The organism is Kitasatospora sp. NPDC056531 (assembly GCF_042794375.1).
In the GTDB taxonomy this organism is placed as follows: Bacteria; Actinomycetota; Actinomycetes; order Streptomycetales; family Streptomycetaceae; genus Kitasatospora.
Genome location: NZ_JBHTTU010000012.1, coordinates 1 through 56,663, shown reverse-complemented (window position 1 = coordinate 56,663; position 56,663 = coordinate 1). Strand labels below are relative to the sequence as shown.

The 56,663-nt window shown below is 70.4% G+C and carries 54 protein-coding genes and 2 pseudogenes (1 of these 56 running past the window's edge); 32 read left to right on the top strand and 24 right to left on the bottom strand.

Annotated features, from left to right (window positions below; all coding sequences use genetic code 11):
- Together sufB and ACFQ87_RS14170 are read right to left on the bottom strand one after the other, a co-directional pair.
- Positions 1-941: the 5' portion of a Fe-S cluster assembly protein SufB gene (gene sufB, locus ACFQ87_RS14175; protein WP_380610987.1), read on the bottom strand. The gene continues 475 nt to the left of window position 1, outside the view; the window shows 941 of its 1,416 coding nt (coding positions 1-941); its start codon is at positions 939-941; its stop codon lies off the left edge, out of view.
- A 9-nt stretch (positions 942-950) separates the two neighbouring features.
- Positions 951-1,793 carry a helix-turn-helix transcriptional regulator gene (locus ACFQ87_RS14170; protein WP_380610986.1) on the bottom strand — a complete coding sequence of 281 codons (843 nt, stop codon included), beginning with the start codon at positions 1,791-1,793 and terminating at the stop codon, positions 951-953.
- Positions 1,794-1,957: 164 nt separating this feature from the next.
- Between ACFQ87_RS14170 and ACFQ87_RS14165 the strand changes: the two genes are divergently transcribed.
- Together ACFQ87_RS14165 and ACFQ87_RS14160 are read left to right on the top strand one after the other, a co-directional pair.
- Positions 1,958-2,884, top strand: coding sequence for an ABC transporter ATP-binding protein (locus ACFQ87_RS14165; RefSeq protein WP_380610985.1), 927 nt, complete (start codon positions 1,958-1,960; stop codon positions 2,882-2,884).
- A 44-nt stretch (positions 2,885-2,928) separates the two neighbouring features.
- On the top strand, positions 2,929-3,648 hold the full coding sequence (locus ACFQ87_RS14160; protein ID WP_380611132.1) for an ABC transporter permease: 720 nt from the start codon (positions 2,929-2,931) through the stop codon (positions 3,646-3,648).
- 75 nt (positions 3,649-3,723) lie between these two features.
- Here ACFQ87_RS14160 and ACFQ87_RS14155 read toward each other — a convergent pair whose 3' ends face one another.
- Positions 3,724-4,422 (bottom strand): LAETG motif-containing sortase-dependent surface protein, encoded by a 699-nt coding sequence (locus tag ACFQ87_RS14155; RefSeq protein WP_380610984.1) that lies wholly within the window; start codon positions 4,420-4,422, stop codon positions 3,724-3,726.
- A 419-nt stretch (positions 4,423-4,841) separates the two neighbouring features.
- Between ACFQ87_RS14155 and ACFQ87_RS14150 the strand changes: the two genes are divergently transcribed.
- Both ACFQ87_RS14150 and ACFQ87_RS14145 read left to right on the top strand, forming a co-directional pair.
- Entirely contained in the window at positions 4,842-5,822 is a 981-nt protein-coding gene (locus ACFQ87_RS14150; RefSeq protein ID WP_380611131.1) for a heme A synthase, read from the top strand.
- Between the two features lie 72 nt (positions 5,823-5,894).
- A pseudogene (locus ACFQ87_RS14145) lies at positions 5,895-6,662 on the top strand (transposase); the annotation flags it as partial.
- A 65-nt stretch (positions 6,663-6,727) separates the two neighbouring features.
- Here ACFQ87_RS14145 and ACFQ87_RS14140 read toward each other — a convergent pair.
- On the bottom strand, positions 6,728-7,450 hold the full coding sequence (locus tag ACFQ87_RS14140) for an HAD family hydrolase (protein ID WP_380610983.1): 723 nt from the start codon (positions 7,448-7,450) through the stop codon (positions 6,728-6,730).
- Positions 7,451-7,881: 431 nt separating this feature from the next.
- Here ACFQ87_RS14140 and ACFQ87_RS14135 point away from each other — a divergent pair, with 431 nt between their 5' ends.
- Together ACFQ87_RS14135 and ACFQ87_RS14130 are read left to right on the top strand one after the other, a co-directional pair.
- Complete coding sequence (locus ACFQ87_RS14135; RefSeq protein WP_380610982.1) at positions 7,882-9,177, top strand: helix-turn-helix domain-containing protein; 1,296 nt, start codon at positions 7,882-7,884, stop codon at positions 9,175-9,177.
- Between the two features lie 111 nt (positions 9,178-9,288).
- Entirely contained in the window at positions 9,289-10,515 is a 1,227-nt protein-coding gene (locus ACFQ87_RS14130) for an ATP-grasp domain-containing protein (protein ID WP_380610981.1), read from the top strand.
- 49 nt (positions 10,516-10,564) lie between these two features.
- Here the strand turns inward: ACFQ87_RS14130 and ACFQ87_RS14125 are convergent, their stop codons facing one another.
- Positions 10,565-11,836, bottom strand: coding sequence for an acetyl-CoA carboxylase biotin carboxylase subunit family protein (locus tag ACFQ87_RS14125; protein WP_380610980.1), 1,272 nt, complete (start codon positions 11,834-11,836; stop codon positions 10,565-10,567).
- Between the two features lie 189 nt (positions 11,837-12,025).
- Here ACFQ87_RS14125 and ACFQ87_RS14120 point away from each other — a divergent pair, with 189 nt between their 5' ends.
- The 5 genes from ACFQ87_RS14120 (at position 12,026) to ACFQ87_RS14100 (ending at position 17,519) form a co-directional block, all read left to right on the top strand.
- Positions 12,026-13,156: an MFS transporter gene (locus ACFQ87_RS14120; protein WP_380610979.1), complete on the top strand. Its 1,131-nt coding sequence runs from the start codon at positions 12,026-12,028 to the stop codon at positions 13,154-13,156.
- 253 nt (positions 13,157-13,409) lie between these two features.
- On the top strand, positions 13,410-14,636 hold the full coding sequence (locus tag ACFQ87_RS14115) for a fatty acid desaturase (protein ID WP_380610978.1): 1,227 nt from the start codon (positions 13,410-13,412) through the stop codon (positions 14,634-14,636).
- Positions 14,637-14,683: 47 nt separating this feature from the next.
- On the top strand, positions 14,684-15,127 hold the full coding sequence (locus tag ACFQ87_RS14110) for a cobalamin-dependent protein (protein WP_380610977.1): 444 nt from the start codon (positions 14,684-14,686) through the stop codon (positions 15,125-15,127).
- Positions 15,124-16,548, top strand: coding sequence for a methylaspartate mutase (locus ACFQ87_RS14105; protein WP_380610976.1), 1,425 nt, complete (start codon positions 15,124-15,126; stop codon positions 16,546-16,548). The genes ACFQ87_RS14110 and ACFQ87_RS14105 overlap by 4 nt, the downstream gene beginning before the upstream one ends.
- Entirely contained in the window at positions 16,545-17,519 is a 975-nt protein-coding gene (locus ACFQ87_RS14100) for a quinone oxidoreductase family protein (protein ID WP_380610975.1), read from the top strand. Before ACFQ87_RS14105 ends, ACFQ87_RS14100 begins: the two co-directional genes overlap by 4 nt.
- Before the next feature lie 183 nt (positions 17,520-17,702).
- Here ACFQ87_RS14100 and ACFQ87_RS14095 read toward each other — a convergent pair.
- From ACFQ87_RS14095 to ACFQ87_RS14085, 3 genes and pseudogenes are all read right to left on the bottom strand, one after another.
- A pseudogene (locus ACFQ87_RS14095) lies at positions 17,703-18,124 on the bottom strand (NUDIX hydrolase).
- A 38-nt stretch (positions 18,125-18,162) separates the two neighbouring features.
- The gene (locus tag ACFQ87_RS14090; protein WP_380610974.1) at positions 18,163-18,717 is read right to left on the bottom strand and encodes a flavoprotein; all 555 of its coding nucleotides are present in this window, start codon (positions 18,715-18,717) and stop codon (positions 18,163-18,165) included.
- On the bottom strand, positions 18,714-19,988 hold the full coding sequence (locus tag ACFQ87_RS14085; RefSeq protein ID WP_380610973.1) for a helix-turn-helix domain-containing protein: 1,275 nt from the start codon (positions 19,986-19,988) through the stop codon (positions 18,714-18,716). Before ACFQ87_RS14085 ends, ACFQ87_RS14090 begins: the two co-directional genes overlap by 4 nt.
- Before the next feature lie 178 nt (positions 19,989-20,166).
- On the opposite strand from ACFQ87_RS14085, the gene ACFQ87_RS14080 reads away from it, so the two are divergent.
- From ACFQ87_RS14080 to tgmC, 5 genes are all read left to right on the top strand, one after another.
- Complete coding sequence (locus tag ACFQ87_RS14080; protein WP_380610972.1) at positions 20,167-20,637, top strand: ATP-binding protein; 471 nt, start codon at positions 20,167-20,169, stop codon at positions 20,635-20,637.
- The gene (locus ACFQ87_RS14075; RefSeq protein ID WP_380610971.1) at positions 20,634-20,795 is read left to right on the top strand and encodes a hypothetical protein; all 162 of its coding nucleotides are present in this window, start codon (positions 20,634-20,636) and stop codon (positions 20,793-20,795) included. The genes ACFQ87_RS14080 and ACFQ87_RS14075 overlap by 4 nt, the downstream gene beginning before the upstream one ends.
- A gap of 116 nt (positions 20,796-20,911) precedes the next feature.
- On the top strand, positions 20,912-21,184 hold the full coding sequence (gene tgmA, locus ACFQ87_RS14070; protein WP_380610970.1) for a putative ATP-grasp-modified RiPP: 273 nt from the start codon (positions 20,912-20,914) through the stop codon (positions 21,182-21,184).
- Between the two features lies 1 nt (position 21,185).
- The gene (gene tgmB, locus ACFQ87_RS14065) at positions 21,186-22,160 is read left to right on the top strand and encodes an ATP-grasp ribosomal peptide maturase (RefSeq protein WP_380610969.1); all 975 of its coding nucleotides are present in this window, start codon (positions 21,186-21,188) and stop codon (positions 22,158-22,160) included.
- The gene (gene tgmC, locus ACFQ87_RS14060) at positions 22,157-23,299 is read left to right on the top strand and encodes an ATP-grasp peptide maturase system methyltransferase (RefSeq protein ID WP_380610968.1); all 1,143 of its coding nucleotides are present in this window, start codon (positions 22,157-22,159) and stop codon (positions 23,297-23,299) included. The genes tgmB and tgmC overlap by 4 nt, the downstream gene beginning before the upstream one ends.
- 62 nt (positions 23,300-23,361) lie before the next feature.
- Here the strand turns inward: tgmC and ACFQ87_RS14055 are convergent, their stop codons facing one another.
- A complete protein-coding gene (locus ACFQ87_RS14055; RefSeq protein ID WP_380610967.1) occupies positions 23,362-23,700 on the bottom strand; it encodes a hypothetical protein in 339 nt (112 codons plus the stop codon).
- Positions 23,701-23,772: 72 nt separating this feature from the next.
- On the opposite strand from ACFQ87_RS14055, the gene ACFQ87_RS14050 reads away from it, so the two are divergent.
- Entirely contained in the window at positions 23,773-24,414 is a 642-nt protein-coding gene (locus ACFQ87_RS14050; RefSeq protein WP_380610966.1) for a DUF2461 domain-containing protein, read from the top strand.
- An 80-nt stretch (positions 24,415-24,494) separates the two neighbouring features.
- Here the strand turns inward: ACFQ87_RS14050 and ACFQ87_RS14045 are convergent, their stop codons facing one another.
- Positions 24,495-25,445, bottom strand: coding sequence for a heme o synthase (locus tag ACFQ87_RS14045; protein WP_380610965.1), 951 nt, complete (start codon positions 25,443-25,445; stop codon positions 24,495-24,497).
- A 464-nt stretch (positions 25,446-25,909) separates the two neighbouring features.
- On the opposite strand from ACFQ87_RS14045, the gene tkt reads away from it, so the two are divergent.
- The 5 genes from tkt to pgl all read left to right on the top strand — a co-directional run bounded on the left by tkt (position 25,910) and on the right by pgl (position 32,722).
- Positions 25,910-28,009 (top strand): transketolase, encoded by a 2,100-nt coding sequence (gene tkt / locus ACFQ87_RS14040; protein ID WP_380610964.1) that lies wholly within the window; start codon positions 25,910-25,912, stop codon positions 28,007-28,009.
- A gap of 91 nt (positions 28,010-28,100) precedes the next feature.
- Positions 28,101-29,243 carry a transaldolase gene (tal, locus tag ACFQ87_RS14035; RefSeq protein ID WP_380610963.1) on the top strand — a complete coding sequence of 381 codons (1,143 nt, stop codon included), beginning with the start codon at positions 28,101-28,103 and terminating at the stop codon, positions 29,241-29,243.
- 64 nt (positions 29,244-29,307) lie between these two features.
- On the top strand, positions 29,308-30,864 hold the full coding sequence (zwf, locus tag ACFQ87_RS14030) for a glucose-6-phosphate dehydrogenase (RefSeq protein ID WP_380611130.1): 1,557 nt from the start codon (positions 29,308-29,310) through the stop codon (positions 30,862-30,864).
- Positions 30,861-31,937 (top strand): glucose-6-phosphate dehydrogenase assembly protein OpcA, encoded by a 1,077-nt coding sequence (gene opcA, locus ACFQ87_RS14025; RefSeq protein WP_380610962.1) that lies wholly within the window; start codon positions 30,861-30,863, stop codon positions 31,935-31,937. The genes zwf and opcA overlap by 4 nt, the downstream gene beginning before the upstream one ends.
- Entirely contained in the window at positions 31,934-32,722 is a 789-nt protein-coding gene (gene pgl / locus ACFQ87_RS14020; protein ID WP_380610961.1) for a 6-phosphogluconolactonase, read from the top strand. The genes opcA and pgl overlap by 4 nt, the downstream gene beginning before the upstream one ends.
- 113 nt (positions 32,723-32,835) lie before the next feature.
- Here pgl and ACFQ87_RS14015 read toward each other — a convergent pair whose 3' ends face one another.
- The 11 genes from ACFQ87_RS14015 to uvrA form a co-directional block, all read right to left on the bottom strand.
- The gene (locus ACFQ87_RS14015; protein WP_030308030.1) at positions 32,836-33,123 is read right to left on the bottom strand and encodes an RNA polymerase-binding protein RbpA; all 288 of its coding nucleotides are present in this window, start codon (positions 33,121-33,123) and stop codon (positions 32,836-32,838) included.
- A 205-nt stretch (positions 33,124-33,328) separates the two neighbouring features.
- A complete protein-coding gene (secG, locus tag ACFQ87_RS14010; RefSeq protein ID WP_380610960.1) occupies positions 33,329-33,571 on the bottom strand; it encodes a preprotein translocase subunit SecG in 243 nt (80 codons plus the stop codon).
- Between the two features lie 87 nt (positions 33,572-33,658).
- Positions 33,659-34,444: a triose-phosphate isomerase gene (gene tpiA, locus ACFQ87_RS14005; protein ID WP_380610959.1), complete on the bottom strand. Its 786-nt coding sequence runs from the start codon at positions 34,442-34,444 to the stop codon at positions 33,659-33,661.
- Positions 34,445-34,449: 5 nt separating this feature from the next.
- Entirely contained in the window at positions 34,450-35,652 is a 1,203-nt protein-coding gene (locus ACFQ87_RS14000; RefSeq protein WP_380610958.1) for a phosphoglycerate kinase, read from the bottom strand.
- A 152-nt stretch (positions 35,653-35,804) separates the two neighbouring features.
- Positions 35,805-36,809 carry a type I glyceraldehyde-3-phosphate dehydrogenase gene (gap, locus tag ACFQ87_RS13995; protein WP_380610957.1) on the bottom strand — a complete coding sequence of 335 codons (1,005 nt, stop codon included), beginning with the start codon at positions 36,807-36,809 and terminating at the stop codon, positions 35,805-35,807.
- A 338-nt stretch (positions 36,810-37,147) separates the two neighbouring features.
- Positions 37,148-38,128 (bottom strand): DNA-binding protein WhiA, encoded by a 981-nt coding sequence (gene whiA / locus ACFQ87_RS13990; RefSeq protein ID WP_188308910.1) that lies wholly within the window; start codon positions 38,126-38,128, stop codon positions 37,148-37,150.
- A complete protein-coding gene (gene yvcK / locus ACFQ87_RS13985; protein WP_380611129.1) occupies positions 38,119-39,204 on the bottom strand; it encodes a uridine diphosphate-N-acetylglucosamine-binding protein YvcK in 1,086 nt (361 codons plus the stop codon). Before yvcK ends, whiA begins: the two co-directional genes overlap by 10 nt.
- 64 nt (positions 39,205-39,268) lie before the next feature.
- On the bottom strand, positions 39,269-40,153 hold the full coding sequence (gene rapZ, locus ACFQ87_RS13980; RefSeq protein WP_270143324.1) for an RNase adapter RapZ: 885 nt from the start codon (positions 40,151-40,153) through the stop codon (positions 39,269-39,271).
- A gap of 118 nt (positions 40,154-40,271) precedes the next feature.
- Complete coding sequence (gene uvrC / locus ACFQ87_RS13975; protein ID WP_380610956.1) at positions 40,272-42,323, bottom strand: excinuclease ABC subunit UvrC; 2,052 nt, start codon at positions 42,321-42,323, stop codon at positions 40,272-40,274.
- Between the two features lie 66 nt (positions 42,324-42,389).
- Positions 42,390-42,833 carry a Rieske (2Fe-2S) protein gene (locus ACFQ87_RS13970; RefSeq protein ID WP_380610955.1) on the bottom strand — a complete coding sequence of 148 codons (444 nt, stop codon included), beginning with the start codon at positions 42,831-42,833 and terminating at the stop codon, positions 42,390-42,392.
- Between the two features lie 116 nt (positions 42,834-42,949).
- Complete coding sequence (gene uvrA / locus ACFQ87_RS13965; RefSeq protein ID WP_380610954.1) at positions 42,950-45,859, bottom strand: excinuclease ABC subunit UvrA; 2,910 nt, start codon at positions 45,857-45,859, stop codon at positions 42,950-42,952.
- A 268-nt stretch (positions 45,860-46,127) separates the two neighbouring features.
- Here uvrA and ACFQ87_RS13960 point away from each other — a divergent pair, with 268 nt between their 5' ends.
- The 3 genes from ACFQ87_RS13960 to cutA all read left to right on the top strand — a co-directional run bounded on the left by ACFQ87_RS13960 (position 46,128) and on the right by cutA (position 48,030).
- Positions 46,128-46,862, top strand: coding sequence for a maleylpyruvate isomerase family mycothiol-dependent enzyme (locus ACFQ87_RS13960; RefSeq protein WP_380610953.1), 735 nt, complete (start codon positions 46,128-46,130; stop codon positions 46,860-46,862).
- Positions 46,863-46,928: 66 nt separating this feature from the next.
- Positions 46,929-47,582 (top strand): MBL fold metallo-hydrolase, encoded by a 654-nt coding sequence (locus ACFQ87_RS13955; RefSeq protein WP_380610952.1) that lies wholly within the window; start codon positions 46,929-46,931, stop codon positions 47,580-47,582.
- Between the two features lie 121 nt (positions 47,583-47,703).
- Positions 47,704-48,030, top strand: a complete 327-nt coding sequence (gene cutA, locus ACFQ87_RS13950) for a divalent-cation tolerance protein CutA (protein ID WP_380610951.1) — start codon at positions 47,704-47,706, stop codon at positions 48,028-48,030.
- 4 nt (positions 48,031-48,034) lie between these two features.
- Here the strand turns inward: cutA and ACFQ87_RS13945 are convergent, their stop codons facing one another.
- Positions 48,035-49,276: a helix-turn-helix domain-containing protein gene (locus ACFQ87_RS13945; protein WP_380610950.1), complete on the bottom strand. Its 1,242-nt coding sequence runs from the start codon at positions 49,274-49,276 to the stop codon at positions 48,035-48,037.
- 261 nt (positions 49,277-49,537) lie between these two features.
- Here ACFQ87_RS13945 and ACFQ87_RS13940 point away from each other — a divergent pair, with 261 nt between their 5' ends.
- The 7 genes from ACFQ87_RS13940 (at position 49,538) to ACFQ87_RS13910 (ending at position 54,452) form a co-directional block, all read left to right on the top strand.
- A complete protein-coding gene (locus ACFQ87_RS13940; protein WP_380610949.1) occupies positions 49,538-49,777 on the top strand; it encodes a hypothetical protein in 240 nt (79 codons plus the stop codon).
- 97 nt (positions 49,778-49,874) lie between these two features.
- Entirely contained in the window at positions 49,875-50,069 is a 195-nt protein-coding gene (locus tag ACFQ87_RS13935) for a hypothetical protein (protein ID WP_380610948.1), read from the top strand.
- 166 nt (positions 50,070-50,235) lie between these two features.
- On the top strand, positions 50,236-50,790 hold the full coding sequence (locus ACFQ87_RS13930; RefSeq protein WP_380610947.1) for a dTDP-4-dehydrorhamnose 3,5-epimerase family protein: 555 nt from the start codon (positions 50,236-50,238) through the stop codon (positions 50,788-50,790).
- 35 nt (positions 50,791-50,825) lie between these two features.
- Complete coding sequence (rfbB, locus tag ACFQ87_RS13925) at positions 50,826-51,800, top strand: dTDP-glucose 4,6-dehydratase (protein ID WP_380610946.1); 975 nt, start codon at positions 50,826-50,828, stop codon at positions 51,798-51,800.
- A 50-nt stretch (positions 51,801-51,850) separates the two neighbouring features.
- Positions 51,851-52,810: an ATP-grasp domain-containing protein gene (locus ACFQ87_RS13920; protein WP_380610945.1), complete on the top strand. Its 960-nt coding sequence runs from the start codon at positions 51,851-51,853 to the stop codon at positions 52,808-52,810.
- A gap of 16 nt (positions 52,811-52,826) precedes the next feature.
- Complete coding sequence (locus ACFQ87_RS13915; protein WP_380610944.1) at positions 52,827-53,963, top strand: DegT/DnrJ/EryC1/StrS family aminotransferase; 1,137 nt, start codon at positions 52,827-52,829, stop codon at positions 53,961-53,963.
- A gap of 21 nt (positions 53,964-53,984) precedes the next feature.
- Positions 53,985-54,452 (top strand): low molecular weight phosphotyrosine protein phosphatase, encoded by a 468-nt coding sequence (locus ACFQ87_RS13910; protein ID WP_380610943.1) that lies wholly within the window; start codon positions 53,985-53,987, stop codon positions 54,450-54,452.
- Here ACFQ87_RS13910 and ACFQ87_RS13905 read toward each other — a convergent pair.
- Both ACFQ87_RS13905 and ACFQ87_RS13900 read right to left on the bottom strand, forming a co-directional pair.
- Positions 54,449-55,639, bottom strand: a complete 1,191-nt coding sequence (locus ACFQ87_RS13905; protein WP_380610942.1) for a glycosyltransferase — start codon at positions 55,637-55,639, stop codon at positions 54,449-54,451. The genes ACFQ87_RS13910 and ACFQ87_RS13905 overlap by 4 nt on opposite strands.
- A 413-nt stretch (positions 55,640-56,052) precedes the next feature.
- Positions 56,053-56,663: sigma-70 family RNA polymerase sigma factor (locus ACFQ87_RS13900; RefSeq protein ID WP_380610941.1), on the bottom strand; the 611-nt coding region annotated here is incomplete at its 5' end.

The window sequence follows — 56,663 nt, the reverse complement described above, 5'->3', positions numbered from 1 at the left end:
TGCTCGCCCATCAGGTAGACGGCCGGGTACTTCATGGTGACCTTGGAGCCGATGTTGCCGTCGACCCACTCCATGGTCGCGCCCTCGTACGCCACGGCGCGCTTGGTGACCAGGTTGTAGACGTTGTTCGACCAGTTCTGGATGGTCGTGTAGCGGCAGCGGCCGCCCTTCTTGACGATGATCTCCACAACCGCCGAGTGCAGCGAGTCGGAGGAGTAGATCGGCGCGGTGCAGCCCTCGACATAGTGGACGTAGGCGTCCTCGTCGACGATGATCAGCGTCCGCTCGAACTGGCCCATGTTCTCGGTGTTGATCCGGAAGTAGGCCTGCAGCGGGATGTCGACGTGCACGCCCTTCGGCACGTAGATGAACGAGCCGCCGGACCACACGGCCGTGTTCAGCGCGGCGAACTTGTTGTCGCCGGCCGGGATGACGGTGCCGAAGTACTCCTTGAACAGCTCCGGGTGCTCGCGCAGCGCGGTGTCGGTGTCCAGGAAGATGACGCCCTGCTCCTCCAGGTCCTCGCGGATCTGGTGGTAGACGACCTCCGACTCGTACTGGGCGGCGACACCGGCGACCAGGCGCTGCTTCTCCGCCTCCGGGATGCCGAGCTTGTCGTAGGTGGCCTTGATGTCCGCGGGCAGGTCCTCCCAGGACTCGGCCTGCTTCTCGGTGGAGCGGACGAAGTACTTGATGTTGTCGAAGTCGATGCCGGAGAGGTCGGAGCCCCAGGTCGGCATGGGCTTCTTGCCGAACAGCTTCAGGCCCTTGAGCCGCAGGTTCAGCATCCACTCGGACTCGTTCTTCTTCGCGGAGATGTCGCGGACGACCTCCTCGCTGAGCCCGCGCTTGGCCGCGGCACCGGCGGTGTCCGGGTCGGCCCAGCCGTACTCGTAATTGCCCAGGCCCTCGAGCTCGGGGTGCGAAACGGTGTCAGTCATGCGAGCTTCCTAACGCGCGGACGCTGAATCTTCGGTGGACGTACCGGCAGTCGGCACTGCATCGGAGCCGCGGCCCGCCGGGGGCTGGGCAGGCGACGATGCGGCACCGGGTGCCGGCACATAGGTGGTGCAGACCCCGTCGCCGTGGGCGATGGTGGCCAGCCGTTGCACATGGGTGCCCAGGAGCTGGGAGAAGACCTCGGTCTCCGCCTCGCAGAGCTGCGGGAACTGCTCGGCGATGTGCGCGACCGGGCAGTGGTGCTGGCAGAGCTGGGCGCCCGCCGGGGCCTTGGCCACGGCCGACGGGACACGCCGCACCGTGGCAGCGTACCCGTCCGCGCTCAGCGCCTGGGCGAGGGCCTCCGGGCGTTCCTGCGCCTCGGCCCGGGCCAGGGTCTCCTGGTACTTCTCGCCCTGCTTGCCGAACCGGGCGCGGGCGAAGGCGGCGACCGCCTCCTCGCCCGCCTTGCCGCCGCCGACCGCGTCCGAGATCCAGCGCAGCGCGTCGGCCGCGAGCTGGTCGTAGGCCTGGTAGAAGGCGTCCCGGCCGGCGTCGGTGAGGGCGAAGACCTTGGCCGGACGGCCGCGGCCCCGGCTGCCGTAGACCCGCTGTTCGCGGGACTCGACCAGGCCGGTGGCGGCCAGCCCGTCGAGGTGGCGGCGGACGGCCGCGGCGGTGAGGCCGAGCCGGTTCGCCAGGTCGGCGGCGGAGGAGGGGCCGTGGTCCAGGATCGAGCGGGCGACCCGGTCACGGGTGGCGCGGTGGCCCTCCAGCAGCACCTCGGCCGCCGTCACGGGCACGTCGCAGTCGGGGGCCGACTCGGCCTCCCGCTGCGTGTCGTGCTCGCGCATGTTTTTCACAACACCAGTGTTGCGTAATTACTCGCGCCGGGACAAGCCGTGATCCAGGCCTCACTGGTGTCATCTATCACGCAGGTAAGGCTTACCTGGCCTGCGTAAACGATCACTGAGGGCGATGTCCGGCCTGCGTGTTCGCCCCTCTTAGACTCGCCGGTATGCACTCCGAACCCGCGGTCCAGATCGCCGGGCTGGTCAAGCGCTACGGCGACAAGTCGGCCGTGGACGGTCTCGACCTCACCATCGCGACCGGCGCGATCACCGCCGTCCTCGGCCCCAACGGCGCCGGCAAGACCACCACCATCGAGACCTGCGAGGGCTACCGCCGCCCCGACGCCGGCACCGTCCGCGTCCTCGGCCTCGACCCGGTCGGCCAGAACGCCCAGCTGCGTCCCCGGATCGGCGTCATGCTGCAGTCCGGCGGCGTGTACGCGGGCGCCCGCGCCGTCGAGATGCTGCGGCACACCGCCAAGCTGCACGCCCACCCGCTGGACGTGGACGCCCTGGTCGAACGCCTCGGCCTCGGCTCCTGCGGCCGCACCACCTACCGCCGGCTCTCCGGCGGCCAGCAGCAGCGGCTCGCCCTGGCGATGGCCGTGGTCGGCCGCCCCGAGCTGGTCTTCCTGGACGAGCCCACGGCCGGCCTCGACCCGCAGGCCCGCCGCGCCACCTGGGAGCTGGTTCGCGACCTGCGCCGGGACGGCGTCACCGTGGTGGTCACCACCCACCACATGGACGAGGCCGAGCAGCTCGCCGACCGCGTCGCCATCGTCGACCGCGGCAAGGTGATCGCCGACGGCACGACCGAGGAGCTGTGCCGCGGCGGCGCCGAGAACGCCCTGCGCTTCGACGGCCCGCCCGGACTCGACCTCGGCCCGCTGCTCAAGGAGCTGCCCGCGGGCGCCACCGCCGTCGAGACCGCCCCCGGCAGCTACCGCGTCGAGGCGCCGGTGGACCCGAAGCTGGTCGCCACCGTCACCGGCTGGTGCGCGGCCTCCGGCGTCCTGCCCGAGCGGCTGTCCGTGCAGCGCCGCAGCCTCGAAGACGTCTTCCTCGACCTGACCGGACGGGAGCTCCGCTCGTGACGACCGACTACTCCCCGAAGCCGGGGGCGGCCCCGGTCGGCCGGATGCTGCTGGCCCAGACCGCCTTCGAGACCAGGATGCTGCTGCGCAACGGCGAGCAGCTGCTGCTCACCGTGGTCATCCCGACCGTGCTGCTGGTGCTGTTCTCCGCCGTGGACATCGTCGCGGTGGAGGGCCCCGGCAAGCGGGTCGACTTCCTGGCGCCCGGCCTGCTCGCGCTCGCCGTGATGTCCACCGCCTTCACCGGGCAGGCCATCGCGACCGGCTTCGAGCGCCGCTACGGCGTGCTCAAGCGGCTCGGCGCCAGCCCGCTGCCGCGCTGGACGCTGCTGACCGCCAAGACCGGCTGTGTGCTGGTCACCGAGGCGCTGCAGGTCGCCCTGCTGTCGGTGATCGCGCTGGCGCTCGGCTGGTCCCCGCAGGGCAACCCCTTGGCCGTCGCCGCTCTGCTGGTCCTCGGCACCGCCGCCTTCTCCGGGCTCGGCCTACTGATGGCCGGCACCTTGAAGGCCGAGGCCACGCTGGCCGGCGCCAACTTGGTGTTCATCCTGCTGCTGCTGGCCGGCGGGGTGATCGTGCCGCTCAGCAGGTTCCCCTCGGCCGTGCAGTCGGTGCTGGAACTGCTGCCGATCTCGGCACTCTCGGACGGCCTGCGGTCGGTGCTCCAGCACGGCGCCGGGGTGCCCTGGTCGGACCTCGGCATCCTGGCCGGCTGGGCCGTCCTCGGTCTGGCCGCGGCCGCCAGGTTCTTCCGCTGGGAATAGCCCGCGCCAGCCAACGCACAACGCCCCCCGGCCACGTGAGGTCGGGGGGCGTTGGCGCTTTCAGCCGACGGTGCGTCAGCCCTGGCTGCCGCCGCGGCGCTTGCGGGCGAGCAGCACGAGCGCGCCGCCGACCAGCAGCACGCCGCCGCCGACCGCCGCGATCAGCGGGGTGGCATCGCTGCTACCGGTCTGGGCGAGCGCGGGGGCACTGGTGGCGGGCGCCGGGGCGGCCGGGGTCTTGCTCGGGGTGGGGGTGACCGACGGGGTCGGGGTGGCCGAGGAGGTGCCCGACGGGGTGGTGCTCGGCGTCGGGGCCGGGGTCGGCGTCTGGGTGGGCGTCGGCGTGGGGGTGGGGGTCTGGGTGGGGGTCTGGGTGGGAGTGGGGGTCGGAGTCGGCGTGTGGCACGGCTCGATGGTCTTGGTCTCGTTGATGTTCCAGCCCTTCTCGTTCGGGTTCTCCGTGGTGGAGACCACCAGGTTCGCCTTGATCGGGGCCGTGTGGTCCTTCACCGGGAAGGTGCCGTGGTACTCCGCGGGGAAGGTCTTGGCGTCCAGGACCTTCTCGCCGTCGATGGTGAGGCTGACGGTGTTCTTCACGTCAGGCTTGGGGCTGTAGTTGATCAGATCGATCACGACCTTGTCGCAGGTCACCGACCAGGTCGGTACGTGCGCCGAGGCATTGGTGGCCAACGCCAGGGGCAGGAGAAAACCGGCCGCCGCCGTGCCGGCGAGTGCCGTCGCACCGATCCGAATGTGCCGCTGCTGTCGCGCCATTACGCTGTTCCCCTCCGAACGGTCTTGCGCAGCAGGCGTGTTGAAGTGGATCGCGGTGGCCCGCTACGGATGTCCGGCGGACTCTACCGGCACTCCCGCACCTCGCCACACCCCGCCGCACGACCGGATTTCGTCTGTCGGCCCGTTCCCGGATGTGCTTGACCAGCCCATCACACCCGCCACCTCGCAGAACGCGGATTCGGCAAACTTGAATGAACTTCGTCACCTTCCCGACAGAACGGCGCCCTCGGTGATCGGGTTCAATCACCGAGGGCGCCTCGGCAATCAGTCGACGAACATTCGGGCTTTTCGGGTCGATTCGGCCGCTCAGGCCTGACCGCCTTGCCCGAACAGTCCGCTTTTCGCCCCGGCCACCACACCCGCGCCCCGCGCCAAGATCGCCTGTAAGGGCACCTACGATTGACCGCGTGCGTACCCCCTTCTCCCTGCTCGCCGACCGCTGGCAGCCGTCCGCCGCCATGGTCCGGCGCGCCACGTTCGCCGCGCTGGTGATGAGCGTGGTGATCGTCGTCACCGGCGGCGCCGTCCGCCTCACCGCCTCCGGCCTCGGCTGTACGACCTGGCCCCGCTGCACCGGCGACAGCCTCACGCCCACCCCCGAGATGGGCTTCCACGGCATCGTCGAGTTCACCAACCGGATGCTCACCTACGTGCTGAGTGCTGCGGTCGGCTGGGCGATCCTCGCCGCCCGCTGCCACCGGCCGTGGCGGCGCGGCCTGACCAAGCTCGGCTGGGCACAGTTCTGGCTGGTGATGAGCAATGCGGTGCTCGGCGGCATCACCGTGCTGACCGGCCTCAACCCGTACACCGTCGCACTGCACATGATCGCCGCGATGGCCCTGGTCTGGGTCGCACTGCTGATGTGGGAGCGCAGCAAGGAAGGCGACGGCCCGGCGAAGTTGTCGGTGGCCCGCCCTATCCACCAGCTCTCGTACATCCTGGTCACCGTGGTCGGCCTGCTGGTCGCGGCCGGCACCCTGGTTACCGGCGCCGGCCACCACCCGGGCACGCCTCAGGACAACAAGATCGTCCCGCGCATCCCGATCGACTACGACCGCCTGGCGCAGTTCCACGCCGACTTCGCGTTCATTTCGGTCGGCCTGACCATCGCGATGATCTTCGTCTTCGCCGCGGTGAAGGCTCCGCAGCCGGCCAAGGCCCGCGCCAAGGAACTGCTCGCGGTCCTGCTGCTCCAGGGCGTACTCGGCTTCATCCAGTACTTCACCGACGCCCCCGAGCTGATGGTCGGCCTCCACATGCTCGGCGCCACCCTGACGTGGATCGCCGCCCTGCGCATCCCCCTCGCCCTGCGCGTACGCGAGGTCGAAGCGGCCCCCGAGCAGCTGCCCACGCAGACCCCGCAGGCTGCCACCGTCTGACCCTCGGCGAAGGCCCCCCATCCTCGCTTGGGTTCTAGGAGTCGTTGCAACATCCCAGTTCAGGGGGGTGCATTGGACTTCGAGATCCGCGGGGACCGGACGGCTCAGGGGCCTGTGAAGCTGAGCCGGGAGCGGGAGGCATACTCCCGGCTCATGCAGCAGGGCTACACCAACGCCGAAGCGTGCCGGATCCTCGGAATCAACGACCGGACCGGCAGGCGTTGGCTCTACGGGCGCAATTCGTCCGGCAGGAACAAGGCGGCGCCACCGCTCGCCGCGGTGGCGCCACCTTGCGGGCGTTCGAGGTACCTCGGCGAGGACGAACGGATCCACATCGCTGACCGGCTGCGGGAGCAGGCCTCCATCCGCGAGATCGCGGCCGAGCTGGGCCGCAGTCCGTCGACGGTCAGCCGGGAGATCCGCCGAAACCGCACCGCCGGCAGCCGCGACCGGTGGCACTACCGGCCGCACGCGGGCCAGGCCCGCGCCGACGCCCGCCGGCCCCGGCCCAAGCCCCGCAAGATCCCCTCGAACCCGGAGCTGCGGGACGCCGTCCAGGCGATGCTGGACGAGCGGTGGAACCCGGAGCAGGTATGCCACGCTCTGCGGGCACAGTTCCCCGACCGGCCGGAGATGCACGTGGTTCCCGAAACCGTCTACCAGGCGCTCTACGTCCAGGGCCGAGGGCAGTTGCGGCGCGAGCTGGCCGGCGCCATGCGGAGCGGACGCACCCGCCGCAAGCCCCAGCGGCAGGCCAACCGTCGCCAGCCCCGGTTCGCCGACCCGATGATCACGATCAGCAAACGTCCCGCCGAGGCCGAGGACCGGGCCGTCCCCGGGCAGCCTCTGCTGCGCAGACGAATGCCGCGCAGACGAAGCCCGGCGGACCGGACGAGCCGTCGGGGTCAGCTGCCGAGCGCGGGCGGGAGCTCGTGCAGGGAGCGGATCACCTGGATGCCCTCGCCGGCCTCTCCGTTCGCGCCGGCGCCGGTGCGGTCGAGCCAGTAGGAGTGCAGCCCGGCGTCACGTGCACCGACGGCGTCGATCGCGTACATGTCGCCGACGTAGGCAACCTCGTCCGGCGCCAGACCGAGCAGCGTGCAACCTGCGTGGAAGATGCTCCTCGCGGGCTTGGCTTCTCCGTGTTGGTCCGAGCAGACGAGGACGTCGCCGAAATAGTGGAGCAGGCCGATGGCGTCGAGCTTGCGGCGCTGGTGGCCGACGGACGAGTTCGAGACCACGCCGAGACGGTAGGTGGGAGCGAGGGCCTTGAGTACGGGTTCCGCGTCCGGGAACTCGGCCCAGGCGGCATTGCGGTGGGCTTCGTAACCGGCGAACCAGGCGGACGCGTCATCATCGGACAGACCGCAGGGAGGAAGGCTGCCGACGTGGGCGAGGAACCGCCGGGTCCGCGTGCGCCGCTGCTCGGCGAAGGTGAGTTCGCCTGCCGTGAAGCGGGCGACCTCCTCGTCCATGATCTGCCGCCAGAGCGCGAGCGCTCGCGCGGGTGAAGGGAACAGGTCCAGCAGCCGCTGCTCCGCCAGGTGTGCGACCACGCCGCTCTCCGCGGATGCCGTGTAGTCGAACAGCGTGTTGTCGACATCGAAGAGGACACCGCGGATCGGCATGTGGCTGACCTGTCTCTCGGTTGGCGCAATGATCACAGCACCGCTGAGCATTCCATACCGCTCGGCGTGCGAATTCAGTCAGTCACCGCCACTGACGGAGAGCCACCAACTGGCTTGGGCGACAGCCTCGTTGTGGAACGCATGCCGACGTAGTATGTCCCCGGTCGAACGGCACTCACCGGCACCCGTACATCGGCGAGCTCGGCCGGGTGTGAATGACATAACCTCGGACTTGACAAATCCGTCCACAAGGTTGCAATCTTTCAGTAAAGCTGGCCACATCAGTCTGTCGATACGATCGACGACCCCCGGCCCCGCCGAACGCCGCTACTCGGCCGCGCGGGCAGGCACCGCCCTGGCACGTCGCCGAGCGATCCGACGGGAGCCGGGCAGGCCGGAAACCTGTGCGCTATCACCGATGACGAGGAACCGTGGAATCGCATAAAGCTCCCCGGCTCGTTCGGCAGCCCCCGGTCGGCCCCGACAGGGAACTGATCCCGCAGCCGGAGTTCGGCGGGCTGGTGAAGAGCCGGCGTGTCGCGCTGGGCATGACCCAGCGGGATCTGGCGTGTCCCGGGCTGTCGATGAGCTACATCTCGCTCCTGGAGTCGGGGCAGCGCCATCCGACCCGCGGCGCGGTCCAGGCGCTCAGCGCCCAGCTGAAGGTGGACCCCGAGTACTTCCTGGCGGAAATCCGGCCGGAACCCAGCACCGAGTCGACGGACGTGGTGCGGCGCATCGTCAACAGCCTGACCATGGCAGCCGTCGGTGAGGACCGGCTGGCGGAGGCCGGGCTGCGGGAAGTCCTCGCCGCCCCGGACACTCCCCCCGCCGTGGGCTGGCAGGCGAAGTGGGAGCTCGCCCAGCTCCTGCACTCGACCGCGCACCGGGACGCACGCGTGGAGCTGCTGGATCTCATCAACGATCCCGCGAGCCAGGACACGCCCCTGGTGAAGGCCCTGGCGTACGTCATGCTCGCCCACGCGGAGCGCGAGTACGGCGCCCTGCGCCAGGCCATGCAGTACGCCCGCAGCGCCCTCCAGGAGCACACCGCCGTCTCCTCCGGTGGCGCGGCCGACACGCTGCATGCTCGCGCTCTCACCCAACTCATCGCCGCGCTCTGCGAATTGGGCGAGGTCGAACAGGCCCAGCCGCTGGCCGAGGAGCTTGCCGGGATCGTGGACAACGTCCAGACCCCCGAAGCCCGGGCCATGGGCCAGTCCGCGATCGCCCACGCCCTGATGCGCGGTGGCGACCACACCCGTGGCCGGGTTCATCAGGACCTGGCGCTGCGGGAGTTGAGCGTCGAGGCCGATGTCCGGCTCTGGGGCCGACTGCGCAAGTCCGCCGTCACGGTCGCTCTGGATACCCACCCGGAGCCCGACGTGGCCCGGCTCTCCGACCTGTTGGACGAGGCGACGCACGCGCTCACGCTCGTCGGCACGGCGGCCGACCGGCTGGAGGTGTCCACCAACGCGGCAGCTCTCGACCTCCTTCGGGAGCATCCGCAGGAGGCCGTCCGCAAGGTCTCGGAAGCCCTGGAGCGGACGTCGGACGCCTCGGGGTGGGACCTCGGCCGAGCGCACCTGGTCCTGGCCCGCGCGCACCGGAGCCTGGGCGAGGCCGACGCCGCCGCCGCCGACTACCGCGCCGCGGCGGACGACTTCGAGCGGGCGGGTGCCTACCAGCGGGCGCTCGCCGTCTGGCGGGAGTCCGTTCCGCAGTAGCCCGGTGGGCCCCGAACCGTTGTGATCATGGTGTGCCATGCTCTGCCTGAACGGCGCGGGGTGGCGGTGCCCCGACCGACGGTGATGACGGGTCCGAAAGGGATGTGGGACATGCGGCGGGTGGCGGTACTGGGCGGAACCGAAGCGGTCCTGGAGGCAGCAGCCGAAGCGGGAGTGACCGTCGTCCTGCTGCAGCATCCCGGCCTGGTCACGCCGCGAGCGCGTCAGTTGTGCGAGCAAGTGGTGGAGGCGGATCTCGACGACGTCGCGGCCGTGACGGCGGCCGTGGCAGGTCTCCATCGCCGAAGACCCTTCGATCGGGTCCTGTCGCTCACCGAGCCGTGCCTCGTCCTCGCCACCGAGCTCAACCACCTGCTGGGGCTGCCGGGCAACCTGCCGCAGGTCTCCAGGGCGCTCAAGGACAAGCACGCCATGCGCGTGCTGATGGCGGCCGCAGGGCTGAGCCCGGTGCGCTTCCGGATCGTGTCGAGCCTTGCCGAGTGCCGGGACTTCCGTGCGTCGGTGGGCGGCCGGATCGTCGTGAAGCCGCCCCGGGGGGCCGGGAGCCTGGGCGTCTGCGAGATCGCTTCCGACGAGGCCGAGCGAGGCTACTGGCAGCACGACGGCGCGGCGTGCGCGGGGCCCCGCCTCGCCGAGGAATTCCTCGTGGGCCGCGAGATCAGCGTGGAAACCGTGTCCCACCGCGGGCGGCACCTGGTCCTGGCCATCACCGAGAAGGAGCTCGGCCCCGGATTCGTCGAGATCGGGCACTACGTCCCGGCACGCATCAGCCGGCCGGAACACGAGGCCGCAGCCGGGGCGGCCGTGCGGTTCCTCACCGCCGTGGGCCTGAGTGAGGGGCCCGCCCACACCGAGATCATCCTCACCGCGGACGGGCCGCGGATCGTGGAGTCGCACGACCGGATCGGGGGCGGGAACCTCGCGACCGTGGTCAGGCTCGCCCACGGCGTCGACCTGGTCCGCTGGGCGTTGACCGTTCCGCTGGGTCTCGAGGCCCTGCCGGAGCACGCCCCCGAGGCCACTGGTGGCGCGGCGGTCCGCTTCATCGTCCCCGAGCCAGGAGTGGTCAGCGGCATCGCAGGGCTCGACGCGGCCCGGGGCGTCCCCGACACGACGCTGCACTTCCCCCTGGCCGTCGGGGCAACGGTCCCGCAGCTGCGGTCGTCCCTGGACCGGGTCAACGGCCACGTCATCGGACGTGGCCCCGACACCAGGTCGGCCGTGTCGCGCTGCGAGGAGGTCCTGGCGGCCCTTCGCGTGGACACCGCACCGGGGCCCCGACCGGCCGCGGCGACCGGGGCCCGGCCGGCCGAATGACAGCGGCCCCGGTCGACTGGGCGACCGGGGCCGGCTGGACGGCGTCCGGTCAGCTCACCGGCACCAGCGGCTCACAGACCAGCCGGAAGCCCTCGATGGTCCGGTGGACCGCTGCCTCGACCTCCGCACTCGTTTCACCACGGAAGCGGAACCGGCCGCCGACGTGCTCGTAGTAGGCGTCCGCGGCCGGGATGACACCCCCGGGCGCAACGACCTTCTCGGCGTACGGGCCCTCCGGCCCCACCATGGAGCTCGACTCCACGACCCGGCACGGACGCTCCACGGTCAGCGGCATCATCAGGAAGCCGCCGACGCCGCCGTTCTCCTGATGGTCAGCCAGCTCGGGCAGGACCGGGATGTTCCCGAGCTGCAGGGCGACCTCGGCCCACATCAGGTCGATGCCGTGCACCTCGCGCCAGATCCACGGGATGTCGCCGCCGCCGACCCGCGAACCGACCTCGAGGAAGGCGCAGTTCCAGTTCCCGTCCTCGTCCTGGTGCAGGAAGAGCTCCAGGTGGAAGACCCACGGCTCGTCGCACAGGCCGGGCATCAGCCGCGTGAGGAAGGCCTCGATGGCCGCCAGCGCCTTGGGATCGTCGATCTCGACCGAGCCGAGCGGCGTGCCGGTGGTGAACGACAGGCACGTGCTGACGTAGCCGGACGCGCGCCACGGACCGAGGCCGGTGCCGGTGCACAGGCCGTCCACGTGGATGACCGGGTGCGGCAGGAAGCTCTGCACGATCATGGGCCGGGTGAGGTCCAACTCCGTGGCCTCGGCGGCGTTCTCCAGCTTCCGTACGCCGTGGCTGGCGCTGCCCCGGAGCGGCTTGGCGATGACCGGCCAGCCCACGTTCCCGGCGAACTCCAGCACGTCGTCAACCGACGAGGCCAGCCGGTGCGCCGGCATCGCCAGGTCGCCCAGCTCCGCAACCGCCTCGGCCATGACGTACTTGTCGAGGAACCGGGCGAGTTCGGCGGGGCGGCGACCGGCGGTGTCGTAGTCCTCCCGCAGCTGGGCGACGACCGGCAGGTCGCCCTCTTTGAGGGCCACGATGGCCGCGGGCGTGCCGTACTTGTCCGCGAGCGAGGCGACCGCCTCGCGGATGGCCTCCGGGGAGGTCTCGGCCAGGATGACCACCTCGGCGGCCTCGGCCGGCACGGACTCGGCGCCGACCTCGGTGGTCACGTAGGTGACCGGCCTGGCCCCGTGGTCGAGGTAGGTCGTGTAATGCGCGTACTGGTCCTGCCACCGATGGACGACCACCACGTGCCCGGTCCCCTCGTCGGAGAATCCGCCATCGACATACCGGACTTGACGCATAGAACACTCCTCAACTGGTGTGCGGCATGCGACACATCGACGACGACAGCCTCACACATCACTGGACTTCACAGATTACTTACAGCATGATGCGCCTTCATGACAAGCCTTGTAAATTCTCCCCTGGGGACTGGAGCTGCACCGTCCCGACGGCTCCCGAGGAGCTTCTGGCTGCTCTGGTCGGGCACCGTGGTGAACCGGCTCGGCTACCTGCAGGCCTCGTTCCTGACCCTCTACCTGGTGCACAGCCACCTGACCACGCCGGCCCAGGCGGGCACGGTGATCGCCGCACAGGGCGGCGGCTCGGTGGTCGGCGCGCTGATCGGCGGCGCGGTGTCCGACCGGGTCGGCTCCCGCCGGACGATCCTCGGCTCGCAGCTCGCGGCCTGCCTGGCCGCCCTCGCCCTGCTGCTCTTCGACAGCCTGGCGCTCCTGGTGCCGCTCGTGGTGGTGCTCGGAGCCCTGTCGACGATCCACCGCCCCGCGGGCGCGGCACTGATCGCCCGGAACGTCGACGGCGAGCGGCTGCCGCGCGCCTACGGGCTGCTGTACTGGGCCACCAACATCGGCTCGTCGTTCGCCCCGGTGATCTCCGGCTGGACGACGTCGATCGACCCGCAGTCGATCTTCGCGCTGAGTGCGGCAGGGTCGGCCGGCTACCTGCTGATCGCCTGGCGACTGCCCGATGACCCGCCCCCGGCGGCGGACGGTTCCCAGGGGCGGGTGGACGTCCCGGGCCTCGTCAGGACCGTGTTCGCACCGTTCAGCACCGTCCTGATCGGGCCGTTCCTGGGCCTGGCGTTCATCCTGGCGCTCGTGTACTACCAGTGGCAGTCGGCGCTCCCGATGGACATGTCGCTCCACGACGTCGACGGGCGGACGATCGGCCTGATCCTCGGGCTCAACGGCCTCCTGGTGGTCGCGCTCCAGCCGCTGGTCTCGGTGTTCGCCGCCCGGCTGCGGATGCGGACGGCGTTCCTCCTCGCCGCCGTGCTGCTCGGCACCGGCTTCGGGCTGCACGGAGTGTTCCACCAGGTCCCCGGCTACCTCGTCGCGGTGGCGATCTGGACCTGCGGGGAGGTCGTCCTCGCGCCGATGAGCGCCGCCTTCATCGCCTCGCACTCCGACACCGAGCGCCAGGGCACGTACCAGGGCTCCTACTACTTCGTCTGGAACCTTGGCCTCGCGGTCGGCGCGCCCCTGGGCGGCTGGGGACTGGCCGCGTTCGGCTCCACCGTCCTGTGGGGCACCGTGATGGCGCTGGCCCTGCTGGCCGGCCTCGGGCACCTGGCGCTGTCCCGTCGGCACTCGTACGACTGACGTGTTGTCACATCTGCGCGCGGGCCCCGTCGGCCGAAATGACAGCGCGCCCTGTAAACAATTCGACAACACGTGACAACGAGTGTGAAAGATCATTGACATGAACAGCAGAAAGCTGTGAAGATTTCGGATCGAGCGCCCGGGCCGGCACGCCACCGAGCAGGAAACGCCTGACCACAGGTTCCTGACTCGAGGCCGGTCCGCCCCCAGTCAGCGCTCCCTCCATCACTCTCCGACCAGGGAAGGAGTCCTCGTGGCCACCATCGAGCTCGGCGCGCGGGACCATGTTCTCGGGGCCGGCCTTGCGGAGCAGTCTGCTCCCCGCGAATCCATGCGGGTGCTGCCCCGGTCCACCCAGTACCTACTGACCATCTTCACCGGCCAGCCGCTGGCCGGGCAGCAGCCCCTGCGCTGGTGGACACCCGGCTTCCACCTGCTGACGGCCGTCTCCTCCATGGTCGTCGGAACCGCGGTCAGCGTGGCCGCGTGGTGGCTGTCCGGCGCCTGGCTGCTGCTGCTCGTACCCGGGTGGGCCATGAGCCTGCACGGCATGCGGAACCTGCGCATGATGATCTACCACCAGTGCTCACACCGGAACATGTTCCGCCGGCGCCGACTCGACACCGCGATCGGCATCGGGATATCGAGCGTTCTGGTCATCCAGAACTTCGCGCGGTACAGCCGCGAGCACGTCAGCGACCACCACGCGGCACACCACATGACCCTGCGCGACCCCACCGTGCAGGCCATGCTGATCAGCCTCGACGTCCACCCGGGGATGACGCGCCGCCAGATGTGGCGCAGGCTCCTGGGCAAGCTGGTCAACCCCTGGTTCCACGTGACGTTCGCCGTGGCCCGTGCGCGCTCGTTCTGGCACGACTCCGCCTCGGCGGAGAAGGCGACGGCCACCGTCGTCTACCTCGGTGCCATCACGGCCACCGTCCTGACGGGCACCTGGCCGGCGCTGCTGGTGGTCTGGTTCGTCCCGCTGGTGCTGCTGTTCCAGATCAGCAACACCCTGCGGCTCTGCGTCAAGCACACCTTCCCGGCCCCCGGTATCACCGAGAAGCGGGGCAAGCAGTACTTCGGCAGCCTGACCAACGCCATCTTCATCGGCGAGGCCGTGCCGTCGCCCGGCCTGCCGCCCCTGCGGCGCCTCGGCGCGTGGTCGAAGTGGTGCGCCCGAATGCTGCTGGTCCACGCCCCGACCCGGTACCTGGTGCTCACCGGCGACACGGTCGTCCACGACTTCCACCACCGCTACCCCTCGACCCCCGAATGGGCGAACTACATCTTCGCCCGCCAGGCGGACGCGGAGAAGGGCAGTCCGGGATGGCCGCCCTACACCGCCGAGTGGGGCCTGATACCGGCCATCAACCGCGTCTTCGATTCACTCTCCGCCGCCGACCGGGAGGAATTCGACGTGGCTCGCATCCGCGACGTGAGCAAGCGCGAGCTGTTCGCCGCGTTCGACGACTGACTCCCGATACTCCCGATGACTCCCGATCGTCCAGGCAAGGGCCTCTCATGACCACCAACCGCACCGTCATCCTGGGCGTGGCCGCCAGTGACAGCCATGCCGTAGCCAACCACCTTATCGCCCACGCCCTGCGTTTCAGTGGCTTCCATGTGGTCAACCTTGGTACCTGCACACCGGTTTCGGAGTTCGTCACCGCCTACCGGGAGCACCCCGAGGCCGAGGCCGTCATCATCGGCAGCCTCAACGGGCACGCCTTCGAGGACCTGCACGACCTCCCCGAGGCCCGCCGGGACGGACTGCTCGACTGCCCGGTCATCGTGGGCGGCAACCTCTCGGTCGGCAGCCACAAGGACTCCAACGACATCACCCGCCTGTACGCGCTCGGCGTCGACGTGGTGCTGTCCGACCCCGAGCAGATCCCCGCGGTTCTCGACGAACTGCGTGAGCGCAGGGCCGCGGCGGACGTCGTCCCCGCCCTCACCGCATCATGAGCGACACGTCGGTCATCGGCCTCCCGAGCAGTGACGGCCCGTCCGGGACGGGCGATGCCGTCCCGCTCGAGCCGCTGGAACTCCCCCCGCTCAGCGACTCCGTAGCCTATGTGCGCGAGCTCGGCAAGCCGACCGTCGCCGAAGTACTGCGCGAGGCCCGGCAGGCCGGGCGGGTGGCACTCCAGCCGCGCTGCGGAGTCGGGTCACACGCCCAGATGGCGACGCTGCTGCGGGATCTCGAACGGCATGCCGCACCGGACATCCTGACGCTGACCATCGACTCCCACACTCGGCTCAAGAGGTTCGGCAACGCCCGGGCCGCGCTCCTGCGCAATCCGGCCGACCTCAACGGCTACCCGCTGGTCACCCACGGCTGGCAGCGGGGCCGGGAGTTGAACGAGGCGGTGTCCGCTCCACTGGAAATCAGGCACGGCTCCCCGGACGCCCGGTTGCTGTTCCAGACCGCGGTGGCCTCGGGCATCACCTCCTTCGAGGGCGGCGGGATCTCGTACAACCTGCCGTACTCCAAGGCGGTGCCGCTCTCCGAGTCGCTGGCCGCCTGGCGGGACGTCGACGCGCTCTGCGGCGACCTGGTGGGTCGTGACCTGGTCATCGACCGCGAGTTGTTCGGGACGCTGACCGCCGTCCTGATACCACCGTCCATCAGCCTGGCCATCAGCGTGCTGGAGGCGGTGGCGGCGGCCAACGAGGGCGTCCGGTGCATCTCGATCGCCTACCCGCAGGGAGGCCACGTCGAACAGGACGTGGCCGCCCTGCGGGCGATACCCGCGCTCGCCGCGCGGTACCTGCCGGCCGAGGTCGAGGTCCACCCGGTGCTGCACGAGTTCATGGGCGTGTTCCCGCGTGCGCGCAGCAGCGCGGAGGACCTGATCCTCTACGGCGCGCTGGTCGCCCGGCTCGGCGGCGCCACCAAGCTCATCACCAAGACCTACCAGGAGGCGTACGGCATTCCCGACACCCGGGCCAACATCGACGGCCTCCTGCTCGCGTCGCGCGCCAACTCCCCGCTCCTGAGCTGCCTCTCCATCAACGAGGACCGGGCAGCCGAGGAGTTGGAATGGATCCTGCAGGAGGTCGCGGAGATCGTCGAGCCGGTGCTGGAGGCTCCCGACCTGTACGCCGCGATCATCTCGGCCTTCGCGGACGGCAGGCTCGACATCCCGTTCAGCGCCAGCCGTTACGCTTCCTCCGAGGTCATCCCGCGGCGTGCACCGGACGGCGCGATCCGCTACCTGTCCACCGGAGGCCTGCCGTTGTCCGACGACAGCCGGCAGCGCAACCAGCGCAGCCTCGGCATCCACGCCGACGGTACGGACATCGGCGACATGGTGCGCGGGCTGACCGACGACATCAACTACTTCCTCAGGATCTTCCGAGAGACGCCCGGAGTGCCGTCGTGAGCAACCACATGCAGACCGTCCAGGTCTCCCAGCCCGGGTCGGCCGAGGAACTCCGGCCGACCCGGTCGGAGAAGCCCGAACCGGGACCGGGCGAGGTGCTGGTCCGCACTGCCGCGATCGGCGTGAACTTCATCGACGTGTACTACCGCAACGGCAGCTACGCCGCCGACTACCCGCTCGTCCCGGGCCAGGAAGCCGCCGGCACGGTCGAGGCGGTCGGCGAGGGAGTCGAGGGCTTCCCGCCCGGCACCCGGGTCGCCTACGCGACCCACCTCGGCGCCTACGCCGAGTTCGCGGTCGTGCCGGCCGACAAGCTGGTGCACGTCCCGGACGGCGTCGAGTCGCACGACGCGGCCGCCGTCCTGCTCCAGGGGCTGGCAGCCCACTACCTCACCCACGACACCCACCCGATCGCGCCGGGGGAGACGGTCGTGGTGCTCGCGGCCGCGGGCGGCCTCGGCCGCCTGATGTGCCAGCTGGCCGCCAACCGGGGAGCGACGGTGATCGGCGTGGTGTCCAGCGAGCTGAAGGCGAAGGCTGCCCTGGAGGCGGGAGCGCACCACACGGCGGGCTACGAGGACTTCGACAAGGAGGTGCGCCGGATCACCGACGGCGCCGGTGCACACGTCGTCTACGACTCCGTGGGCGCCGCCACCCACCTCCAGAGCCTCCGCAGCCTCCGCCGCCGAGGCACCCTGGCCATCTGCGGGCTGTCCAGTGGCGCGGTACCGCCGCTCGACATCGAGCTGCTGCGCGGCGGTGGCTCGCTCTTCCTCACCCGGCCGACGATGAAGGACCACGTTCCCGACACCGCAGCACTGCGCGAGAACGCGGCCGCGGTATTCGGCTACCTGGCCGACGGGGTGATAAGGCCGTCCATCCATGAGGCCCTGCCGCTGGAGCGGGCCGCCGATGCGCACCGGCTACTGGAGAGTCGCACCACCACGGGCAAACTACTGCTCGTCCCTTAGCACCGACACACCGAGAGACCAACGCCGCCCGGGCTCATACCCGGGCGGCACTCGGGTCCGTCGGCCCTTGGTTACGAGGGAGGATTGCCTCAGGACGTCTGCGGCCGTCCCCGGACAGCCAGACGAACAGTTGGAAAGCGTGTTGGCAGTTGAAGGCCCCGACCGGATGGGGGGCCTTCGCCGTCACAGCAGGTGTCGGCCGTCGTGGGTTCGGATGCTTGGTGCCGTATCGTCCCGGAGCGCGTCCAGGATGCGTACGGCATAGACCTCGGCCATGCGGTCCGAAACCTCGGCCGGTGCGAGCCAGACGATTTCGACCGATTCGTCCGAGAGCCGCTCCGCCCCGCTCTCCGGACGGCAGCGGAAGACGAGGGCGACGATCCCCCGGCTCATGTTTTTGTAGACGCCAGTCAGCCGTTCACGCCGACCTTGATCCCGGTCTCCTCGTAGACTTCCCGTCGCACACCGTCCTCGACGGTCTCGTCCAGCTCCAGTACCCCGCCCGGCGGCTCCCAAGTCCCGTTGTCAGACCGACGGATGGCCAACACCCGACCGTCCTCGCGCACCACCACCCCCGCGACGGACTCCGAGTGGAGCGGCGGCATCCCTACCTCCTGTGGATCTCGCTTCGCGGTATCGCTCGTCACGTGGTCCGCTCGGAAAGGCTGCTGAGGGTAGGACGGAGCAGGTCGAGGACGTGGGTCCAGTTGTACTTGTCGCGTCCTCCGCCGGACTTGGGCTTGTGGGGCACGTAGTCGCCGATCAATACATCCATCGAGCGCAGTCGGGCCAGGCTCTCCGAATAGGCCGGGTGGGCAGCCTGGGCGGAGTTGACGTAGGGCTGGACGGCAACCGGGATGCCGAGCCCGTACGCCTCACAGAGGATGCCGAGCGCAAGCGTGTCGGAGATGCCGGCGGCCCACTTGTTGACAGTGTTGAACGTCGCGGGAGCGACGGCGACGGCATCTGCCGGGGGCAAGGGTTGCGGGACGCTCGGCGTGCGCCAGGCGGAGCGGATCGGAAAGCCGGTCTGGGCCTCGATTGCTTCCTGGTCTATGAAGCCGAGAGCGCTGGGGGTGGCAATCACGCCGACCTTCCAGCCCTCGACATGGGCTGCGGAGATCAGTTCGCCCACACCGTCGGCTATTCCCGAAGCGCAGACGATGACATAGAGAAAAGGCTCATGGTTCTCAGTCAAATCCGAACTCCCAACTGATGGCAGAAACGGCAGAGTTCCGGGACTCTACCGCGTCGGTCCCGCGCGGCCATGTCACCGACCAGTTCCAGCACACTGGGACGTCGGCGAATGTCCTCAGAAGCACAGCTCTCCGCAATCCTGAGTGCTTGGTATCCCTCACCCAGTCTGCCTTGTTGACTGTAGGCCCGTGCAGCATCCACCCAGAGTGCGGCCCGCCGCTCAGGAACAGGGATGCGGCGCCGCATCAGAGGTTGAGCAGCTTCCAAAGCCGCGCCGGCGTCGCCGAGAACCACGGCCGAGCTGACTGCATGGAGTGCCACGTTGGTGGGGCTGAAGTTCGCCCAGGAATCCGGGCCGTCGAGGGCAACGTGGCACGCGACAGTCCGGGCCTCGGCGAGAAGTTCCGCTGCGGTCGCCCGGTCGCCACCTGCACTTGCTGCGGTCACGCCTCGCAGGAGCATGAGCCCGAATGCGGCAAGGTACTGAGGCGATCTCCGGTCATAGCCACCGCCGAGTTGGTCTGCGGTGTGATGAATGAGGCTAATAGCGGGTGCGGTGTGCCGGTCTCGCGCGAGAACGTGGACCTGAACGCGAACACTGGAAGCCATCACCACCGGATCACAGCTCCGCTCAGCCTCAGCCATGGCCCTGCCGACCGCGAGCCAGGCGTTGCCCTGATCACCGAGTTTGAGCAACAGACTCACAGCGGTCTGATAAGCCGTCGCAAGCATGCCGGAGAGAGTCGGATCGTCACCTCGCTCCGCGCTCTGGGCGTGCCGAAGGTCGGCGATCAGCTGCGGCAGAGACGCTTCGAGTTCAGCGTACCGGCAGGAATAGAAGTGCCTGCGTGCCTGAGACAGCCGGGCTGCAAGTACCGTCGGCGACTGCAGTGGGCGATCGGAGAGTACCGGCCCGGGCAGAAGTTCGCGGACGAGTTCCATCCCCGCGCGGGGCGGTCCTGCCGGGGCCGCGAGCGTAACAACGCTCGCGGCCAAGAAGTTGCGCCGGTGCATGTCGTCCGTCCTGCTGTCCGTACTGGTGGAAGAGGCAAGCCCGAGGTTCTCCGGAGGAATCCCGAGCACAGCTGCAACCGCCCGTAGGACACCCACGTCCTGCGTTCCCTTACCGCTCTCCAGCCGACTGATCTTCGACTGGTGGTAACCCAACTCGGAAGCCACATCGGCCTGAGACCGGCCGCTGAGCACTCGCGCCCGGCGAATCACTTCGCCGGGCGCGAGTTCCACGGAGTGCCCTTTGGCCATCCACGACATGGATCCTCCTGCCGATGCCGATCACACCCGATCTGTCGAGCGTAGCCGCACGAGGACAACCCGTGATGCACGATCTGCATGAATCATGCGCAGCGGGCTTGGGGCCCGGCCACCCGGCCTCGAAGTGCAGTTGGCTATTCGTCAGCAGCCTTGCCCCCGTCGCCAAGGAGAAGCGCCGATGACCCTCCTCTCGAACGTTGTGAGAGGCGACGCCGTGCTCCAACAGGGACCGGACGCGAGCGTCCACCCGCCTGCCGAACTGGCGACCATCTGCCTGCCGTACCGGCCCGAGTCGGTGGGCGCCGCTCGGCGCTTCGTGTGCGCGAAGTTGCAGGAGTGGGGGCTGAACGACCTAGTGGACGACGCCGCCGTGCTCGTCAGCGAGTTGACCACCAACTCGGTCGAGACCGGCTGCCAGACCCGCATGCTCGTCGGCGTCCGCCGACCGATCGACCACGTCGTCCGCATCCTCGTCGGTGACGGCTCCCGCTCGATGCCCGTGATGATCCAGGCCGGGCCCGACGCCACATCCGGCCGGGGCCTGGCGATGGTCCACCGGCTCACTCACGGCCGCTGTGGCGTCACGCTCCTCCCCTTCGGGAAGGTCGTCCACGCCGACCTCGCGTCGCCCGGACCGATCTCCCGGTGAACTGGCAACCGCCGGAGGACGGTTACGACTCCGACGATGCGCCGCCGCCATCCATCCCTGATCCCGCGCGGGTCTGGGCCGCCTACGGGGTGTCCGCCGCTGCCGGGCTGCACGTCGTCGTCGCGGCGGCCCTGGTGTTGATCAACCGCTCCCACTGAACTCCCGTCCGCGCCGCCGACCCGGCGGCGCGGACGGGATCACCCAGCAACTCGGTTTGCCTGCCAGGTTGTTGATCCTGATCTCAACCACCAATTCCCAAGGAGGAACAGTCCAGATGACCACCGCACCGTGGGGCACCACCCGCATGGGCCCGTACCCCGAGTCCAACCCGATCCCCGCCCTCACGCCCGTGATCGACCCCGAAACGCAGATCGCCGTGTTCGTGGACGAACACGGCCGCACCGTCGAGATGGGCGCGCACGGCACCAGCACCGAGACCAGCACGCCCACGAACACGGGTGGCGGCGACGGCCAGAGCGGGCAGCAGAACGCGCCCACCGACATGGACAGCATGCCCGCGAACGACCAGGACCAGGGCATCGGCTGACATGACACCGGATCGACACCGGGCCGCCGTCCTGGTCCTGACCAACACCTACGACGTGACAGCCGACGTAGTTCTGCGCATCCTGGCTGACCGCCGAATCCCGGTCGTCCGGGCCGACCCCGGTGCCGATCTGCTCGAAGGTGCCCCGCTGACCGCCCACTACCGCACGGGCGAGCAGCGGGGCACCCTCCGCGCGTCGAGCCGGGAGCTCGACCTCGCCCACGTGCGATCGGTCTGGGTCCGCCGCCCCTCGCCCTACGAGGCACCCCCGGGGCTGGACGAGCACACGGCGAAGTTCGCCAGCTCACAGGCATTCTGGGGCTTCGGCGGCATCATCGCCTCGCTCCCCGGAGCCCACTACGTCAATCACCCGTGGCACATCCGCAATGCGGAGTACAAGCCCGCACAACCCGCCGTGGCGAGCCGGACCGGGTTCCTGGTCCCGAACACGGTCATCACCACCGACCCCGGCGAAGCACGCCGGTTCTGCACCGACCAACCCGGCGGTGCCGTCTACAAGTCACTGTGGGACAGCCGCTACCGCACTGAGGACGGCACCGCACAGACGGTGTGGGTACGGGAAGTCGACCCGGCCGAGATCACCGACGCCGTATCCGTCTGTCCGCACATGTTCCAGGCCAAGGTTGACAAGGCCTTCGACGTACGGGTCACCGCCGTCGGCGACAGACTGTTCGCGGTCCGGATCGACAGCCCGGATCTCGACTGGCGCCACCGGCAGAACCTGCTGACCTGCACACCGATCGAGGTACCCAAGCCGGTCGCCCGCGCGATCACCGCCTACCTCACCGGCCTCCGTTTGACCTTCGGTGCGTTCGACTTCGCCGTGACCGCCGGCGGTGACTGGTACTTCCTTGAGTGCAACCCCAACGGCCAGTGGGCGTGGCAGCCCGCCGAGGCCACCGCCGCGATCGCCCAGGCCATTGCCGACCAGTTGGAGAGAGGTCCCGACTCATGAGCACATCGGCTCAGCTCCGCGCAGCCCTGGTGGACAGCCTCACCGGGGACGACAAGATCACCGACCCGGCTTGGGAGGACGCTGCCAGAACGGTCCCCCGGGAGCTGTTCGTCGGATCGTTCTTCGTGCCGGTTCCGGGAAGCAACCCGACTGCCTACCGACCCGTGCGCAAGGACGAGCCCGGATGGCTGGAGCACGTCTACACCAACGAAACGCTGATCACTCAGCTCGACGGGCGGACCCGCCCCGAGGACGTGCCCGATGGGACCGCGACCGGCACCCCGTCCTCGTCGTCCACCCTGCCGTCGCTGGTCCTGCGCATGTGGCACCAACTCGGTGCCGAGCCTGGGCACCGGGTGCTGGAGATCGGCACCGGAACCGGCTACTCGACCGCCCTCGGGGCGCACCGCCTCGGGGACGCCAACGTCACCAGCGTCGAGTACGACCCGACGGTGGGCGCGGCCGCGGCCGCGGCCATCACAGCAGCGGGCTACGCCCCCCGGCTGGTCATCGGTGACGGACTGCTCGGCGATCCTGGCGGCAGCGGCTACGACCAACTCATCGCCACCTGCTCGGTCCGCTACGTTCCACCCCCGTGGCTGCACCAGGTGAAGCCCGGTGGTCGGATCCTGGTCACGCTGTCCGGCTGGTCCTTCGGCTTCGGTCTCGCCCTGCTCGTCGTGACCGGCCCCGGAGAAGCCACCGGCCGCTTCCTGCCCGGTTACACCAGTTTCATGATCGCCCGCCCCCACGACCGACCGCCCCGCCAGAGCCTTTCCCTCCTCCCCGGAGACGAACGCCCGACCCTGATCGACCCCGAGATCATCAGCACGTGGACGGGCAGCTGGGTCGCACAACTCGCAGCGCCCTCGGCCGAGCGAATGGGAGTCGGCGGACAACAGATCCTCACGGACGTGGCCACCGGCTCCCAGGCCCGGACCGCACCCAACCCGGCCGGCGGGTGGACCGTGATCCAGCGCGGCCCGCTCCGACTCTGGGACCAGGTGGAAAGCGCCGTCGAAGCCTGGCAGGAGGCGGGCGAGCCACATCAGGAGGGCTTCGGGATCACCGTCTCGGAATCGGGGCAACGCGTCTGGATCGGAAGCGAGGACGGACCGAGCTGGAACCTCCCCATCTGAAGACAACGGCCCGGCTCCCCCACCAGGAGGAGCCGGGCCGTTCGTCGTACGCGCCGAAGCGGTCAGCCGCCGAGCTGGATCCCGGCCATCCGCTTCCACTCGTACGCGCCGGTCTTGACCTTGAGGCCCAGCTCGCCCTCGAAGTCGTCGTGCAGGGTCAGCCCGGCCAGCTCGGCGGCCCGGCGGCCGACGGCGTAGCTCGGGGCCACCTGGTCGCCCCAGGCGCCGTCCGCGCCGACCACCACGATCCGGGTGGCCGCGGCGCCGACGTACTCGACGACCGCGTCGGCGCTGCCGCCGTGCTGCTGGGCGAAGCTGGTCAGGTGCTTGGCGATGCGCTTGGCGCGGCGCTCGGTACGGGCGTCCGGCGCGGCGGCGGTGGCGGTCTCTGCGCTGCTCATGCCCGCATGCTACCCACCGGTAGACGCCCTGGCGACGGGAGCGGCCTGTGCACCGGGCCACATACTAGGGACGTGACGTTCCAAGGCTGGCCGACCGAGGCGCTCGACTTCTACGAGCACCTGGAGGCCGACAATTCGAAGACCTTCTGGCAGGCCCACAAGGACCGGTACGACGACGCCGTACGGGCCCCGATGGAGCTGCTGCTCGCCGACCTGGAGCCCGAGTTCGGGCCGGGGAAGATCTTCCGCCCGAACCGCGACGTCCGCTTCAGCGCCGACAAGTCCCCGTACAAGACGCACATCGGCGCGCACCTGGAGACCGGCGGCTACATCCAGCTCTCCGCCGACGGTCTGGCCTGCGGCAACGGCATGTACCGGCTCGCCCCGGACCAGCTGGAGCGCTACCGCGCCGCCGTCGCCGAGGACGTCAGCGGCGCCGAGCTGGAGCGGGTGATCGCCGCGGTGGAGAAGGACGGCCCCCAGGTGTCCGGCCGGGACTCCCTCAAGTCCACCCCGCGCGGCTTTCCCAAGGACCACCCGAGGATCGAGCTGCTGCGCCACAAGGGCCTGGTGGCCTGGCAGGAGTGGGCGCCCGCGAAGTGGCTGGGCACCCGGACGGCCTACACCCGGATCACCGGCTTCCTGCGCGCCTCCCAGCCGCTCAGGGACTGGCTGGACGGCCACGTCGGCCCCTCCGAGCTGCCCGCCCGCTGAGACGCTTCAAGAACTCGAAAGCACCCCGGAACGCGGAAGAGCCCCGGTCCACAGGACCGGGGCTCTTCCCTCAAAGCCTCTTACTTCACGAATGGGTCGATCGCGCACACCACGAACAGCAGCGACAGGTAGGTGATCGACCAGTGGAACAGCCGCATCTCCTTCAGCTTCGCGCCCACGACCCCGGCCTTGGCCCGCGCGTACAGCGCGTGCGCCTCGCGCAGCCAGGCCGCGCCCAGCACCACTGCGGCGACCGGGTACAGCCAGCTCATGTGCCCCAGCGGCCACACGGCCAGCGAGGTCGCCACCATCACCCAGGAGTAGGCGACGACCTGCTTGCCGACCGCGACGTTGCCCTTGATCACCGGCAGCATCGGCACGCCCGCGCGCAGGTAGTCGTCGCGCACCTTCATCGACAGCACCCAGGTGTGCGGCGGGGTCCAGAAGAACACCACCAGGAACAGCGCGACCGCCGCCCAGGACACCGAGTCGGTGACCGAGGACCAGCCGACCAGCACCGGCATGCAGCCGGCGATGCCGCCCCAGACGATGTTCTGCGAGGTGCGCCGCTTGAGCCCCAGCGTGTAGACGAACACGTAGAACAGCAGCGCGCCCAGCGCCAGCCCGGACGAGAGCCAGTTGACGCCGAAGCCCAGCAGCAGGGTCGAGACGACCGCCAGCACGATGCCGAACACCAGCGCCTCGCGCGGCGACACCATCCCGGTGACGATCGGGCGCCGCTCGGTGCGCGACATCAACGCGTCGATGTCGCGGTCGATGTACATGTTGAGGGCGTTCGCGCCGCCCGCCGAGAGGTAGCCGCCGACCACGACCTTCAGCACCAGCAGCATGTTCGGCACGCCCTGCTGCGCCAGGAACATCACCGGCACGGTGCTCATCAGCAGCAGCTCGATGATCCGAGGCTTGGTCAGTGCGACGAAGGCGCCGACCCGGGCCCCGATCGGCCGGTGATGCGCAGGCGTCGCCCCGGTGACCCCGGCGGGACGGGTTTCGACGGCGGTCACTAACACCCCAACTGAAGATGAATCCTCGCAGGCGTCCACAGGAACGAAGGGTCCCGAAATCGTCCGCTCTGCGCGTACCACGACACCATAGACGCTCCATACATCCCATCCGGCTCCGGGGTCCCCCGGCGGGGCGGATGGCGCACCCCCGGGTGCACCGACTGGGTGAACCCACGAACCGCTTCCGGCGCGCCCTCGCGACCCGCCGCGACCGCCCGAGCGGCGCGGGGCGGCAAACCGGGGGAGGCTGGGACAAAATCGGCCAGAACGCCCTAGTGGGAATCACCATGCGGAAATCCCGGTTGTCCCGGCACGGAGGGTGAGCCCCGGGCCGGACGGTAGGCTCGCACGCAGAAGCGGGATCTACCCTCCGTGACCGGCACCACCCACAGTCGGGACCACAGCGCCGTGGCCGACCCGGTCCCCATTCACGGGGTCACTCTTCACAATGGAAGGAGCCCTGAGACAGGGTGAGCACTGCGCCGACGAACGCATTCGAGTGGACCGAACTGGACGAGCGCACGGTTGACACGGCGCGCGTCCTGGCCATGGACGCTGTCCAGAAGGTCGGCAACGGACATCCCGGGACGGCCATGTCACTGGCCCCCGCGGCGTACCTGATCTTCCAGCGTTTCCTGCGCCACGACCCGACCGACCCGGCCTGGGTCGGCCGCGACCGCTTCGTCCTCTCCCCCGGGCACACCAGCCTGACCCTTTACACCCAGCTCTACCTCTCCGGCTACGGCCTGGAGCTGGACGACCTGAAGGCCTTCCGCGTCGCCGGCAGCCGCACCCCCGGCCACCCCGAGCACGGCCACACCGCCGGCGTCGAGACCACCACCGGCCCGCTCGGCCAGGGCATCGCCAACGCGGTCGGCATGGCGATGGCCGCCCGCTACGAGCGCGGCCTGTTCGACCCGGAGGCCCCGGCCGGCGAGTCCCCCTTCGACCACACCATCTGGGCCATCGTCTCCGACGGCGACCTGGAGGAGGGCATCTCCGCCGAGGCGTCCTCGCTGGCCGGCCACCAGAAGCTGGGCAACCTGGTCGCCCTGTACGACGACAACCACATCTCGATCGAGGGCGACACCGAGACCGCCTTCTCCGAGGACGTCCTCAAGCGCTACGAGGCCTACGGCTGGCACGTGCAGCGGGTGACCCCGAAGGCCAACGGCGACATTGATGTCGAGGCCCTCGCCGAGGCGCTGGCCGTCGCCAAGGCCGAGACCTCCCGCCCGTCGATCATCGCGATGCGCACCATCATCGCCTGGCCGGCCCCGAACGCCCAGGACACCGCCAAGGCGCACGGCTCCGCGCTCGGCGCCGCCGAGATCGCCGCCACCAAGAAGGTCCTGGGCTTCGACCCGGAGAAGACCTTCGAGGTCAGCGACCAGGTCATCGAGCACGCCCGCCTGGTCATCAAGCGCGGCAAGGCCGCCCGCGACCAGTGGCAGCAGTCCTTCGACGCCTGGCACGCCGCCAACCCGCAGCGTGGCGCCGAGTTCGACCGCATCCAGGCCGGCGAGCTGCCCGAGGGCTGGAAGAAGGCCGTCCCGTCCTTCCCGGCCGGCAAGGACGTCGCCACCCGCAAGGCCTCCGGCGAGACCCTCAAGGCGCTCGGCGCGGTGATCCCGGAGCTGTGGGGCGGCTCGGCCGACCTCGCCGAGTCCAACCTCACCACCATCGACGAGGACAGCTCCTTCCTCCCCGAGGGCAACCCGCTGAAGTCGGCCAGCCCGTACGGCCGGACGATCCACTTCGGCATCCGCGAGCACGCCATGGGCTCGACCATGAACGGCATCGCGCTGCACGGCAAGACCCGCGTCTACGGCGGCACCTTCCTGGTCTTCGCCGACTACATGCGCCCGGCCGTCCGCCTGGCCGCGCTGATGAAGCTGCCGGTCACCTACGTCTGGACGCACGACTCGATCGGCCTCGGCGAGGACGGCCCGACCCACCAGCCGGTCGAGCACATGGCCTCGCTGCGCGCCATCCCGGGCCTGGCCATGGTCCGCCCGGCCGACGCCAACGAGACCGCCGTCGCCTGGCGCACCGTCATCGAGCGCCAGACCAGCCACCCCGGCCCGGTCGGCCTGGCGCTCACCCGCCAGAACGTCCCGACCTTCGACCGCGAGGTCTACGCCTCCGCCGAGGGCACCGCGAAGGGCGGCTACATCCTGGCCGAGGCCTCCAACGGCGACCCGCAGGTGATCCTGCTGGGCACCGGCTCCGAGGTCCAGCTGGCCGTCAAGGCCCGCGAGGCGCTGGAGGCCGAGGGCATCGCCACCCGCGTGGTCTCGGTCCCGTCCTTCGAGTGGTTCCAGGAGCAGGACCAGGCCTACCGCGACAGCGTGCTGCCGCCGTCCGTCAAGGCCCGCGTCTCGGTCGAGGCCGGCATCGCCCAGGGCTGGCGCGAGCTGGTCGGCGACCACGGCCGGATCGTCTCGCTGGAGCACTTCGGTGCCTCCGCCGACTACCAGGTGCTCTTCGAGGAGTTCGGCCTGACCGCCGAGCGCGTGGTCGCCGAGGCCCACAACGCCCTGCGCTCCCTCGAAGCCGTCAACCGCTAGCAGTGCCCACGGCCGGGCCCGAGACCCGCACGTCGACGGCCCGGCCCCCTCTGACTACCCCACGAAGCAGAAGACGAAGGACTGAAGCACCATGACTGACGCACTGAAGCGCCTCAGCGACGAAGGCGTTGCGATCTGGCTGGACGACCTCAGCCGCAAGCGGCTGAACTCCGGCAACCTGGCCGAGCTGGTGCAGAACAAGCACGTGGTGGGCGTCACCACCAACCCGACCATCTTCCAGAAGGCCATCGCCGGCAGCGGCGACAGCTCCTACGACGGCCAGCTGCGCGACCTCGCCGTCCGCAAGGTCACCACCGACGAGGCGATCCGCATGATCACCACCTCGGACGTGCGCGACGCCGCCGACGTGCTGCGCCCGGTCTACGACGCCTCCAACGGCCGCGACGGCCGGGTCTCCATCGAGGTCGACCCGCGCCTGGCCCACGAGACCGCCCCGACCGTGGCCGAGGCCAAGCAGCTGTGGTGGCTGGTCGACCGCCCGAACGTCTTCATCAAGATCCCCGCCACCAAGGCCGGCCTGCCCGCCATCAGCGAGGTCATCGGCCTGGGCATCAGCGTCAACGTCACGCTGATCTTCTCCCTGGACCGCTACAAGGCCGTCATGGACGCCTACCTGACCGGCCTGGAGGCCGCCAAGGCCAAGGGCCTGGACCTCTCCCAGATCGAGTCGGTCGCCTCCTTCTTCGTGTCCCGTGTGGACACCGAGATCGACAAGCGCCTGGACAAGATCGGCGGCGACGCCAAGAACCTGCGCTCCAAGGCCGCCCTGGCCAACGCCCGGCTCGCCTACCAGGCGTACGAGGAGGTCTTCGGCTCGGTCGACGGCAAGACCGCCGGCAGCGCCCGCTGGCGCTCGCTGGAGGCCGCCGGCGCCAAGCCGCAGCGTCCGCTCTGGGCCTCCACCGGTGTCAAGGACCCGGCCCTGCCGGACACCCTGTACGTCACCGAGCTGGTCGCCCCCGGCACCGTGAACACCATGCCCGAGGCCACCCTGGACGCCACCGGCGACCACGGCGTGGTCACCGGCAACACCATCGTCCCCAACTACGCCGACGCCAAGGCCGTCATGGACGCCGTCGCGGCGGCCGGCGTGGACTACGACGACGTGGTCCAGGTCCTGGAGGACGAGGGCGTGCAGAAGTTCGAGCAGTCCTGGCAGGAGCTGCTCGACACCGTCACCGCCTCGCTGGCCTCCTTCGCCAACGAGAAGTGACCCCCCGCTCACACAGCCAACGCACGAAAGCGGAGCACACCAAGTGAGCACTGATTTCCCCGAGTTGACGCCGGAATCGGACGCGGACGACCTCCCACCCACCCCCGTCAACCCGCTTCGTGACCCTTCCGACCGGCGGCTCCCGCGCATCGCGGGGCCGTCCGGCCTGGTCATCTTCGGGGTCACCGGCGACCTGTCCCGCAAGAAGCTGATGCCTGCCATCTACGACCTGGCCAACCGCGGTCTGCTGCCGCCGGGCTTCTCCCTGGTCGGCTTCGCCCGCCGCGAGTGGGACGACGAGGACTTCGCCAAGGAGGTCCACGACGCGGTCAAGGAGCACGCCCGGACCCCGTTCCGGGAAGAGGTCTGGCAGCAGCTCGCCAAGGGCATGCGCTTCATCCACGGCACCTTCGACGACGACGACGCCTTCGACAAGCTCCGCGAGACCATCGAGGAGCTGGACAAGGCCCAGGGCACCGGCGGCAACTTCGCCTTCTACCTGTCCGTCCCGCCGAAGTTCTTCCCCACCGTCGTCCAGCAGCTCAAGAAGCACGGCCTGGCCGACCCGCCGCAGGGTTCCTGGCGCCGCGCCGTCATCGAGAAGCCCTTCGGCCACGACCTGGAGAGCGCCCAGGAGCTCAACAAGGTCGTCCACGAGGTCTTCCCCCGGGACGAGGTCTTCCGGATCGACCACTACCTGGGCAAGGAGACCGTCCAGAACATCCTGGCGCTGCGCTTCGCCAACCAGATGTTCGAGCCGATCTGGAACCGGTCGTACGTCGACCACGTGCAGATCACCATGGCCGAGGACATCGGCATCGGCGGCCGGGCCGGCTACTACGACGGCATCGGCTCCGCCCGTGACGTCATCCAGAACCACCTGCTGCAGCTGATGGCGCTCACCGCCATCGAGGAGCCGGCGTCCTTCCACCCGAAGGCGCTGGTGGCCGAGAAGCTCAAGGTGCTCAGCGCCGTCAAGCTCCCGGCCGACCTCGGCCGGCACACCGTGCGCGGCCAGTACGCGGCCGGCTGGCAGGGCGGCGAGGAGGTCGCCGGCTACCTGGACGAGGACGGCATCAACCCCGACTCCAAGACCGACACCTACGCGGCCATCAAGCTGGAGATCAACAACCGCCGCTGGGCGGGTGTCCCGTTCTACCTGCGCACCGGCAAGCGGCTGGGCCGTCGGGTCACCGAGATCGCGGTGGTCTTCCAGCGCGCCCCGTACCTGCCGTTCGACTCCTACGCGACCGAGGAGCTGGGGCAGAACGCCCTGGTCATCCGGGTCCAGCCGGACGAGGGCGTGACGGTGCGGTTCGGCTCCAAGGTGCCGGGCACCTCCTTCGAGGTCCGGGACGTCACGATGGACTTCGCCTACGGCGAGTCCTTCACCGAGTCCAGCCCGGAGGCGTACGAGCGGCTCATCCTCGACGTTCTGCTCGGCGACGCCAACCTGTTCCCGCGCCACCAGGAGGTCGAGCTCTCCTGGCAGATCCTCGACCCGATCGAGAAGTACTGGGACACCCACGGCAAGCCGGCCCAGTACGCGGCGGGCACCTGGGGCCCCGCCGAGGCGGACGAGATGCTCGCACGAGACGGCAGGAGCTGGCGCCGGCCATGAAGATCGACCTGACCAACACGACGTCCAGCAAGATCAACGCCGCGCTGATGGCGGCGCGCCGGGCCAGCGGCTCCACCGCCGCCGGCATGGTGCTCACCCTGGTGGTCGTGACCGACGAGGGCAGCGCCTACGACGCCCTCAAGGCCGCCAACGACGCGTCCCGCGAGCACCCGATGCGCACCCTCGCGGTGATCAAGCGCGCCGGGCGCTCGCCCCGGGCCCGCGCCGAGACCCGCCTGGACGCCGAGATCCTGGTCGGCTCCGACGCCGGCTCCGGCGAGACGGCCATCCTGCGCATGCACGGCGAACTCGTCGCGCACGCCCAGTCGGTGGTCCTGCCGCTGCTGCTGCCGGACGCCCCGACCGTCGTCTGGTGGCCGGACAACGCGCCGCTGCACCCGGCGCAGGACCCGCTGGGCTCGCTCGCCCAGCGCCGGATCACCGACGCGGTCACCGCCGAGTCCCCGGTCGGCCAGCTCGCCCAGCGGGCCGAGAGCTACACCCCGGGCGACACCGACCTGGCCTGGACCCGGATCACCGGCTGGCGCTCGATGCTGGCCGCCGCGCTGGACCAGCGGCCGGCCCGGATCACCTCCGCAGTGGTCGAGGGCGAGTCCTACAACCCCAGCGTCGAGCTGCTCGGCCTGTGGCTCACCAACCGGCTGCACGTGCCGGTCGAGCGGGTCGTCACCGGCGGCCCGGGCATCACCGCGGTGCACCTGCGCACCAAGGACGGGGACATCACCCTGGACCGCCCGGACGGCCTGATGGGCACGCTCTCCATGCCCGGCTCGCCGGACCGCCAGGTGGCGCTCAAGCGGCGCGAGACCTCGGAGCTGATCGCCGAGGAGCTGCGCCGGCTGGACCCGGACGACATCTACGCGACGGCCGTGCGCACGCCCGTCGAGCGGCTGCACGAGCCCTCCACCGTCGAGATGGCGGCGGCCGAGGAGATCGCTCACGCGGTCGAGTCCCCGTTGGCCAACCCGGACCGGGTGACGGCCGACGCGGAGAAGAAGCCCTCCGCCAAGAAGGCCGTCGGCAAGCGCACCACCGCCAAGGACGGCGCATGACCAACGCGATCCCGCAGCTGGTCGTCCACCGGGACAAGGAGCTGATGGCCCAGGCGGCCGCGGCCCGGCTGATCACCCGGATCGTGGACGCCCAGGCCGCCCGCGGCACCGCCTCGGTGGTGCTCACCGGCGGCCGCAACGGCAACGCCCTGCTGGCCGCGATCGCCGCCTCCCCGGCGCGCGACGCGGTCGACTGGGGCCGGCTGGACCTCTGGTGGGGCGACGAGCGCTTCCTGCCCTCCGCAGACCCGGACCGTAACGCCGTCCAGGCCCGCGCCGAGCTGCTGGACGCCGTCCCGCTCGACCCGGCGCGGGTGCACGAGATGCCCGCCTCGGACGGGGTGGACGGCTCGGACGTGGAGGCCGCCGCCGCCCGCTACGCGGAGGAGCTGGCGAAGGCCGCCGGGCCGGGCGACCGGCTCGGCGTCCCGGCCTTCGACGTGCTGCTGCTCGGCGTCGGCCCGGACACCCACATCGCCTCGCTCTTCCCCGAGCACCCGGGCGTGCGGGAGACCGAGCGGACCGTGATCGGCGTGCGCGGGGCCCCCAAGCCCCCGCCGACCCGGATCTCGCTCACCCTCCCGGCGATCCGGGCGGCCCGCGAGGTCTGGCTGCTGGCCGCCGGCGAGGACAAGGCGGGCGCGGTCGCGCTGGCCCTGTCCGGCCCCGGCGAGCTCCAGGCGCCCGCCTCCGGCGCGTACGGCCGCAGCCGCACCCTGTGGCTGCTGGACCGCGCCGCGGCGGAGCGGATCCCACCGCAGCTGTACCCGCCGGCCTCGGCATAACGGGCCCGGCGAACGCCGAAGGGCGCCACCGTCACTCGACGGTGGCGCCCTTTCTGCTTGTCTGGAGTTCGGCTCGCTCGCGGGTTGGCTCGCTCGCGGGTCGGAACTTCGCGTCAGATCTCGCCGCGCAGCTTGGCCAGCGCCTCGGCGAGGATCGCCTCGCCGTCGGCGTCGGTGCGCCGCTCACGGACGTAGGCGAGGTGGGTCTTGTACGGCTCGTTGCGCGAGGGCGCCGGCGGGTTGTGCTCGTCCTGCCCGGCCGGGAAGCCGCAGCGCGGGCAGTCCCAGGTGTCCGGGATGACGGCCTCGGCGGCGAAGCTGGGCCGGGTCTCGTGCTTGTTGGCGCACCAGAAGGAGATCCGGTTGCGCGGGGCGGACTCGCCGCGCTCGGCCTCCCCCATCGGGCCGGCCCCGACCCTGCTGCCACGGATGGCGTTGCCACTTGCCACGGTCTGACTCCCTGCGTGCTGGTGCGCCGACCCGCCGCGGTGCGCGTCGGTGGCGAAAGTCGTCCTAGTGTAAGCAGGACTTAAGCCTTCGCCACCATCGCCTCCGCCCCCGACCGTCCCAGGATAGGCGCTCGGGCGACGGGGCGTCAGGGTTGTGTCAGGCCTGGTTCTTGAACTTGAGGACCAGGCCCAGCACGAGGATGCAGGCGAACCAGCCGAGGCCGACCACGATGGTGATGCGGTCCAGGTTGCGCTCGGCCACGGCCGAACCGCCGCCGGTGGACATCGCGCCGCCACCGAACATGTCCGACAGGCCGCCGCCCTTCCCCTTGTGCAGCAGCACCAGGAGGATCATCAGCGCGCTGAAGACGATCAGGGCAATAGAGAACCCGAGAACCACGACGGGACCAACTCTCTCGTATCTTCGGCGAAGGGGCCGGGCCGCGTACGGCGGTCCGGCCCCAAAGCCTACGTTGCTGCGGCGGCGTTAGCCTACTGCCTGCTCACGGTAGCGCACGATCTTGACGAACTCCTCGGCGTCCAGCGAGGCACCGCCGATCAGGCCGCCGTCGATGTCGGGCTTGGCCATCAGGCCGGCCGCGCTCGACGACTTGACCGAACCGCCGTACAGCACGCGGACCTTGTCGGCCAGCTCGGCGTCGTACAGCTCGGCGATCCGCCGGCGGATGGCCGCGCAGACCTCCTGCGCGTCCTCCGGGGTGGCCACCTCGCCGGTGCCGATCGCCCAGACCGGCTCGTACGCGACCACGATGGACTCGGCCTGCCCGGCCGGGATGCCCTCCAGCGCGCCGTCCAGCTGGGCCAGGGTGTACTCGACGTGGGTGCCCGCCTTGCGGACCTCCAGCGGCTCGCCGATGCACAGGATCGGGGTGACCCCGGCCCGGTAGGCGGCCTTCACCTTGGCGTTGACGATCTCCTCGTTCTCGCCGTGGTACTGGCGGCGCTCCGAGTGGCCGATCACCGCGTAGGTGCACTGGAGCTTGGCCAGCATCGGGCCGGAGACCTCGCCGGTGTAGGCGCCGCCGTCGTGCTGCGAGATGTCCTGCGAGCCGTACTTGATCTTCAGCTTGTCGCCGAAGACCAGGGTCTGCACCGAGCGCAGGTCGGTGAACGGCACCAGGACGGCGACCTCGACGGCCTCGTAGTCCTTGTCGGCCAGCGCGAACGCCAGCTTCTGGGTGTGCTGGATGGCCTCAAGGTGGTTGAGGTTCATCTTCCAGTTGCCCGCCATCAGCGGGAGACGCTCAGTCATCGTTTTCAGTCCTCCAGAGCGGCGAGACCGGGGAGGGTCTTGCCCTCCAGGTACTCGAGGCTCGCGCCGCCGCCGGTCGAGATGTGTCCGAACGCGTTCTCGTCGAAGCCCAGGATCCGGACGGCCGCGGCGGAGTCGCCGCCGCCGACCACGGTGAACGCGCTGCTGTCGATCAGGGCCTGCGCGACGGCCTTGGTGCCGTTCGCGTAGTCCGGGTGCTCGAAGACGCCCATCGGGCCGTTCCAGAACACGGTGCCGGCGTCGGCCAGCTTCGCCGCGTACAGCTCGCGGGTCTTCGGGCCGATGTCCAGGCCCTCCTTGTCGGCCGGGATCGCGTCCGAGCCGACGAGGTCGGGGTTGGCCGGGGTCTTGCCCTTGAGGTCCGGGAACTCGGCGGAGACCAGGACGTCCACGGGCAGGACGAACTCGACGCCGCGCTGCTCGGCCTGCGCCAGGTACTCCAGGCAGACCGGGATCTGGTCCTCCTGCAGCAGCGAGATGCCGACCTCGTGGCCCTTGGCCTTGAGGAAGGTGTACGCCATGCCGCCGCCGATCAGGATCCGGTCGGCCTTCTTCAGCAGGTTGTCGATCACGCCGAGCTTGTCGGACACCTTGGCGCCGCCGAGCACGACCACGTAGGGGCGCTTGACGTCCTCGGTGAGCTTCTTCAGCACACCGACCTCGGTGGCGATCAGGTCGCCGGCGGCGTGCGGCAGGAGCTTCGGCAGGTCGTAGACCGAGGCGTGCTTGCGGTGCACGGCGCCGAAGCCGTCGCCCACGTACAGGTCGGCCAGGGCGGCCAGCTGCTCGGCGAAGGCCTTGCGCTCGGCGTCGTCCTTGCTGGTCTCACCGGCGTTGAAGCGCAGGTTCTCCAGCAGCACGACCTCGCCGTCGGCCAGCGCGGCCACGGCGGCACCGGCGCTCTCGCCCACGGTGTCGGCGGCGAAAGTGACGCTCGTGCCGAGGATCTCGCCGAGCCGTGTGGCGACCGGGGCGAGCGAGAACTTCGGGTCCGGCTCGCCCTTGGGGCGGCCGAGGTGGGAGGCGACGACGACCTTGGCGCCGCGCTCGAGGAGCTTGGCGATGGTCGGCGCGACGGCGCGGATCCGGCCGTCGTCGGTGATCGTCTCGCCGTCCAGCGGGACGTTCAGGTCGGCGCGCACGAAGACGCGCTTGCCGGCGACGTCCAGGTCTTCGATGGTCTTCACTGGTTCTTCGGTCTCCCGGGGAGATGGTTGATGCGCAGAGGCGGCACGGCGCAGGGGCCGCCTGAGAAGTCCTTGTACGCGGAGCGAGGGCCCGGTCGGCTCAGTTTCGCCGTCCGGGCCCTCGCCCCTACATCACGTCAGCTCCCACTGCGTCAGAGCTGCTCACCGACGAGGGCGGTCAGGTTGACGAGGCGGTTGGAGTAGCCCCACTCGTTGTCGTACCAGCCGAGCACCTTGACCTGGTTGCCCTGGACCATGGTGAGCTGGGAGTCGAAGATGCAGGAGGCCGGGTCGTTGACGATGTCCGAGGAGACGATCGGGTCCTCGGTGTAGGCCAGGATGCCCTTGAGCGGGCCCTCCGCGGCCTTCTGGAAGGCGGCGTTGACCTCGTCCTTGGTGACCTCGCGCTCGAGGGTGACGACCAGGTCCGTGATGGAGCCGGTCGGGACCGGGACGCGCAGCGAGGTGCCGTCCAGCTTGCCCTTCAGCTCCGGCAGGACCAGGGCGGTCGCCTTGGCGGCGCCGGTCGAGGTCGGGATGATGTTCTGCGAGGCCGCACGAGCACGGCGCAGGTCCTTGTGCGGGAAGTCCAGGGTCACCTGGTCGTTGGTGAACGCGTGGACGGTGGTCATCAGACCCTTGACGATGCCGAAGCTCTCGTTCAGCACCTTGGCCATCGGCGCCACGCAGTTGGTGGTGCAGGAGGCGTTGGAGATGATGTCGTGCTTGGCGGCGTCGTACTTGTCGTCGTTGACGCCCATGACGATGGTGACGTCCTCGTCGGTGGCGGGCGCCGAGATGATGACCTTCTTCGCGCCGGCGGCGAGGTGCTTCTTCGCGGCCTCGGCCTTGGTGAAGATGCCGGTGGACTCGACGACGATGTCGGCGCCCAGGGCGGCCCACGGCAGGTTGGCGGGGTCACGCTCGGCGGTCACCTTGAAGGTGCGGCCGTCGACGGTGATGCTGTCCTCGGTGTGCGAGACCGTGCCCGGGAAGGTGCCCAGGGTGGTGTCGTACTTGAGCAGGTGAGCCAGGGTCTTCGTGTCGGTGAGGTCGTTGACACCGACGATCTCGATGTCCGCGCCCTGGGCCTTGACCGCGCGGAAGAAGTTGCGGCCGATGCGGCCGAAGCCGTTGATGCCTACCCGGATCGTCACGAACCGATCTCCTCGTTAGGTACGCCGGCGTGAAGCCGACGGGGGTGAGATTTGGGAAGTCCCCGACCGCCTATGACCCTACCCCTCCCGGCGCTGGGAGGGCACATCGCGCCACCTCGTGAGACTTGGCGTGGCGCACCGTAAACCCGGTTCCAGGCTGTCCGGCCTTGGCCCGGCGGGCAGTTGGTCCCGGGCCAGTGGTCTCTACCAATTTGGGGCTTCCGGGCCGGCCCGGAAACGACCGCGGCCGGTGTCCGTCATCCGGACACCGGCCGCTGTGATTCGCCTGTTACTCGCCCGATCGTCTCCGGGGCGGGAGCTCTCACGGAGCGTGATCGTCAGTTGAGCGCCATCTCATCGGTCAGGTTGGCCTCGGTGCTCGGCAGGCCGAGCTCGGCGGCGCGCTTGTCGGCCATCGCGAGCAGCCGACGGATCCGGCCGGCCACCGCGTCCTTGGTCAGCGGCGGGTCGGCGAGCGCGCCCAGCTCCTCCAGCGAGGCCTGCTTGTGCTGCATCCGCAGCTGGCCGGCCGCGGCCAGGTGCTCGGGCACCTCCTCGCCGAGGATCTCCAGCGCGCGCTGCACCCGGGCGCCGGCCGCGACCGCGGCGCGGGCCGAGCGGCGCAGGTTGGCGTCGTCGAAGTTGGCCAGGCGGTTGGCGGTGGCCCGGACCTCGCGCCGCATCCGGCGCTCCTCCCAGGCGAGCACCGACTCGTGCGCGCCGAGGCGGGTCAGCAACGCGCCGATCGCGTCGCCGTCGCGGATCACCACCCGGTCCACGCCGCGCACCTCACGGGCCTTGGCCGGGATGCCGAGCCGACGGGCCGCGCCGACCAGGGCGAGGGCGGCCTCGGAGCCGGGGCAGGTGATCTCCAGCGAGGAGGAGCGGCCCGGCTCGGTGAGCGAGCCGTGCGCCAGGAAGGCCCCGCGCCAGGCGGCCTCGGCGTCGCAGGTGGCACCGGAGACGACCGCCGGGGGCAGGCCCCGGATCGGGCGTCCGCGGCCGTCCACCAGTCCGGTCTGGCGGGCGAGCAGCTCGCCGTCCTTGACGACCCGGACCACGAAGCGGCTGCCGCGCCGCAGTCCGCCGGGGGCCATCACCACGAGGTCGGAGGAGTGCCCGAAGATCTCCAGCAGGTCCTTGCGCAGCCGCCGTGCCGCCGCCCCGGTGTCCAGCTCCGCCTCGATCACGATGCGGCCGCTCACGATGTGCAGTCCGCCCGCGAACCGCAGGATCGCCGACACCTCCGCCTTGCGACAGCAGGCCCGGGTGACCGGGAGCCGGCTGATCTCGTCCTTCACCGCTGGAGTCATCGCCATGGCCCGATCCTTCCATGTGTCCGGAAAATCCGGTCGTACGCGGCCGCCAACAGCTCCGGGTCGTGTCGCGGGGTGCCGTCGGTGCGGGCCACCGTGCCGAGCACCAGAGCGGCGCCCATCCGTTCGGCCGCCTTCTCCAAACCGGCCAGGTCGGCCTGGCCGAAGGCGCCGCCCGAGACGGCACGCTCGTCCACCAGGATCGCATCCACGGCGAGCTCCGGAGCGTGGTCGGCGATGACCTCCAGGTGACGCTGCGGGGTGAAGCCCTCGGTCTCCCCGGGCTGCGGGGCCAGGTTGAGGGTGAGCAGCCGGCGCGCGCGGGTCTCGACCAGCGCCTTGGCCAGCTCGGGCACCAGCAGGTGCGGCAGCACGCTGGTGAACCATGAGCCGGGGCCGAGCACCACCCAGTCCGCCTCGCGGACCGCCGTGACCGCCTCCGGGACGGCCGGCGGCCCGTCCGGCAGCAGCCGGATCGACTGCACGGTGCCGGGGGTGACGGCCACGTTGGCCTGGCCCCGGACGGCCGAGACCTCGCCGGGGCGGGCCGGGTCGTGGCCGCGCACGCTCGCCTCGATGTCCAGCGGCACCGCCGACATCGGCAGCACCCGGCCCTGGACGTTCAGCAGCCGGCCGACCCAGTCCAGCGCCGCCACCGGGTCGCCGAGCTTCTCCCAGAGCGCCACGATCAGCAGGTTGCCGACCGCGTGCCCGCCCAGCTCGCCGTTGCCGGTGAAGCGCTGCTGGATCACCTCGGACCAGGTGCGGCCCCAGTCGTCGTCCCCGCACAGCGCGGCGAGCGCCTTGCGCAGGTCGCCGGGCGGCAGCACCCCCAGCTCCTCGCGCAGCCGGCCGCTGGAGCCGCCGTCGTCGGCGACGGTGACCACGGCGGTGAGGTCGCTGGTGAGCCGGCGCAGGGCGGACAGCGAGGCCGACAGGCCCTGGCCGCCGCCGAGCGCGGTGATCCGGGGTGCCGGATTGGCCCGGGCGGGACTACTGCGCGGACGGCCCGGCGCCGGGCTGCCCGCCCGTTCGCCGGTCCTGCTCTGCGGCTGCCGCCCGGGCACGTATCCCGCCACACTCACCTCGTGTTCCTCGGCCCCGCCACCGGCTCCGCCGGGGGCCCGGCAGGGAAGGCGGCGGTTACTCCCGTCCCATGTCACGGTGGACGAGCACCGTCTCGACTCCGTCGGCGATGAGACGCTTGGTCAGACGCTCGGACATGGCGACGCTACGGTGCTTGCCACCGGTGCAGCCTACGGCAAGCGTCATGTAGCGCTTCCCCTCCCTCCGGTAGCCCTCGGTAACGATCCGGAGGAGCTCGGCGTAGCCGTTCAGGAACTCGTTGGCCCCGGGCTGCTGGAACACGTAGTCGGCGACGTCCGCGTCGGTGCCGGTCCGGGCCCGCAGCTCGGGCACCCAGTGCGGGTTGGGCAGGAAGCGGCAGTCCACCACGAGGTCGGCGTCGACCGGCAGGCCGTACTTGAAGCCGAAGGACATCACGGTGGCGCGCAGCTCGGGCTCGTCGTGGTCGGCGAACTGGGCGTCCAGCTTGGCGCGCAGCTGGTGCACGTTGAGGTTGGAGGTGTCGATCACCAGGTCGGCCTCGCCGCGCAGGTCGCGCAGCAGGTCGCGCTCCTGGGCGATGCCGTCGACGATCCGGCCGTCGGCCTGCAGCGGGTGCGGGCGGCGCACGCTCTCGAAGCGGCGCACCAGCGCCTCGTCGGAGGAGTCCAGGAAGACCACCCGGAGGCGGACGCCGCGCTTCTCCAGCTCGTCCAGCGAGGTGAGCAGGTCGTCGAAGAACTGGCGGCCGCGGACGTCCACGACCACGCCGATCCGGGCGACGTTGCCCTGGGAGCGGGCGCCCAGGTCGACCATGGTGGGGATCAGGGCCGGCGGCAGGTTGTCCACCACGAACCAGCCGAGGTCCTCCAGGCACTTCGCGGCGGTGGAGCGGCCGGCTCCGGACATGCCGGAGATGATCACCAGCTCCGGCGCGTTCTCGGCCACGTCTGACACGGTCACTTCGGTTCCCCGCTCTCGGTCTTTCTGCTGGGGAGAACGCGCACGGCACGGCCGCCCTTCCCCGTCCCGGACAGGCGGGCGGAGGCGGGGCGCGCCGACAGACGGGCGGCGTCGGCCGTCATGGCGTCTCCTGGGATGGTGCGGTCTGGGGTGCTGCGGCCACCGGCTCGGCGACCTGGCCGGCCCCGTCCTCGATGATCTCGCCGGTCGCGGTGTTGACCGCGGGTGCGGCAGGTGTACGGGACGACAACGCCGCCGCAACAGTCTCCGCGGTGCGGCGTCCGATGCCGGGTACCGCGCAGAGTTCGTCGACGGTGGCGGCCCGGAGCTTCTTCAGCGAGCCGAAGTGCTTGAGCAGCGCCTGGCGGCGAGTCTCGCCGAGGCCCGGGACGGAGTCCAGTTCCCCGGCGGTGAGTCGCTTGGAACGCTTGTTGCGCTGATAGCTGATCGCGAAGCGGTGGGCTTCGTCGCGGACCCGCTGGAGCAGGTAGAGGCCCTCGCTGGAGCGCGGCAGTACGACCGGGTCGTCCTCTCCGGGCAGCCAGACCTCCTCCAGCCGCTTGGCCAGGCCGCACAGCGCGACGTCGTCGATGCCGAGCTCGTCCAGGGCGCGCTTGGCGGCGGCGACCTGGGGCTGGCCGCCGTCGACCACCAGCAGCTGCGGCGGGTAGGCGAAGCGCTTGGGGCGGCCCTCCTCGTCCCGGGCGCCGGTTCCGGCCTCGGGCTCCTCCTCGGGGACGGCCCACTCGCCGGTCTGCTCGCGCTCCTGGAGGTAGCGGCGGAAGCGGCGGCTGATCACCTCGTGCATCGAGCGGACGTCGTCCTGGCCCTCGAAGCCCTTGATCTGGAAGCGCCGGTACTCGCTCTTGCGGGCCAGGCCGTCCTCGAAGACGACCATGGAGGCGACCACGTCCTCGCCCTGGAGGTGGGAGATGTCGTAGCACTCGATCCGCAGCGGGACGGAGTCCAGCTCCAGCGCGTCGGCGATCTCCTGCAGGGCGCGGCTGCGGGTGGTGAGGTCGGAGGCGCGCTTGGTCTTGTGCAGCGCCAGCGCCTGCTGGGCGTTGCGCTGCACGGTGGCCATCAGGTCCTTCTTGTCGCCGCGCTGCGGGATGCGCAGGTCGACCTGGCTGCCGCGCAGGGCGCTGAGCCACTCCCGTAGCGGGGCGACGGGTTCGGGCAGGGCCGGGACCAGCACCTCGCGCGGGACGGTCTCACTGTGTTCGCCCGGAGTGGCCCCGCCGTAGAGCTGCTGGAGGGCGTGCTCGACCAGGCCTGCGGTGTCGACGTCCTCGACCTTGTCGGTGATCCAGCCGCGCTGGCCGCGCACCCGGCCGCCGCGGACGTGGAAGATCTGCACGGCGGCTTCGAGTTCGTCCTCGGCCAGGGCCAGCAGGTCGGCGTCGGTGGCGTCGGCGAGCACGATGGCGTTCTTCTCCATCGCACGCTTGAGGGCGCCGATGTCGTCCCGCAGCCGGGCCGCCTTCTCGTACTCCATCTCCGCGGCGGCCTCCTGCATCTGTTCTTCCAGCCGGCGCAGGTAGTTGCCGGTGCGCCCGGCCATGAAGTCGCAGAAGTCCTCGGCCAGCGCCCGGTGTTCGTCCGCCGAGACCTTGCCGACGCAGGGCGCGGCGCACTTGCCGATGTAGCCCAGCAGGCAGGGCCTGCCGACCTGTCGGGCCCGCTTGAACACGCCGTTGGAGCAGGTGCGGACGGGGAAGACGCGCAGCAGCAGGTCGACCGTCTCTCGGATCGCCCAGGCGTGCCCGTACGGGCCGAAGTAGCGCACGCCCTTCTTGTGCGCCCCCCGCATCACCTGGACCCGCGGGTACTCCTCGTTGAGGGTGACGGCGAGTTCCGGATAGCTCTTGTCGTCGCGGTACTTGACGTTGAACCGCGGGTCGAACTCCTTGATCCAGGAGTACTCGAGCTGGAGCGCCTCGACCTCGGTGCCGACCACGGTCCACTCCACCGAGGCGGCGGTGGTGACCATGGTCGCGGTGCGCGGGTGCAGGCCGGCCAGGTCCTGGAAGTAGGACGACAGGCGCGGGCGCAGGCTCTTGGCCTTGCCGACGTAGATGACCCGGCCGTGGGCGTCACGGAACTTGTAGACGCCCGGGGAGGTCGGGATCGCGCCCGGCGCCGGGCGGTAGGTGCTCGGGTCAGCCATGAGTCCACCGTACCGAGTGCGGTCGGGGCCGCGGGGGCAAGATCAATCGAGAGGCGCTCAACTGCTTCAGCTCGGGGTGACCTTGAGGTTTCCGCCCTCGACCGTGACGGTGTAGGCGGGCAGCGGGCTGGGGGCCGGGCCGTCCTGCACCGCGCCGTCGGCGATGCCGAACCGGCTGCCGTGGCAGGGGCACTGGATCTGCTCCTTCGTGACCTGGTCCACGATGCAGCCGGCGTGGGTGCACTTGGCGCTGAAGGCCTTGTACTGGCCGGCCGTCGGCTGGGTGACCACGATCTTCTGCTCACGGAAGACCTTGCCACCGCCCTCCGGGATCGCCGAGGCCGGGCCGAGGTCCACCGGGCCCTTGGGGGTACTGCTGGAGGCGGAGGAGCCGGCGGAGGAGCTGCAGCCGGTGACCGCCACGGTGCCGCCGGCCGCCAGGACGGCCGCCGCTCCGCAGAGCAGGGCGCGGCGGGAGGTGGCGGGGCTGGTCTCGGGGGCCTCGGACATCGGTGCGCTCCTGGCGGTTCGACTGCGGGACGGCCCACGGCTCGGTGGGCCCGTGGAAGTCTATGCGGCACGCGCCCCGCCGCCCCCGGGGTGGGAGCGGCGGAGCGCGATCCGGCCTACTTCTTGGCGGCGGCCCGCTTGCGCGGCGCCTTCTTGGCGGGGACGGCGACCGGGGCGTCCGCGAAGTCGCCCGGCAGGATGTCCCGCAGGAACTTGCCGGTGTGGCTCTCCGGGACGGCCGCGATCTGCTCCGGGGTGCCCTCGGCGACCACCGCGCCGCCGCCGGAGCCGCCCTCGGGGCCCATGTCGACGATCCAGTCGGCGGTCTTGATCACATCGAGGTTGTGCTCGATGACGATCACCGTGTTGCCCTTGTCCACCAGCCCGCTGAGCACCTTGATCAGCTTGCTGATGTCCTCGAAGTGCAGGCCGGTGGTGGGCTCGTCCAGCACGTAGACCGTCCGCCCGGTGGAGCGCTTCTGCAGCTCCGAGGCGAGCTTGACGCGCTGCGCCTCGCCGCCGGAGAGCGTCGGCGCGGACTGGCCGAGCCGGACGTAGCCGAGGCCGACGTCGTTGAGCGTCCTGAGGTGGCGGGCGATCGCCGGGACGGCCTCGAAGAAGCCCAGCGCCTCCTCGATCGGCATGTCCAGCACCTCGGCGATGGACTTGCCCTTGTAGTGCACCTCCAGCGTCTCCCGGTTGTACCGGGCGCCGTGGCAGACCTCGCACGGCACGTAGACGTCCGGCAGGAAGTTCATCTCGATCTTGATGGTGCCGTCACCGGTGCAGTTCTCGCAGCGGCCGCCCTTGACGTTGAAGGAGAACCGGCCGGGCAGGTAGCCGCGGACCTTGGCCTCCTGGGTCTCCGCGAAGAGCCGGCGGACGTGGTCGAACACCCCGGTGTAGGTGGCCGGGTTGGACCGCGGGGTGCGGCCGATCGGCGACTGGTCGACGTGCACCACCTTGTCCACCAGGTCGGTGCCAGTGATCCGGGTGTGCCGGCCGGGCACGCTGCGGGCGCCGTTCAGCTCCCGGGCGAGGTGGGTGTAGAGGATGTCGTTGACCAGCGTCGACTTGCCGGAGCCGGAGACGCCGGTGATCGCCGTCAGGGTGCCGAGCGGGAAGCCGACCGTGACGTCCTTGAGGTTGTGCTCGCGGGCGCCGTGGACGGTCAGCTGGCGCTTCCTGTCCCGGTCGCGGCGGGCGGCCGGGATCGGGATGGACCGCTTGCCGGAGAGGTACTGGCCGGTCAGCGACTCCTTGTTGGAGAGCAGCTGCTTCAGCGAACCGGAGTGCACCACCTTGCCGCCGTGCTCGCCGGCGCCCGGGCCGATGTCCACCACCCAGTCCGCGGTCTTGATGGTGTCCTCGTCGTGCTCGACCACGATCAGGGTGTTGCCGATGTCGCGCAGCCGCACCAGCGTCTCGATCAGCCGGTGGTTGTCCCGCTGGTGCAGGCCGATGGACGGCTCGTCCAGCACGTACAGCACGCCGACCAGGCCGGAGCCGATCTGGGTGGCCAGCCGGATGCGCTGGGCCTCGCCGCCGGACAGGGTGCCGGCCGCGCGGTCCAGGGAGAGGTAGTCCAGGCCGACGTCGACCAGGAACCGCAGCCGCTCGTTGACCTCCTTGAGGACCCGCTCGGCGATCTGCTTGTCCCGGTCGTTGAGCTTCATCGCGCCCAGGAACTCGGCGCAGTCGCTGATCGACATCGACGAGACGTCGGCGATCGACTTCTCCTCGACGGTGACCGCGAGCACCACCGGCTTGAGCCGGGTGCCCTGGCAGGTCGGGCAGGGCACCTCGCGCATGTAGCCCTCGAAGCGCTCGCGGCTGCTGTCGCTCTCCGCCTCGGTGTGCCGGCGCTGGATGAACGGGACGGCGCCCTCGAAGCCGGTGCTGTACGAGCGCTCACGGCCGAAGCGGTTGCGGTAGCGGACCTGCACCTGGTGCTTGTGCCCGTACAGCAGCGCCTTCTTGGCGCGGGCGGGCAGCCCGGCCCAGGGGATGTCGGTGCGGAAGCCGAGCTCCTCGGCGAGGGCGTCGATCAGGCGCTGGAAGTACTCCTTGGCGTGCCCGGCCGACCACGGGTGGATCGCGCCCTCGTCCAGCGAGCGCTCCGGGTCCGGCACGACCAGCTCCGGGTCGACCTCCATCCGGTTGCCCAGGCCCGAGCAGTCCGGGCAGGCGCCGAACGGCGAGTTGAAGGAGAACGAGCGCGGCTCCAGCTCCTCGAACGACACGTCGTCGTACGGGCAGTAGAGGTGCTCGGAGTACATCCGCTCGCGCTCCGGATCGTCCTCCGGGAGATCGACGAAGTCGAGCACGACCATGCCGCCGGACAGCCGCAGGGCCGTCTCCACCGAGTCGGTGAGCCGCCGCTTGGCGCTCTCCTTGACGGTCAGGCGGTCGACGACCACCTCGACGGTGTGCTTCTCCTGCTTCTTGAGCTTCGGCGGCTCGGCGAGCTGGATCGTCTCGCCGTCGACGCGGGCGCGGGAGTAGCCCTTGGACTGGAGGTCGGCGAAGAGGTCGACGAACTCGCCCTTGCGCTCGCGCACCACCGGGCTGAGCACCTGGAACCGGGTGCCCTCGGCGAGCTCCAGCACCTTGTCCACGATCGCCTGCGGCGACTGCTTGGCGATCGGGCGGCCGCAGTGCGGACAGTGGGGCTTGCCGATCCGGGCGAACAGCAGGCGCAGGTAGTCGTAGACCTCGGTGATGGTGCCGACGGTCGAACGGGGGTTGCGGTTGGTGGACTTCTGGTCGATCGAGACGGCCGGGGAGAGGCCCTCGATGAAGTCCACGTCGGGCTTGTCCATCTGCCCGAGGAACTGGCGGGCGTACGAGGACAGCGACTCGACGTAGCGGCGCTGGCCCTCGGCGAAGATCGTGTCGAAGGCGAGCGAGGACTTGCCGGAGCCGGAGAGGCCCGTGAAGACGATGAGGGAGTCGCGGGGCAGGTCGAGCGAGACGTTCTTGAGGTTGTGCTCGCGAGCACCGCGGACGATGAGGCGGTCGGCCACTGCTTCTGGCGCCTTTCTCCGGACGAGAGGGCTTGCGGTGTGAGGGGTGTTCTTCTTCCAGGATGCGGCAGCCAGCCTATAGCTCAGACGTTCGAATATCGACTTTGTCCAGCGGAGTCCACCCGAACGAGTGAGAGTACCCCCGGGACCGTCCGTACCCGGACCGAAAAAGGCCCTGCTCAGGGCGCGGATTCGGCGGTAGCGTCAGCTGGTCAACGAGCGAAGCCCGCTCCGGGCAACGCACCGTCCCGTACAGAAGGCAGATCCGATGACCGACCCGCGCTCCGCCGCCGCTCTAGCCACCGAGCGCATCGGCCTGGTCGAGGCAGGCACCCGGCGCATGCTGGAGACCGTCTCCGCGCTGTTGCCCGAGGCCGTCGCCGAGCCCTCCGCGCTCCCCGGCTGGACCCGCGGCCACGTGCTGGCCCACATCGCCCGCAACGCCGACTCCCTGGTCAACCTGCTGACCGGCGCCCGTACCGGCACCGACATCCCGCAGTACGCCAGCGAGCAGGCCCGCGACCAGGGGATCGAGGACGGCGCCGGCCGCCCGCTGGACGCCCAGCTCGCCGACCTGCGCGAGTCGCACGAGCGCTTCGCCGCGGCCGTCGCACTGATGGACCCCGAGGACTGGGCCGCCGACGTGCGCCACCGCTCCGGCGTCGTCTTCCCGGCCTGCGACCTGGTCTGGAAGCGCCTCGGCGAGCTGGAGTACCACCTGGTCGACCTGGGCGCCGACTACTCGCCCGCCGAGTGGCCGGAGGAGTTCGCCGTCACCGAGTTCCACAAGCTCGCCCTCAAGCTGCACGGCACCGAGCTGCCCGCCGTCGAGCTGGTCGCCGAGGACACCGGGGACCGCGGCCTGATCGGCTCGGGCGACATCGCCCTGACCGTCCGGGGCCCCCTCCGCTCCCTGCTCGCCTGGCTCTCCGGCCGCTCCGACGGCGCGGACCTGCGCCGCACGCCCGACACCGCGCTCCCCCAGCTTCCCCCCATGGGCTGACGGCGCGAGGATGATCCTGAACGCTGTTTCTACCCCTGTTTCCGGACCCGGACGAGGAGCGGACGGATGACGTACCACGGAGCGGTCAAGGTCGGCGGGCCGCCGGACGTGCGGGAGCTGGCCCACCTGATCATCACCAAGGTGGCCGTCGGCCCGTACGACAACAACGCCTATCTGCTGCGCTGCCGGGCCACCGACGAGCAGCTGCTGATCGACGCGGCCGCCGACGCCCCGGTGCTGCTGGAGACCGTCGGGGACGACCTGGAGACGGTGGTCACCACCCACCGGCACCACGACCACTGGGGCGCGCTGGCCGAGGTGGTCGCCACCACCGGCGCCCGCACCGCCGCCGGACAGCACGACGCCGAGGGCATCGACGTGCCGACCGAGCTGCTGCTCGCCGACGGCGCCAAGCTGCGGGTCGGCGACGTCGAGCTCACCGTCCGCCACCTGGTCGGCCACACCCCGGGCGCGATCGTGCTCATCTACGACGACCCCCAGGGCCACCCCCACGTCTTCACCGGCGACTGCCTCTTCCCCGGCGGCGTCGGCAACACCTGGGGCGACCCGGAGGCCTTCAGGACCCTCTTCCGGGACGTCAATGAGAAGATCTTCGACGTCCTCCCGGACGAAGCCTGGATCTACCCCGGCCACGGCAACGACACCACCATCGGCGCCGAGCGCCCCCACCTCGACGAGTGGCGCGAACGCGGCTGGTGACCACAGCCCGGCTGGTCGGCTCCGCCCGGAGCCGACCGGCCCGGAAGCCGACATCGGCCACCGCTCCGCCCGAAACTGGATAGGGGCGTTCAAGGGGAGCCGCGCCGGGTAGCGTTCCGTCATGACGAACCGTGACTTCATCGTGGTCACCACCACTCATGACGACGAGACGAAGGCCCGCAACCTCGCGGCGGCGGTGGTGCGTGATCGACTGGCCGCATGTGCGCAGGTCTACCGCATCCAGTCCGTGTACTGGTGGGACGGCGAGGTCCAGGATGCCGCCGAGTGGCGGGTCGACTTCAAGACACGTGCCGACCTCTCGGACCGCTTGGCGGCCCGCATCACAGAGTTGCACGACTACGACACCCCGGAGGTCGTAGGCATTCCGGTAAGCACCGGCTCGAATGCGTACCTGGACTGGGTGAACGCGGAGACGAGCGCGGAGTAACCGGCTACGCCAAGGCGGCCCGGATCTCTGCCCGGAGGTCACGGGCCGCTGTCGTCTCCGGGAGTCGATCGGCGAGTGCGGACAGTCGGACGCGGCCCATCGTGGTCTCGCTCGCTACCGTCGCGGCGAGGGCCCGTCGACCGATCTCCACGGCCTGGTCGACGGCGCCGGCGGTCAGGTATCCGGCCGCAACGTCGCCGAGCACCGCGACGCGAACCTTTCGGTCGTCCTCGCCCAGGTCGGACAACGTCTGGTCAGCTGCGGCCCCGAGACCCTGGTGCCGGAGACGGGCGTACGTAGAAACCTGCATCGAACCGAGCCTGGCGCGCCCGAAGAAGGACATCCAGGCAGGGGCGGTCGCAGGGTCCGCATAGTCGAAGGCAGTTTGGGCACGGTCGAGCGCACACACCGCAGACTCCCTATCGCCGGCAGCTGCGGCTTCCTCGGCCTCCCGCGCGGCGAGCCATGCCCGGGCCGCCGCGTGGTCGCGACCACGCACGTGTTCCTGCGCGGCAGCCAGCATCAGTCGCGACTGATTGGGTGCAACGCCGTACGAGGCGTACCCCAGCACCAGGGCATGCAACGGGCCGTGCCCGGACCGGTCGGCGGCCATCCGGGCCGTGCGGTAGTACTCCTTCGCCCGCTCATAGTCGCCCAGGTCCCAGTACGTCCAACCGGCCAGCGCAGCAGTCTCCCCGGCTGCGATGGTCAACGCTGTTCGGTACGCGCCCGCGTTCGGCAGGACAGCGGTGATCGTGTCCAGATGCGCGGACAACTGAGTCGCGAGTAGCCGGGCCGGGGTGTGCTCCTCAGCGCCGAACATGCTCGCGGTGATGCCCCCCAGGTGGGTCACCGTTGCTTGATCGACGCCGCTGCCGTCCAGTGCGGCGGCCAGCCGTCCCCACGGCTCGATCGCCGCTCCAGCCGCTATCGCCACCGCGCCACGAGTGAAGCCGCGTCTGTTCACGTCGTCCTCCGGTACATCGTTGAGCAGCAGTGCAGTTGACGCCAGGTTGGATGGTGTCGCCACTGTGACCGTATCGAGGGCGAGAAGTTCCGCAAGCCCCGCTGGTGAAACCTGTAGGAGCTTCGCGATCTTGGGTCGCTGATATGGCAGCGGGGTGGCCTTGCCGGTCTCCCACCGCACAACCGTGGATGTGGCGACGCCGATCGCAATGGCGAACCGTTCCTGACTGTAACCGAGCGCCGCACGGCGCTCCGCCAGTTGATCACGCCTGGACGTCATCCGACCCCCGGTTTGTGGATGGCGTTTCCCCTGGTCACATGCCGGAGTGCGCAGGAGACGCCCGAGGAACGCTTCAACTCTGCTCTAGGAGACGGTAGCTGACAGTGGCTTACTGGTCACGCTGAACTGCAGAAGCCAGCCGACCGCCCGGCCCTGGGACCTGCGGAGCAGCTGCCAGCGGCGGCCCTGCCTTTGCGTCCCCTGACGATGCGGGACCACCGCGCCTACTCCTGTCCGCAACAGATCTGGAGCGTTTCCCCCATGACCACCGCCGGCCGACCTCCACATCCCTGGGGCCTCAACGGCGCCGCCGAAGTCGCGAACCTCGACCCCGGCGGCGGGCACCGACCGCCGCGTCAGGTCTCGCAGGAGAGCGCCGCCGCCACCCGAACCCGGATGCTGCTCGACGACCACCGCAGCGATGGCGCCCGATGCGTCCGCTGCGGCACCGCCTGGCCCTGCACCATCGCGGCCGACGCGCTGTACGGGACCGCGTCGTGACGCCCCGCGCAGTCGACCTGGCCCGCGCCCGACGCCGGTCCCTGGCCCTGTGGCAGCTCAGCAAAGAGCGCCGTCGTCGGCGCCTGCGGGGGCTGCGATGAGCCTCTCCCCCGACTTCGTCCCACCGGCCGCGCGCCGCCGCGGCCTTCACCTTCGCACCTACCAGGTGGACGCCGCCGGCCGCCGGTACAACGTCTCGCCGGTCGTTGAGGTCAAGCCCGATGAAGGGGCGCCGGTACCGTCGCTCGACTTCTGGCCCGACTGCGCCTGCCCTCGGCACCGCGACGACTGACCGCCCAACTCCGCTTGCCGCCGGGCCAAGCATGCCGGCCGGACGGACCGGCGTGGAACGCGCGATCCCGCAGACGCGCGCCTGACACACAAATCGCCACCGACTCGCGTCGTTGTGCGCCGGACCTAGATTCGCCCGGCGAAGCGGCCGTTCAAGGGAGCCGCCGATGATAGCCCGCCAGCTCAACATCCCCGGGGCGTTCACCTTCGAGCCCAACGCGCACTACGACACCCGGGGCGAACTCCGGGAGTCCTTCCGGGAAGACGACTTCCGGGCCGCCACCGGCATGGTGTTCCACCTCGCCCAGGCCAACACCGTCATCTCCCGGCTCGGGGCGCTGCGCGGCATCAGCGTCGCCACCGCTGGTCAGGCGAAGTACGTCACCTGCACCAGCGGGGCGGTCCTCGACGCGTTGGTGGACCTGCGGACCGGATCGCCCACCTTCGGCACCCGGCATCTGGCATACCTCGACGCCGAGCGGCCCACCGCACTGTACGTGCCACCCGGCGTCGGCCACGCCACCTTCGCCCTGACTGATCGCGCCTGCGTCACCTACCTGCTGAACGAACCACACCGTCCCGAGGAGTTCCTGTCGATCGACCCGCTCGACGCGGACCTCGGCATCGAGTGGCCGTCCGAGCCGGCCTCCATCGTCGCGGGCAGCAGCCTCAGCTTCGTCGAGGCCCGCGACCGGGGTCTTCTGCCTGCCTACGCCGACTGACCACTGCCACACCTCACCCAGATTGGTGGCCCTCAATGGAAAACATCCTGATCACCGGCGGCGCCGGCTTCATCGGATCGCACTTCGCCCGCCGCCTGGTCAACGCCGACGACGTCGCCAAGGTGACCGTCCTGGACTCCCTCACTTACGCGGGCAACCTCGGCAACCTCGCCGGTATCACCGACTCGAAGAAGTTCACCTTCGTCCAGGGCAGCATCCTCAACCGCGCCTTGGTCGACGCGCTGATGGAGACGCACGACGCGGTGGTCCACTTCGCCGCCGAGTCGCACGTGGACCGGTCCCTCACGGACGCCGGGAACTTCGTCTCCACCAACGTGCTGGGTACCCAGACCCTCCTCGACTCGGCCCGCCGCATCGGCACCCGCAAGTTCATCCACATCTCGACCGACGAGGTGTACGGCTCGCTGCCGACCGGCACGGCGTTCGAGGCCGACCCGCTGCGCCCCACGGTGCCCTACTCGGCGTCCAAGGCCGCCTCCGACATGATCGCCCTGGCCTACCACTCCAGCTACGGCGTGCCGGTGTGCGTGACCCGCTCCTCCAACAACTACGGGCCCCGCCAGTTCCCGGAGAAGCTCATTCCGCTGTTCGTCACCAGGCTGCTGGCCGGTGAGAAGGTCACCATCCACGGCAACGGCGAGCACGTGCGGAACTGGCTGCACGTCACCGACAACTGCGCCGGGGTGGAGCTGGTGCTCCACAAGGGCATCCCCGGGGAGGCGTACAACATCGGCGGCGGCACCGATCTGACCACGATCGAGCTCACCGGCATGCTCCTGCGCGAGACCGGTGCCTGCTGGAACCAGGTCACCTACGTACCGGACCGGGCCGCGAACGACATCCGCTACTCGATGGACTGGTCAAAGCTCGCCCAGCTCGGCTACAAGCCCCAGCAGGACCTGGCCGCCGGCATCGCCGAGACCGTTGACTGGTACCGCCGCAACCCGGACTGGTGGGACACCACCGCGACCGCGCGGTCCGCCGCGTGAAAGGCCGGAACGTGGAGACCGCCACCGTAGCGGCACCCAGGCGCATTCTGGTGACCGGCGTCGGCGGCGCGCCCGGCCTCGACCTGGCACTCACCCTCCTCAAGCTCGGCCACGAAGTGATCGGCATCGACTCCAACCCCCTCGCGCCGGGCCTGCTCATCCCCGGTATCACCGCCCGCATCATCGCCCGCGCCGACAGCCCGCTGTTCGCTGCCGACTTGATGGAACTGGTGCACGACCTCAAGCCGGACGCCCTGCTGTGCTGCGTCGAGAACGAGTTGCCCCAGCTGGTCCACCTGCGCGGCCACCTCCAGCGCGCGGGAGTCCGCACGTGGCTGCCCGACATGGCCACCGTCACCACCGCAGGCGACAAGTGGGAGTTCTACCGGGCGATGCGGGGCGGCAGGGTTCCCACCCCGGCGACCTGGCTGCCCGCCCAGATCGGCGAGATCCCCGAAGGGATCGAGCTGGTCGTCAAACCGCGCCGTGGCCAGGGATCCAAGAACGTCCACTTCTGCCACACCCGCGAGCAGGCCCGCGTGCTGTGCGAGCTGGCGCCTGATCCAATCATCCAACAGCGCGTCCGCGGCCGGGAGTTCTCCGCCGACTGCTTGGCGGACCACAACGGCCGGGCCTCCGTGGTGCTGCGCCGCCGCCTGATGGTCCAGGCTGGCATGTCGGTGGTCGCTGTCACGATCGACGACGCCGAGGCCGCCAAGCACGTCACCGAGGCGCTCCGGACCATCCGCGCGACCGGCCCGGTCGACGTCCAGGGCTTCATCACCGAAGGAGCCGACCCCCGCGTCGTCATCACCGAGATCAACTCCCGGCTCGCCGCCGGGTTCCTGCTCTCCGAGGAAGCCGGCGCCAACTTGGTCGAGCAGACCGTGAACGGTCTCTTCCGGCAGGCGATCGACCACCGGCGGCTCGCGTACCGCAGCGGCACCTTCCTCACCAAGTACGTCGCCGTGATGTCCACCCAACCCCGCGCCGTCCCCGACACGGCCTAACGAAGGAGGATCAGCCTTGACCCAGAACGCACCCCCCGGCGTCGAGCGCAACGCCGCACCGCTCCTGCACGGCACCGAGGCTGCCGCACTGGCCGCCGTGCTCCCCAGCGGCCAGTGGGGGCACGGTCCGGCCACCGACCAGTTCGAGGCCGGCATCGCCGACCTGATCGGCGTGGACGACGCCGTCGCCGTGAGCTCCGGCACCACCGCGCTCCACCTCGCGCTGCGCTCGGTCGGCATCGGCCCTGGCGACGACGTCATCGTCCCCTCACTCACCTTCTGCGCCAGCGTCCAGGCCATCACCTGGAACGGCGCCTCTCCCCGCTTCGCAGAGATCGCCCCCAACACGCTGGCCGTCACTCCGGACACTGTGCTGGAAGCCCTGACGCCGCAGACCAAGGCCGTGATGCCCGTGCTGTACGGCGGCCGGGCCGTTGATCTCTCCCCGATCCGCGACGAGTTGGCCCGGCGGGGCATCCAGATCATCGAGGACGCCGCGCACGCCTTCGGCTCCCGCCACCCGGACGGCGCCATGGTCGGCGCCGACCCAGCCGTGCTGACGTGCTTCTCACATGATCCGATCAAGAACCTCACCACCGGCCAGGGCGGCACTATCGTCCCCCGCAGCCGGGCCGAGGCCGAGAACCTGCGCAGCTTGCGCCTGTTCGGCATCGTCCAGTCCAAGGACGCCCGGGCGGGCCTGACCTCCTACGAGGTCCAGGGGCCCGGGATGCGCTTCGGCATGTCCCAGCTGAACGCCGCGATCGGCCTCGCGCAGCTGGAGCACTTCACCGAGGTCGCGGCGCTGCGCCAGCACCTGTGGTGCACCTACCAGGCCGCGCTGGACAACGTGGACGGCGCCCACCTGGTCGACGTGGACGTGGCCAACACCGTGCCGTTCAACTGCGTGGTGCGCCTGGACCGGGGCCGGGACGCGATCTTCCACTACCTGCGGGAGCGGAACATCGGCGTCGCCGTGCACTACCCGCCCAACCACACCCAGCCCGGCTTCTCCGCCTGGCACCGCGACCTGCCGGTCACCGAACGGGTCGCCGGTCAGATCCTGGGCCTGCCGTTCCACCCCGCCATGACCCGCGACAGCGCCCGCTTCGCGGTGGCTGCGCTCGCCGAGGCGATCAAGGCCACCGCGTAGCCGACACGCAAGGAGTCGAAGATGAGCAACGACGACCAGTTCCGGCACCCGAAGCGCCACCGCATCCTGGTGGTCTGCCTGGGCAACCACAACCGCTCGCCGATCGCCGCCGCAGTGCTGGCGCACATCGGCGGCGAGAAGGCCGAGGTGCGCTCGGCCGGCCTGCGCGAGCGCCACGTCGGAGGCCCGGCGCACAGCAACGCGATCCGAGCCGCCGGGGAGGCCGGGTATGACATCCGCGACCACCGCGCGGTCAAGGTCAACCGTCGCATGCTCGACTGGGCCGACGCGGTGCTCGCCATGGACCACGCCGTCCTCGCCGAACTGCAGGCCATGACGGACGGCACCCCGGATGAGCCGAAGCTCGGCCTGTACATCCCGGGCGAGGACGTGCCCGACCCCTGGGAGAGCGACTACACGGCGTACCAGGCCTGCATGGACACCATCCAGGCCGGTGCCGTCCGGCACCTGCTGAACCTGGAGGACTAACGGTCCACGACCGACAGCAGCACATCCACCAGCCGCTCGGCGGCGTCCGGACGGCCGTGCTCAGCGGCCCGCCGCGCGATGTCCGCGCGGCGGGCCGGGTCGGTCAGCAGCGGGCCGATCGCGGCCTGGAGGGTGTCCGGGGCGGCGCGGCCGAGCAGCGCGACCGCCGCGCCGGCGTCGGCCAGGTGGCGGGCGTTGTGCTCCTGCTCGTTCCCAGCCGATGTAGCCAGCGGGATGAACACCGCCGCCCGGCCCAGGGTGGTCAGCTCCGCCAGCGTCCCCGCGCCGCTGCGCGAGACCACCACGTCCGCCAGGGCGAGCACGTCGGGCAGCTCCGGGCCGACGAAGCCGGTCACCAGGTACCGGCCGCGCAGGTGCTCCGGAAGCGACGCCGCGCGCTCGCGCAGGTCGGTCTCGTGGCTCGGGCCGCACTGATGGATCACGTTGGCGTGGCCGAGCAGCCACGGCAGGATCTCGCTGACCAACCCGTTGATCTGCTGGGAGCCCTGCGCGCCGCCGGTGACGTACACGGTCGGCCGGGAGCGGTCGAAACCCCACAGACTGAGCGCCTGAACCGCCTTGTCCGGCTGGCCGGTCAGCACCTCGGGGCGCACCGGGTTGCCGGTGACCACAGCGGTGGCTCGGGCACCCTCGGGCAGGAACTCCAGCGTGGACTCGGAGGAGACCGCGACGCGGGTCGCCATCCGGGCCAGGGCCCGGTTGCCCAGGCCGAGCCGGACAGTCTGCTCGTGAACGACCAGCGGCCGGTGGCACATCCGAGCGGCCATCCCGACTGGCACCGCGACGTAACCGCCGGTGCCAAGGACCACATCCGGGTCGAAGGCGGCAACCGCCGAGCGGGCCTGGGCAACGCCGAGGGGGACACGCCCCATGTCCTTCACGTTGGCGGGCGACACCAGCTTGAGCGGGTTGGCGCTGCGCCGGATCTTCCCGGTGGCGACGGTCTTGAACGGGATGTTCTCGGCGGCGGTGACCTTGGCCTCAAGGCCGGTGGCGGTGCCGATCCACAGCACCTCCAGCGCGCCTCCGGCCCCGGCGAGCCGGGAGCGCAGGGCACGGATCGCGGTGAGGGCCGGGTAGGTGTGCCCGCCCGTTCCCCCACCGGTGACGATCAGCCGCAAGGGCCGTCCGAGGCTGGAGACGAGAGCGCTGGCGTCGCGGTTCACTCCTGGAACATACCAGTCCCCGAGGGTCGTTCGGCGCGTCAATCTGACATACCGTCAGACTCGCGATGTGCAACGTACTCGACCAGTCCGCCAGCCGCCCGGTCGAGACCGCCGACATCGTGCTGCTCGACTCGCGCCGGGTCGCCGAGTACGGCCGCCGCCCACAGAGCTGGGCCCGGGAGGGGGGGGGGGGGGAGGGGGGGTTCCCCCGCTGCGGGGCAGAAAACGGGACGCCGACGTCGACGAGTTCCCACGCAGGTTCTCGTCCGCACAGCAGTCGCCGAGGCGCCCCCTGTCGCACTGTCGCAGTGGAACCGGTTGCGCGCCGTCCTGCTGCGTCCTGCTGCACGCTGCGCCCTCGGACTGCGGTCCGGTCCGGCAGGGCCTCAGTCCGAGGGGGCGGCGCACGCGTGTCAGCCCGATCCCTCTGGACCGTCGTCGTTCCAGCCGCGGGCCTCGCGATCCTCCAGTCGCTTGCGCAGCCGGGCCAGAGTGGCGCTGAGCAGGCGGGAGACGTGCATCTGGGAGACACCGATCCGCGCGGCGATCTCCGATTGCGTCCAGCCGTCCCAGAAGCGGAGCTTGAGCACGGTCTGCTCGCGCTCCGGCAGTTCCGCCAGCAGCGGGCGGACGGCGGTGCGGAAGTCGGCCAGCTCAATGCCGGGATCGCAGCCGCCGAGGCGGTCGAGCATCGCGCTGCCGGTCCCATCGGTGTCCTGGTCGCGCAGCGCGTCCAGCGAGTTGGGCCGGTAGACGCGGCCGGCGACCAGTCCCTCCGTGGCCTGCTCGACGGTGATGTGGAGGTCCTCGGCGATCTCCTCGGGGTCTGGGAGGCGGGCGAGTTCCTGTTCCAACCGGTCGGAGCCGCGGGTCACCGTCAGGTAGAGCTCCTGCATGCTGCGCGGGACGCGGACGGGCCACGAGGTGTCGCGGAAGAAGCGCTTGATCTCGCCGGTGATGGTGGGGATGGCGTAGGTGACGAACTCGACGCCGCGGTCCGGGTCGTAGCCGTCGACGGCCTTGA

Coding starts and splice junctions, on each gene's coding strand:
- ACFQ87_RS14170 (WP_380610986.1), bottom strand. CDS start 1,793: ATGCGCGAGCACGACACGCAGCGGGAGGCCGAGTCGGCCCCCGACTGC.
- ACFQ87_RS14165 (WP_380610985.1), top strand. CDS start 1,958: ATGCACTCCGAACCCGCGGTCCAGATCGCCGGGCTGGTCAAGCGCTAC.
- ACFQ87_RS14160 (WP_380611132.1), top strand. CDS start 2,929: ATGCTGCTGGCCCAGACCGCCTTCGAGACCAGGATGCTGCTGCGCAAC.
- ACFQ87_RS14155 (WP_380610984.1), bottom strand. CDS start 4,422: ATGGCGCGACAGCAGCGGCACATTCGGATCGGTGCGACGGCACTCGCC.
- ACFQ87_RS14140 (WP_380610983.1), bottom strand. CDS start 7,450: ATGCCGATCCGCGGTGTCCTCTTCGATGTCGACAACACGCTGTTCGAC.
- ACFQ87_RS14130 (WP_380610981.1), top strand. CDS start 9,289: ATGCGGCGGGTGGCGGTACTGGGCGGAACCGAAGCGGTCCTGGAGGCA.
- ACFQ87_RS14125 (WP_380610980.1), bottom strand. CDS start 11,836: ATGCGTCAAGTCCGGTATGTCGATGGCGGATTCTCCGACGAGGGGACC.
- ACFQ87_RS14110 (WP_380610977.1), top strand. CDS start 14,684: ATGACCACCAACCGCACCGTCATCCTGGGCGTGGCCGCCAGTGACAGC.
- ACFQ87_RS14105 (WP_380610976.1), top strand. CDS start 15,124: ATGAGCGACACGTCGGTCATCGGCCTCCCGAGCAGTGACGGCCCGTCC.
- ACFQ87_RS14085 (WP_380610973.1), bottom strand. CDS start 19,988: ATGTCGTGGATGGCCAAAGGGCACTCCGTGGAACTCGCGCCCGGCGAA.
- ACFQ87_RS14080 (WP_380610972.1), top strand. CDS start 20,167: ATGACCCTCCTCTCGAACGTTGTGAGAGGCGACGCCGTGCTCCAACAG.
- tgmA (WP_380610970.1), top strand. CDS start 20,912: ATGACCACCGCACCGTGGGGCACCACCCGCATGGGCCCGTACCCCGAG.
- tgmB (WP_380610969.1), top strand. CDS start 21,186: ATGACACCGGATCGACACCGGGCCGCCGTCCTGGTCCTGACCAACACC.
- tgmC (WP_380610968.1), top strand. CDS start 22,157: ATGAGCACATCGGCTCAGCTCCGCGCAGCCCTGGTGGACAGCCTCACC.
- ACFQ87_RS14055 (WP_380610967.1), bottom strand. CDS start 23,700: ATGAGCAGCGCAGAGACCGCCACCGCCGCCGCGCCGGACGCCCGTACC.
- tal (WP_380610963.1), top strand. CDS start 28,101: ATGACTGACGCACTGAAGCGCCTCAGCGACGAAGGCGTTGCGATCTGG.
- opcA (WP_380610962.1), top strand. CDS start 30,861: ATGAAGATCGACCTGACCAACACGACGTCCAGCAAGATCAACGCCGCG.
- pgl (WP_380610961.1), top strand. CDS start 31,934: ATGACCAACGCGATCCCGCAGCTGGTCGTCCACCGGGACAAGGAGCTG.
- ACFQ87_RS14015 (WP_030308030.1), bottom strand. CDS start 33,123: ATGGGGGAGGCCGAGCGCGGCGAGTCCGCCCCGCGCAACCGGATCTCC.
- tpiA (WP_380610959.1), bottom strand. CDS start 34,444: ATGACTGAGCGTCTCCCGCTGATGGCGGGCAACTGGAAGATGAACCTC.
- whiA (WP_188308910.1), bottom strand. CDS start 38,128: ATGGCGATGACTCCAGCGGTGAAGGACGAGATCAGCCGGCTCCCGGTC.
- uvrC (WP_380610956.1), bottom strand. CDS start 42,323: ATGGCTGACCCGAGCACCTACCGCCCGGCGCCGGGCGCGATCCCGACC.
- ACFQ87_RS13970 (WP_380610955.1), bottom strand. CDS start 42,833: ATGTCCGAGGCCCCCGAGACCAGCCCCGCCACCTCCCGCCGCGCCCTG.
- ACFQ87_RS13960 (WP_380610953.1), top strand. CDS start 46,128: ATGACCGACCCGCGCTCCGCCGCCGCTCTAGCCACCGAGCGCATCGGC.
- ACFQ87_RS13955 (WP_380610952.1), top strand. CDS start 46,929: ATGACGTACCACGGAGCGGTCAAGGTCGGCGGGCCGCCGGACGTGCGG.
- cutA (WP_380610951.1), top strand. CDS start 47,704: ATGACGAACCGTGACTTCATCGTGGTCACCACCACTCATGACGACGAG.
- ACFQ87_RS13945 (WP_380610950.1), bottom strand. CDS start 49,276: ATGACGTCCAGGCGTGATCAACTGGCGGAGCGCCGTGCGGCGCTCGGT.
- ACFQ87_RS13940 (WP_380610949.1), top strand. CDS start 49,538: ATGACCACCGCCGGCCGACCTCCACATCCCTGGGGCCTCAACGGCGCC.
- ACFQ87_RS13935 (WP_380610948.1), top strand. CDS start 49,875: ATGAGCCTCTCCCCCGACTTCGTCCCACCGGCCGCGCGCCGCCGCGGC.
- ACFQ87_RS13930 (WP_380610947.1), top strand. CDS start 50,236: ATGATAGCCCGCCAGCTCAACATCCCCGGGGCGTTCACCTTCGAGCCC.
- rfbB (WP_380610946.1), top strand. CDS start 50,826: ATGGAAAACATCCTGATCACCGGCGGCGCCGGCTTCATCGGATCGCAC.
- ACFQ87_RS13910 (WP_380610943.1), top strand. CDS start 53,985: ATGAGCAACGACGACCAGTTCCGGCACCCGAAGCGCCACCGCATCCTG.